Source organism: Paenibacillus sacheonensis, from assembly GCF_009909195.1.
Classification (GTDB): domain Bacteria; phylum Bacillota; class Bacilli; order Paenibacillales; family Paenibacillaceae; genus Paenibacillus_Z; species Paenibacillus_Z sacheonensis.
Genome location: NZ_JAAAMU010000001.1, coordinates 346029 through 403699, shown reverse-complemented (window position 1 = coordinate 403699; position 57671 = coordinate 346029). Strand labels below are relative to the sequence as shown.

Here is a 57671-nt window from a genome sequence, read left to right as displayed (position 1 = left end):
GACGTCAATTTCGAATAATCCAAGCTCTGAAACTGGTTGTTCATGAAATGCTGCAGCGTATAAATGGCATCGTTCGGATAAGCGCCGGCGACCACGTAGGTCTCCCGGAACACCTTGAAGGAGCCGACGATCGACATGACGGCGACGAAGAACGATACGGGTACGAGACCCGGCCACGTGATCGACCGGAACCGCCGCCACCGTCCCGCTCCGTCGATGGAAGCCGCCTCGTACTGCTCCGCCGGAACGCTCGCAAGCCCCGCCAGGAACAGGATCAGGTTGTAGCCGGCATTCTTCCATACGTATACGGCCAGCATGACCGCGAACGACCACCGGCTGTTCATCCAGTCGACCGGCACATAGCCCATTTTCGCCGCGAGTCCGTTGATGGCGCCGTTCCAATGGAACAGCGCCTGCCAGACGAGCGCGATGGAGGCGACCGGCACGACGAGCGGCAGCAGGAAGACCGTGCGGAACGTCCGCCGCAGCGGCATGGCCCCGATCAGCAGCAACGCCAGTCCAAGCGAGACCGCGAACAGCACGGGAACGCTAACGCCGGCGAACGCAACGGAATTGCCGAAGGCTTTGCGGAACGATGCGCTTTCCCAGAGCTGCCTGTAGTTGTCCCATCCGACGTAATGCCCCTCTATCGGCGTATCGACGAATGAATAATAGACGACCGCGCCGAACGGGACGACATAGAACAACAGAAACCCCGCGAGGCTCGGCCCCAGGAAAGCCAAGACGGCAGCGGCCTCCCGGCAGCATGAAGCGCGAAGCTTCGGCAAGCGAATTCCTCCTCTCCTCGTCCTGACAGCGGACGCCAATCAGCATAGCCCGCTTCTGTGACAACCGTGTGACAAGCCTCTGCGTGACAAATCGCCTCGCCTCCCGCTACAATATGGCTAATCAAAGGTTCGCGAAAAGCGCGGGCGCGGAAGGAAGATGTGCATGAACAAGACGGTGCTGATCGTCGAGGACGAAGCGAAATTGCGGGAGCTGATCGCGGATTATTTGGACGCCGAAGGGCTGGCTTGGCTGGAAGCGGCGAACGGAGACGAGGCGGTTGCCGTATTTCGCGAGGCGTCGCCGGATCTCGTCATTCTCGATATCCTGATGCCGGGGCTCGACGGCTACGACGTCTGCGAGGCGATCCGCAAACAGTCCGACGTGCCGGTGCTCTTCCTGACGGCCAAGAGCGAAGAGGAAGACGAGCTGCTCGGCTACGATCTCGGCGCCGACGATTACATGACCAAGCCCTTCAGCCCGAAGCTGCTCGCGGCGAAAGTAAAGGCGCTGCTGCGGCGATCCGAGACGGTAAGGTCCGAGCCGCCGGAGACGGAAGGCGCGTGCATCGTCGCGGGCTGCCTGCGCATCGACGTATCCGGCCGGGAGGTAGTGCTGGACGGAACGCCGCTGTCGATGTCGCCGAAGGAATTCGACCTGCTGCGCTACTTTGCCGATCACCGGAACATCGTCCTCAGCCGCGACCGGATCTTGGAGCATGTATGGGGCTATGATTACGAAGGCGATTCGCGAACGGTCGACACGCATGTCAAAAGGCTGCGGCAAAAGCTCGGCGCACGCGCGGATTGGATTTCGACGCTGCGGGGCAACGGCTATCGCTTCACGGTGACGCCATGATGGCCTTTCGCAATTCCATCGCCTTCCGACTGTTCGCGGTCACCTTCATCGTCATCATGCTCTTCGCGGGGCTGCTGCTCGCCCTGCTGGCCGGCGGGTTCCCGTCCTTCTACGAGCAGCGTCAGAAAAGCGACGTCGCGGCCGAATTCAAGCAGCTCGGCAAACGTTACGCCGCCCAGGAATCGTCCGGCGGCAAGCCGGGAATGCCGGCGTACGTCACGCAGTTCGACAGCGACTATTACGCCAAAACCGCGGTACTCACGGTCAGGGACGGCGTCGTGACGACCGTGCTGATGAGCGGGAGCTCGCCGAAGCAGTCGGTGTTTTTTCAGGGCGGGATCCACGGACTCGACGGTCCGGACGGTTCGGAGATGATTCTCGTGCCGAATCCGCCGCTTCCTTCGGAGCTGGCGGGGATCTCGGCGGCGGTGCAGGAATGGACCAAGAACGAGGACGAATCCGGCAAGGTGCTGCGCGGCGGACACACCGTCGTTTACCGGTCCGGAGCCGGCGGCGGAACGACGACGCCGAAGCAGCTGATCGCGGTGACGCCCGTATCGAGCGACGGCGCCCGCAGCGGAACCGTCCTCCTGTCGGTCTCGTCGCTCCAGCCCATCACGCATGCTGCAGCCGTCTTCAAGGGACTCTCCCTGTACGTCTTCGGCGCGGCTTTCATCTTCGTGCTGCTGCTGGCATTCGGCTACGCCACGATCATTACGAAGCCGCTCATTCGGCTGAACGCGCTCGCCGGCCGGCTGGCCCGGCTCGATTTCGATGTCCGTACCCGGTGGAGGCGCAAGGACGAAATCGGGGAACTGGCGCGGACCTTCGATTTTCTCGCCGATAATTTGTCCGGGACGCTGGAAGAGCTGCAGACGGCGAACGAGAAGCTGCGCCAGGATATCGAGCGGGAGAAGCGGCTGGAACGGATGAGGCGGAGCTTCATCGCCGGGGTGTCGCATGAGCTCAAGACGCCGCTCAGCCTGATCGGAGGTTATGCGGAGGGATTGAAAGATAACATCGGCAGCGGCGCCAAACGGGAACGTTATGCCCAGGTCATTCTCGAGGAGACGCGCCGAATGGCGGCCATCGTAGGCGACATGCTGGACCTGTCGCATTTGGAGTCGGGACAATATTCGCTGCGGCGGGAGGCTTTCTCCGTGGCGGAGCTGTTGAACGGAGCGGCGGACCGGGCCGCCGCGCTCGGCGAAGCCCGGTCCGTCCGCGTGTCGGTGGACCTCCCTCCCGGCGAAGAGGCACGGATGACGGCCGTCGCGGACCGATTCCGAATTGATCAAGTGCTGACCAACTTGGTTACGAATGCAGTACGCCATGCGCCTGACGGCGGAGCGGTAGAGCTCCGCGCGGCGGCCGTGGATGACGAATGGCAAATCGTCGTGTTCAACGAGGGAGAGCCGATTCCGGAGGAAGAACTGCCCCGCATCTGGGGGCAGTTTTACCGCATCGACCAGGCGCGCAGCCGCGAGAGCGGCGGAACGGGCATCGGCCTCGCGATCGTGCGGCAAATCCTTGAACTGCACGGCAGCCGCTGCGGCGTGCGCAATGAGAATTCGGGGGTCGCGTTCGCCTTTACGCTGCGCCGGGCAACATGATCCATCGGCCCGCCTTGGAAGCCCGCAGCCGTTCATACATACCTGCTGATCGCGCGCCGGGATTCGTTTCGTTACTTCGGCACGGGCGCGCGGAACAGTTTCGTGTTACGATGTGGAAGAATAAGGACGAGGGAGATGGGACAAATGAGTGTTGGTTTTCAAACCGTTCAGGATGCGCTCGAAAATTATAAGTCGGCCATTTACGAGCAGGATGCGGCGAGATTCTTAGCGACGTTCGCTGCGGATATCCATATTTACGATTGTTGGGAAAGCTGGGCATGCACGGGTATTTCCGCGTGGAAGGAAATCGTGGCCGCGTGGTTCGCCGGACTGCGCGAGGAAGGCGTTGTGCTCCGAACCGATTTTGCCGACCTCGTCGTGGAATCGAATGCGAATCTCGCTTTCGTTCGCTGCGCCATTACCTTCGCTGCCTATAATAAATCCGGAGAAAAGCTGCGTGAAATCACCAATCGATTCACGTTCGGACTCCGAAACGAACAAGAATCCTGGGTCATCGCGCATGCGCATTCCTCGCTGCCGATCAGCTTGGAAACCGGCAAGGGACTATTCGACGTCAGGTGAAGAGCCTGCCTTGATGGCTACCGTTATCCTGCTTATTCTCAAATGACGCTGGCCGTGGAAAAGGTCCTGCGCATCCTAGATGAGAAGCACATGACGGACCTATCCCTGAAGGAGTACGCCGATCTGGTTGGCGTACAGGGAGAACAATGCATAAAGGAACCGGACACTTCCGGGGCATGGTCCTAAAACGAACAAGAAACAGCCTGCTTCCGCGTCTAGGCGACGCTCGGCAGGCTGTTTCCTATTCGATGGCTATTCTCCTTCCCATTTTCCTTATCTGCGTGACTACGAACATAATCGGAATATATCCATAAATAAAATAAAGTCCGACGTCCGAATAAAACTCGGAAATCCATCGATATATGCTGCGGTCCTTCAAAAAATAATCCAAGATCAGGATTCCGACCAGAAAAGCAAGCAAGCTCGCACGCGGTTTGATCCGAAAAACGTTTTTCATTCCACGGCATGCGGCCCATAAGCTTAAAGATATGCCTGATAAATTTTTTAGCAGCCACAATGAAATCGCTAGATATTCTACTCGCTGGAACACGGGTCCCTCGATAATCTTGAGCATATTAAGCGTTGGCCAAGAGATTTGGCGCAGCTGCCCTTCACTGAAATACATAAACGTGATGATAATGATCATCAAATACAATAAGGTAACAAAAATCACCATCAAGTGAGCCCATTTTTGAGATTTTGCCGGTGATTTAATGAAAGGGTAAAAGAGTAAAAGGGCTTCAAATCCTAGGAATTGATAGATCATGCTTTTAGAAGAGAGCAATATGTCGGATGCTGAATGGTTAAAAAGAGGCATCAAGTTTTGCGGATGTAAATACGGCAAAACTGGCAAATTCTCTGGAATAATAAAAATAAGCGACATTAGGAATCCCAAAAAACTTAGTCCGGTAACGGACCGGAACCCGCCTGAGACGGTATAGTAGATAAGCAGCATCAAAATGGTGCTTATGGGTAAAATTTTCATCGATGGAAACATCCAGACTTGAATCACTTCAATATAGGCTTTGAATTCAATATAAGCGCCGAAAAAAAAATAAAGAACGATTGCGAAATTGATTATGCTCCCTGCGATTTTCCCGAAATAGGTATGGTTGATAGCAGTTATATCTAGACCTTCTGGATTAGAACGTAAAATTTTATAAATCATCCATACGATCAAATGAATGCTGATCCCTACGATAACAACAGAAATATAAGCATTATATCCGGCATGTTCGGCCAATTCACGTTGGAAATTCAGAACTCCGACCCCGACCATGCTGACATACATAAGAGGAACAATTAAGAAGGGAGATATTAAGTGTTTTTCGTCAACAGCATTATTCATTTACGAAACACCTCACTAAACTGTTCTTCCAAACATCGTTCAACCACTGCCAGTATTAGCGATTTTAACCTGAACGCTTACCGTTGTTTTTATTTCTTGATAAATTTTTTCAAAATCTTGGGCATTCCAATTCTTAGACCGACTTCTTATTAAGTCTCCCAAGCCGACTGGATCAACCTTATTTTCCTTCAATCGTGAAAGGAATTTTTCAATTTCTTTTTTCAAATACGAACCCATCGTTTTTTCAAGCCGCGTAAGCTGCTCTTCCGATCTCACATCCACCCAATCCGGGACATTCTGAAGTTCCGTCACCAATTTCAACCGAATTGAAATCGAAGGGATTAGATGAACGTTGTTCACCATATAGTTTGCCTTTGAATGCATGCTTCTCAATAAAATAAAATCTTCACCCTGATTGTTTGTATTGTTTGATGCTTTTCCTGCAAGTGGAACCGTGTAGCTTCCATTCTTCGAGTTCTGAATCAGCATTTTTAATAAGAAAGCGTCCTTCAAGCTAATTTCGGTTATCATTCGATCACTTCTGAATAAAGCCAGTCCATCGATTTTTACTTCTCCGTGACCGCCGCTTCCCGCAGCTCCTTCCCGCCCTATTTTAAAATACGGTAAAAACATGTCTCGTCCTTCACCGTAATAATTAAACAGGGATACATGAAGGTTCATCAGCGGTAAATTTCCGTTTCTCATGTTTTGTTCAATCATATCCGATAAAAAAAACGGTTCTTGGGTTTTTGTGGTGATTTCCAACAGTTCCGAAGCGTCCCGCTCCACGACTCCAAGCTGAAGCCGCGATGAAAATTTAGGATCGCGGAGTAAATGATGGATTACAGTCCCAATCCCTTTTTCTGCACTCGTTTTTCCGAATAACACCATCCTCATCTGTCCCCTTTCAAGGGGATCGTTTGTCTGCGTATTCAGTCGTGGCAGAGAAAGATAAGACTTGGATTCCGTATGTAAAACTTCCAGATCTGTTTTTCCCTGTTCTTTAAAGTGAGAAATTAGAACAGCGGTTTTTTTGCCTTTCGCAACGGTATCAAAGCTAATTGCATGGACAAGACAAATCTGATTCACGATTTTTTGATCGGTACAAGCCGATAAAACGGTACACAAAATGATAACCAGAAAAATTTTCCTCCTATTCATAATGGCCCTCTTTCCATCATTTATTCTTCATCAAGGTCATTTTTCTGTTTAACTGGTTTGTTAGGCAAATACTTAACTGAAGATTTTGGTCTTAAATGTTGAGGTCTTTTATTCAGAATTTGAAAGGATGAACGTATAAAACTGTCTTTAAGTTCCGCAATCCTTAAAGGAAAAATCGGAACAACGTAAGGAGAGCCTAATGATTTTAAACGAATAATATGGACGAACAGAAAACCCACCCCGATAAAGATGCCAATTCCCCCCCAAATCGCGGACAGAAAGATAATAGGAAAGCGTAAAAACCGTATCGCATTTGACATCTTATATATCGGTGTCGTAAATGAGGCTAAAGCCGATAGCGCGACAAGAATCAGTAAAATATTGCTTGTTAAAGCTGCTTGGACCGCAGCTTGACCGATAACGATTCCTCCGACAATACCTAAGGTTTGGCCGATTTTTGTTGGTAATCTGGCCCCTGCTTCCCGAAGGAATTCAATGGTTATTTCTAAGAAAAGCACTTCAAAGAAGGGCGGAAACGGAACGTTTTGTCTGGAAAACATAAGGGGGCCCAGCAAATCTTTTGGAATGACTTCATAATGGTATGTGGTTATCGCAACATACATTGACGTGGCAAACACCGAAAACATGACACCAAAGATTCGAATCAATCGAAAAAAAGAACCTAATATCCATGGCAAATAATAATCTTCCGGGGAAATAAAAAAATCAAACAATGTAGAGGGTCCCGTAACACAATAAGGTGATCCGTCGCTAAGGACCGCGACTTGCCCGATACTAATTGAATACACCACTCGTTCCCTGCGTTCCGAGGATACAAACAATGGAAATGGCGTCCAAGAATTGTCTGACATGATTTGGTCCAGTGTGGACGAATCAAACACGACATCGTAATCAATATCAGTAAGCCTTTGCTCAACAGTTTGAATCGTCTGTTCATTTGTCAGCCCATCGATATAAATGATTGCGACTTTCGTTTTTGAAGTTTTGCCAACGATAATTTCTTTTATGATCAAGTTGGGGAGATTGATTTGTTTTCTTAGCAAACCGATGTTTGTATCCAGGTCCTCTATGAAACCGACTTTAGGGCCGACGACGCTAAACTCGTTTTCCGTCTCATTAGTTTTTCGCATTCCATGATTGTCGGCTAAATTAACCAACGCACACTTTTGATCGTTTTCATGAAGTTGAACGATCGCATAACCTTTCAGCAGTTTGGATTGAATCGTCGTTAACTCGTCGGTAATCTCTATATCATTAATGGGAATCCAAGCCTTAATATCCTCGATGTCCTTGATTTCGGAATCCAATGCGCGATTTTGCAACACAAGAATCAAATGCTGCTGCATCCACTTCGCATCGATTAAGGTACTATAATAGAAAATACTCACTTCTTGTTTACCAAGTGAAATTACGGTAGTCTTAAAGTCACTCGATTGACCGGATAATTTTAATAATTGATCGAGGTTTTTAAATTCTTTTCTCATTGCGAATATCCTTTCTAGATAAAATTCCCAAATGTTCATTATGATGCCATGTTATTTTTCAGCAAGAAACTCTATATTATACATGGGCGGAAATACATTAAATTCCGAGACTCTATGATGGAGAAGCCTAGGATGCATGGACATCATGATCCTTATAAAACAGAATGATTGGACAAAGACTTCTATTAGATCGAGCTACCTTTTTTGAAGATGGAGGGATTGTTACATGGAGAAATACCAAATAGATAAATTATGGTATTTATCTAAAATCAGCATTTTCGAAGAAATGACCAGTGAAGAAATGAAGGAAATTGATTTACTAAATACCATTCGCCATTTCAATTGGGTCCCGAAGGACGTATTGGTTCAAAGTCCTGATACTGTTCTCGAAGGACTTTCTTTCGTCAAAGAAGGCAAGCTTAAGGTATACAAATTAAACGACAGTGGAAAGCAATTCACGCTAAGTATATTGACTCACGGAAACATGTTTGGGGAAATCAATTCCCTCTCCCTTGGTACTAAAGAGGTGTACGTTGAAGCCCTGGAACCAACACTGGTTTGCTCGATATCCGAAGCACAATTCGACCGGCTTATGATAAGTAGACCGAGTCTGGCGTTGAAGCTTCTAAAAGTGGTCAGCGAACGTTTGAAGGAAAGAGAAGAACAGTTAGAACAAATTGCATTTAACGGTCTTCGCGAACGGGTCATTCATATGTTGACGATGCTTAGCTCGAAATTTGGTACCATTGTGGATGGTTATGCTTTAATCGATCTCCCTCTTACGCATCAAGAGATTGCTAACATGCTCGGTGTAACTCGGGAAGCCGTCAGCGGGGTCATGAGCGGGCTCGTGAAGGACGGAGTCATCAAAACGTCTCGTAAGTCTATTCAGGTAAATGCCGCGATTCTAAATCGCCCGCAATGACGACGTCAATTTGATCGCAACGTTAATCCGTCTTGTATAGTGCCAAAAGGAGATTTTGCGGGACCGGTTTCAACATCAAATGGGACATATAAAAACGACCGGAGGCGCGCCTCCGGTCGTTTTTATATCTGATAGGCGATATGGAGCAGATTTTAACTGCAAGTGCTGTCCGGCCATCCCCGCTTCCGGATCGATTAAAAATTCACGAAGAAAAGGTTTTAAATAACGCTCTTAACTCTTGAAGGATAACATCCTGATATTCGTTGCTAACTTGATAGAGCTCGCCGATCTCCCGGTAGGTTTGATTCAATTTCTCCTTATAGTCGGCTTCCTGTTTATCTGGATTGTTTTTTTTAAACCGATCCATCACGGCCTGAATATAGGCTGGGCGCGCTCCCCATCTGCCTAGAACATCTCCGGACGCATTCAAGAAAACCGCGATCGGCTGATTTCGCCCGCCATCCGTGAGAAAGAGATCCATGGTTTCCAGATGCTCTTCCATAAGCAGCACTTCAGTCGAAATGCTGCTCTGCTCCATCACCCGAAACAGCAAGGGGACGTTCCAGATGACGTCCGGACACCAATCTGTGCATAGAATCAAACAGTGCAGGTCGGAGCGATTGTTTACGGCGGTAAAGAATATTTTCTGATCTTCTTGCGCCCATGTGAAATTCTCGTAAACGGCGAGGAACTGCTCTTTGGTATTCAGGATATTACTGGTTTCCATCGTCCGATTCTGCATACCGTCCATGAACTGTCGAGGTGAAATCCCTTGACCGATTTTGTGCTTTAAGTTCAATCGTGCTTCCATTTCTTCACGCACCCTCTTCATTATTTTCGGGATACTGCGGACTGCGGATCTCATAAAACTTAATTCTTCGAATAATTTCATTTCACTATGAATCATGCCATGGCCTTGCTTCAGCTATTCCCTGATAGCTTGATTATAATTCTAAAAAAAGCGGAGTTCTGTAATATAGATGACAGATACCGCTTCTGTTGGCATGGTAATCTTTAATCTATACTGCCAAGCAAACGCGAGAGGAGAATAGGGATGAAGAACAGGGTTTCTAAATGGGAAAGAAGCTTGAAAGATGAATTTGATGCACTCCAGGCTCGTAATATGTCGCCGGATGCCGCGGAGACTTTTGCCAGATTGATTCAGGAGCTTCGAGATCAGGGTGCAGGCAAAGGACTGAACATCGGAGACAAGGCTCCCGAATTTACTCTGGGATGCTACGGGCAAACTCGTTTCATTATATGAAGAACTAGCCAAGGGCCCTGTCATTATCGTGTTCTATCGGGGTGAATGGTGTCCGTACTGCAATTTGCAATTGAAGGCCTATGAGCGCATCATGAACGAGATAAAAACTGCCGGCGCTCAACTGATTGCCATTAGCCCGCAAACACCGGATCATTCGCTTTCCATGAAAGAAAAACATGAACTGAGCTTCTTCGTCCTTAGCGATACGAACAACAAAACCGCGGAAAACTACAATCTTAAATACAAGCTGCCTGACTTTCAGCAAACCCTTCAGAAAAGCTCTGGCATTGAGCTGCATCAATTTAACGGTGACCATACATTCGAGCTTCCTGTAACGGCCACATATATTATCGATAAGAAAGGAAACGTCATAGCCGGTGCTTCAGAAATAAACCATAGAACGCGGATGGAACCGGCCGAAGCCTTAGAAAAAGTCCGTTCGTTGCAATAATGGTATTGCAACGAACGCAAACTCGAAGGTGATGGAACGACGTGGACGGTAAGATGTCATTTACGAAGGAAATGAGCCGAATTGAAAAATAATTTCATTGAATACTGTCTAAACAAAAAAGGAGCGATAAAGGATTATCCCTCGGGACCCGATCCAATCGCGATAAAAATTGCAGGTAAAATATTCGCGCTTTTTTTTGAGAAAAAAGGATACTTGGTCCTAAAATGCGACCCGGTGATTGCGGAAAACTTAAGAGAGCAGCACGAGGACGTTCGCCCGGGGTATCATATGAATAAACAGCACTGGAATACGATTATTCTCGAGGGTTCTTTGCAAGAGTCGTTTATCTTTGACATGATCGACCACTCTTACGATTTGGTTGTCGAAAGCCTTCCTAAGCGCATCCGGGCGTCTATTTAATTTTACATCCTTTGGATACGCGATTCGTAAAGCTTAAGAGCAGCTTGGGAATGAGGTTATGAATACAACCATGATTTATATTCATATTGGACAAGAAGGTCGCGAGGCGTCCGTAAATAAAGCCGATAGCTAGCCCAGGCGCCGCTCTCCCCTCTTCTCTCCATTATTAAGCCAACCGAAATCCCGCATTCCTAATTGGAAGCGGGATTTATTTTTCGTTGAATCGTGACGAAGTACCGCAAATAGGGGTTTGAACCCCGCTAAGTAATAAGACAACGAGTAGCGGGACTGTGACGCAGATGGAGCTATCAAAAAAAATCCCTCGAGAGGGATTTTTCGCGTTCGGCGCGTTACCAGGCCGCGGCAAGCTTGACAGCCTGTTCCTTTGCTGCCCTGACGATCTCTTTCGAGCGCTCCGGTTGAAAATCATGACCTTCCACGTACAGCGCTTGTACGTCTTCAATCCCGACGATGCCGAGCACCTGACGAAGATAGGGATGGCTGTGATCCATAGCCGCTGCCGGCCCTGTAGAGTAAATTCCGCCGCTAGTCTGGATATGCAGCGCTTTTTTGTCGCGCAGCAGGCCGACCGGTCCGCGTTCCGTGTAATGGAACGTTTTCCCAACGATGACGAATGCGTCGATGAACGCCTTGAGCCGAGGGGGAATGCCCCAATTCCACATGGGAGAGACGAACACGTATTTATCGGCGCGCATCGCCATTTCGGTCATGTCGTTAAGGGCATTCACTTTCCGCTGTTCCGCGGGACTCAGCTCGGAGAATTCCAGATGCTCTTTTCTCAATTTCTCCCAGGCTCTCACGACATCGCCGTCGACCGTCTGGAACGCTTCTTGGTTGACATCGAATACACGTACGTAGTCGTCCGGATGAGCTTCCCGATAGGCTTTAAGAAACGCCCCGCCGACCTGCAGGCCGACCGAATGCTCCGGCGACTTTGGAGTAGCGGTAATGTACAATAATTGCTTCATGCTGCTGCTGCCTCCTAGGTTAAATCCTTTTAAGAAATATCATGTTATGTTTATCGCCACTCCACAATCTCATCGAGAGGTTGTCTTGTTTGTGGACGTTTGGGATCCTTTTGACGATAGCCGAAAGCGACCATACAGGCTACTCCGAAATCGTCGCCGTTAATGATACCCTCATTTTGTAAAATAGCGGTCAGCTGCTTTTTATCAAAACCTTCGATCGGACAGGAATCAATGCCGATTTGAGCCGCGGCTGTCATCATGTTTCCCAATGCGATATAGGTTTGTCTGATTGACCATTCAAAAATGAGACGGTCGTTGTCTTCGAGTTCTGTTTCGGCGAAGTACTTGTAGAAATCGTACCAATCTTGCACAACTTCTTCAGGCATATGATGAATGTCTTTCCACATTTTGTTCACGTGAGCCGAGTCAGGCCGTAAGTCTTCTTCTCTTCTGGCTAATATAACTACAAAATGGCTGGCAGTGGGCAGTTGTCCCGTGGCACCGCCGGATACAGGTGTTAATTTTTCGCGAAGGGCTGCATTTTGAATCACGACAAACTTCCACGGCTCAAAGCCAAATGAACTTGGAGACAATCTTCCAGTCTCCAAAATAAAGTGAAAATCTTCATCCGAAATCTTTCTATTGCTATCAAATGCCTTGCAAGCATGTCTGAATTGGTAAGCTTTTAAAATTTCTTGTTTTCGACTCTCTGTTCCTATCATGTGGAATCAACCTTCCTTTGGTGGATTGATGTCATTTAAACAGCTGCTAAAGTAGCAATTGGCAAGCATGTGATGCGACCACCAGCTGCCAGTTAAACCTCCCCTTGCAACAGTTGATAATTCTGCTCCCGAATGAATAATGTTAGATCGTTACAGTTTCTTAAGCTCTCGCAAAATTTCCTCTGGGCTTTGACGCTGCATGAAATTCGGATTGACATATGAGGAGCGAATAACGGCGCTCTCATCAATCATGAAAGTAGCCGGAACCGGCAAGACCCATTTCGAGGTATCGTTGTACTCCACAAGATCCACTCCGATGCCTTCCATGAGTTCCCTTACGCCCGGCGGAACATCGAAGAGCAGATTGTACTTGGCCGTTACCAAGCCGTTTGGATCGCTAAGGACTTGAAATTCCAATCCTTCCTTTTCCTGAAGGGATAACGAATGATCTGGTTTTTGAGGACTAATCGCGATCAGCTGCGCTCCTATCGCCTGGATTTCAGGCAATATCCGCTGGTAAGCCCTTAATTGCATATTGCAAAAAGGACACCATCCGCCGCGATAAAAGACCAGCACAACCGGCCCTTTCGCGAGCTCTTCATATAAAATTACATCCTTGCCTATTGCGTTTGTTAATTTAAAGTCCACCGCCTTCTCGCCTGCTTGCCTCCCGGAAGCGATTCCCGATTTCTGAAGTTCCTCGATCATTTGGCCGATCTTGACCTGCGCTTCAATCGGTGCATTGGCTTTAAACTGCTGTCTAGCCGCTTCCAGCTGTTCAGTTAAATTTTGGTTTCTCATCGTTCTAAAACCTCCTATATCTATTGGATAGCCTGATTATAGGTTCAAACAAAACGGAGTTCTGTAAAGTAGATTACAGTTCTTCATCGATCCTATTTTGACTCTGTTCTGTAAGACGATTGTGCCGAAGGAAGTGCTAAGCTACCGCCGGCCGTATCGCAGCCTTGACTGATGCCATTTTCATTTTCGCCTATCCGCTCCCAACGTCAGATATATATATCAAGAAACCAACTTTTCGCTCCCTTCGGCCAGGTGCCTGCCCGCAACAAGTCGAATTCCCAGCCGTGCCAAGGGCAGCGCAGCACCTCTCGGTCGCGGCGGATGCGACCGCATTGCCGAAGTCCGTTTGCCGCAGCAGCAGCTTAGCCCGATCAAGCCTGAGCCGCTTCAAATATTGAATCGGACTATAATCGGTATGCCGCTTGAACAAACTGGAGTAATAGGCGGGGGATAACGCGACTTCGCGCGCCACCGTGTCCCGATCCAATGCTTCGCTATAATGCGACTTCATATAAGCGGTCGCTCCTCGCACGGCGGATTCGCATGGCGAGGAGTGGCGAAATAATCGCTTTAATGGGATGGTTCGAAAGCAAAAGAGCAGCGCCCGGAATCCGGGCACTGCTCTTCTTCGTCTGTTCGCTTTGGTGTGTATAATTTATTGTACCGTTTTCTTCCAGTCCGCAGCGAACTTGTCCATGCCTTGATCCGTCAGAGGATGCTTGGAGATTTGCTCGATGACCGAGAACGGAATCGTCGCGATATGCGCGCCGGCCATCGCTACGCGCGTCACATGATCGGGGTGGCGGACCGAAGCGGCGATGATCTGAGCATCCAGGTTATGAACGCGGAACAATTCGGCGACCTTCGCGACCAGCTGCACGCCGTCTTCCGAGATATCGTCCAAGCGTCCGAGGAACGGCGATACGTAGGTTGCGCCGGCACGTGCGGCCAAGAGCGCTTGGTTTACGGTGAAGATCAGCGTTACGTTCGTTTTGACGCCCTTGTTCGCCAGGTAACGGCAGGCTTCCAGGCCCGCGAGCGTCATCGGCAGCTTGATGGTGATGTTCTTGTCGTAATCATTGATCTTGATGAGCTCGTTCGCTTGCGCGATCATCTCTTCGGCCGTGAGCGCGTCCGGCGTTACTTCGGCGGACACGGATTCGACTTCAGGCACTTCGCGCAGGATTTCCGCGATCCGGTCTTCGAATTTCACGCCTTCTTTGGCAACCAGCGACGGATTGGTCGTTACGCCGGATAATACGCCGACTTTGTACGCTTTGCGGATGTCGGCCAGGTTTGCGGTATCGATGAAAAATTTCATGATCATTACCTCCGAATAGTAGTTTGGTTTGAGCGAACGAATTTTATGTTAGTGCAGCAATTTTTTCGCCAAGCTGACGACATTGCTTACAGAGAAGCCGAAGTATTCCATGACCTCGCCGCCAGGTCCCGAAGCGCCGAACGTATCGATCGACAATACGCTGCCTTCCGGTCCCGTGAAGCGGTCCCAGCCCAGCGAGATGCCTGCTTCGATCGCAAGCCGCTTGGTAACGGCCGCCGGCAGTACCGACTGCTTGTAGCTTGCATCCTGACGGTCGAAGAGTTCCCGGCTCGGCATAGCCACGACGCGCACGGAGACATTGTCCCGCTCCAGCTCCGTCTTCGCGTCTACGGCAAGCGAAACCTCGGAGCCCGTCGCGATCAAGATCACGTCCGGCTTATCGTTCGTTTCCGTTAGCACGTAACCGCCCTTGGCGACCGCCCCAACGTTGGCCTTCGTCGCTTCGTATACCGGCAGATTCTGTCTGCTCAGCACCAAGGCTACGGGACCGTCGTTTTGCTGCAGGGCATAGGCCCAAGCGCTTGCCGTCTCGTTCGCATCCGTCGGACGGATGACCGTCAGGCCCGGAATCGTCCGCAAAGCCGCCAAATGCTCGACAGGCTCGTGCGTCGGTCCGTCTTCCCCTACGGCGATCGAATCATGCGTAAAGACATACGTCACGGGCAGCTTCTGCAGCGCGGCAAGACGAATCGACGGCCGCAAGTAATCGCTGAAGACGAAGAACGTGCTGACGAAAGGCTTCACGCCGCCATGCAGTGCCATGCCGTTACCGGCCGCGCCCATCGCATGCTCGCGAACGCCGAAGTAAATATTGCGTCCCGCGTAGGACTCTACGGCAAAGGTTGCTTCGCCGCCGATGTCCGTCATCGTCGAATGCGACAGATCCGCGCTGCCCCCGAAAATCTCGGGCACGAGCTTCACATAGTGATTGATCGCATTGCCGCTCGCGATCCGCGTCGATACCGTTTTGGAGGCATCGAAGGTCAGGATGTCAGAAGCATCGAGGGACACCTTACCGGCGATCGCTTGCGCCAATTCTTTGCCAAGTGCCGGATATTGTGCTTGATAGGCGTCATTCAGCTTGTTCCATGCCGCTTCCTTGTCCGCGCCCTTCTGCTTCAGTTCTTCAAAATGCTTTCTGACTTCGGCAGGGACGGTAAACTCTTCCTCGTAGTTCCAGCCGTAGACGGCCTTCGTTGCCTTCGCTTCTTCCTTGCCGATCGGCGCGCCGTGAGCCTTGTTCGTACCCGCTACCTTGCTGCCGAAGCCGATGATCGTACGTATCTCGATCAAGGTCGGCTGCGAATCATTCTGCTTCGCGGCTGCGATCGCCGCCGTGATCGCTTCAATGTCGTTGCCGTCCTCTACCCGCAGGTACTGCCAGTGAGCGGATTCGGCCCGCTTCTTGACGTCTTCGCCGAAGGACAGATTCAGATCGCCGTCAAGGGAGATATCGTTGGAATCGTACAGCACGACCAATTTACCAAGCTTCATATGGCCTGCCATCGACATCGCTTCGTACGAGATGCCTTCCATCAAGCAGCCGTCTCCGACGAGCGCATACGTGTAATGATCGACTACCGGATAGCCGTCCCGGTTGAATTTGGAAGCCAGATGCGCTTCCGCCATTGCCATGCCGACCGCCATCGCAACCCCTTGGCCGAGCGGGCCGGTCGTTGCGTCGACGCCGTCCGTGTGCCCGAATTCCGGGTGGCCCGGCGTAAGGCTGTTCAGCTTGCGGAAATGCTTCAGGTCGTCGATCGACACTTGATAGCCGGACAGGTGAAGCAGGCTGTACAGCAGCGCCGAACCATGACCGGCGGATAATACGAACCGGTCGCGGTTGAACCACTTGGCATGGCCCGGATTGTGGTTCAGTTCCCTCGCCCATAGGGCGTACGCCATTGGCGCGGCTCCCATCGGCAGCCCCGGATGACCGGAATTGGCGGCGTTGATGGCATCGATCGACAACGTGCGGATCGTATCGATGGCCAGTTGATCAATGGTTTGCGTGATAGGCATAAGTATTTCCTTCTTTCGTTTCGATTTGCATTTCATTTTGTGTTACTTTCTGCAATTGTTCTTCGCCGACGGAGGCAGCCGCAGAATCCGCGATGTTATGCTCCGACTCGGCATCGAACTGCCAACGGTACCCGTCCCTCGCCAGCAGCTCGTCGGATGCGGCAGGACCATAGGTACCGGCGGCGTAGGTTTGAAGCGGTACGAGATTCTCCGTAAAGGCATCCAGGATCGGCTGCACCCATTTCCAGGACAGCTCGACTTCATCCCAGTGCGCGAAGAAGGTCGGGTCGCCGTTCAACGCATCGCCGATCAAATTCTCGTAAGCCTCGGGAACTTCATGCGAATCCGAACGGAAGTCGATAAACATCGGCTTGAACTCGCCTCGGTGCTGAGGGTCCCTCGTGCTCAACTGCAGCGTAATGCTCTCGTTCGGGCTGATCTCGAAGACGAGCAGATTCGGAATTCGGCGCTCGTCGTTCTTCTGCGAGGACTGCTTCAGCGGTTCCTTGAACTCGATGACGATGCGCGTCGATTTCTCCTTCATCCGCTTGCCCGTACGAATATAGAACGGTACTCCCCGCCAAAAATAATCGTCGATTTGCAATTTGGCCGCGATGAAGGTGTCATTCGCGGAATCCGCCGCGATGCCCGGTTCGGACGTATAGCCGGCGACCGCTTTTCCTTGAATCTCCCCAGCCGCATACTGGCCGCGGACAACGTTGAAGGCCACGTCCTCCTTGAACAACGGCTCGAGCGCTTCCATGACCTTCTTCTTCTTCGTGCGAACCTCGTCTGACGTGCTGTTATGGTTGGGCAGATGAATCGCCAGCATCATGAGCAGCTGCAGCATATGGTTCTGGAACATGTCTCTGACGGCGCCGACATGATCGTAATAGCCCGCTCGCTCCTCGACGCCGACCGTTTCGTTCGCTGTGATTTGCACGTTGGCGATGTGACGATTGGTCCACAAGGCTTGAAGAACCGGATTGGACTGCTGCAATATCTCGAGCTTCTGCACCATCGGCTTGCCGAGATAGTGGTCGATGCGGAAGATTTCGTCTTCCGTGAAGGAACGGCTGAGATGCTTATTCAAGTTGCGGGCGGATTGCAGATCGTGTCCGAACGGCTTCTCGATCACGAGCCGCTTCCAGCCGGCAGCGGAGCTGAGTCCGCTCGCTTGGATGTTCGAAGCGATGGTCTCGAAGAACTCCGGTCCGACGGATAAATAGAACAAGCGGTTCGGATCGGCTCCGAGCGCCGCTTCCCGCTGCTCGACAAGCTGAAGCAGCTTATTGTAGTCTTCGATGCGGCCGATATCCAGCACGCTGTACCGGAATGCCTCCAAGAAGGCATTCAACGACGAGCCGTCCGCCGGCTGGCGCCTGGAGAACGTGCGGATCGAATGCTCCACGTTCGCCCGGAACTTCTCGTCGGTCAGTTCTCTTCTTCCAAGGCCGAATACCGAGAAAGCCTGCGGCAGTTTTCCGTCTACGAACAAATTATACATAGCGGGGTAGATTTTTCGTTTCGCCAAATCCCCCGTCGCTCCAAATAATACAAACGTTGTTGCGTCCATATCTATTCCTCCCAGCATGGCTTCTCTTTAAGACTGGTTTCTGTTCCCTGAATCCACTATAATACGAATAGCATCCATACATGTAATACATATATTTCACAGGAGCTATAGACCATGTCTATGACTAACAATTACGAGCTGTACAAGGTATTCTATTGGGCCGCGAAGACGGGCAGTCTAACGCAGGCTGCCAAGGCGCTGTATCTCACCCAGCCGAGCGTCAGCCACGCCATCAAGCAGCTGGAAGACAGCTTCGGCATCACGCTGTTTTACCGCAATTCCAAAGGCGTCTCGCTGACCCAGGAAGGCGTTATCCTCTATTCCTACATCGAGAAGTCCCACATTCTGATTTCGCTAGCGGAAGAGAAGATGGCGGCGCTCAAGAAGCTGGACAGCGGCGAGCTGCGAATCGGCGGAAGCGATTCGTTGTTCAAGCATTATCTGCTTCCTTATCTCGAGGACTACCATCAGAAATATCCCGGCATCAAGCTGCATCTCAACCACGGGACGACGCCGGAGACGATATCCTTCTTAAAAGAAGGCCGGATCGACGTCGGGGTCGTACGCATGCCGATCGTCGATGATCAGCTGCAGGTCATGCGGGGCATTCAGCTTCAGGATTGCTTCGTTGCGGGGAGCCGTTATGCCGAGCTTCAAGGCACCGTGCTCTCGATGGAGCTGCTGCTCGAATACCCGATTATCCTCTTCTCGCGCAACAGCCGGGTCCGCATGGCGATCACGGAGTTGTTCCAGAGCTACGGCTACGAGATCAAGCCCGAGATCGAGGTCGGAAGCGTCGATCTGCTGATCGAATTCGCGCGTAAAGGTCTCGGCATCTCCTACGTGACGCGGGAATTCGTCGCCAAGGAGCTGGAAGAAGGCTCGCTCTTCGAGATCCAGCTGGACGTCAAGCTGCCGCCCTCCCAGGTCGGATTCATGATCATGCGCAATATGCCGCTCTCCAACGCCGCCGGCAAGTTCATTGATCTTGTCAAATAGACATGGACCGCTTCGGGCGGCGGTGAGAAGATTGCGGCTGCGGTTAACCGTGCACGACTGGTTCGTTTCACACATAAAAAAACCGCCGGCGTCGGCGTATCTAATTTTAGGCCAACGTTCAACGGTCATACGGGCTGGCGCCTAACGGTTGCCAGCGTTGCTATTGCTCGAAAAATAAAGGTGTATCGACGCTAAAGATTATGGGCGGCGTTATTTCGCGTTTAGCAGCTGATTAGCACCAAAAAAACCTCAATAAGCTTCCTGGCAACCGATAGCGAGATCAAATGACCATTTTGTACCGATTAACGCTCCGTACAACCGTTAGCCGTCAGGCGAATAGATTTCTATCCGCAAGCATGACTATCGGCTGATCAGCAGCCCCATACTTGATTTACTCGACCTTACAAACACGCCGGCAGCGGTGTGTTTTTGTTTTGATATCGGCGCCCCGGCTCTCCCCGCCATCATTATTCGCCATCATTGTTCGGCATCGGTTCTGCAAGCCTCAGCGTCCGCTTGTCCCTCGACTGCATCGACGACGACTCGAAGCACTCCTTCATAAATCGCTCCTTCACGCCTCTGCGCCATTCAGCGTTTCAGCTAGAATCTTCGCCATTCAGTGCTCCTGCTCGCCTCTCGTCATTCAGCATTCCTGCTCGTACCTTCGCCATTCAGTGCTCCTTCTATTGCCGCAGGCAATTTTTGGCCGCTTGACCGCAACCTGATCCATGTTTCGGTCGTCTAACCATTGAACAAGTTCAGGCGCAAGCATCTGAATCCCACATGCAGCCGGATTATTATCCGGCTGTCAGACAGCGCTCCCGAGACGACTAGGAGGAATTATGAATCCGTTAACGTATTATCGCACGACATTGAAGCCTTTCCGCGTGTATGCCCTTCTGCTGACACTGCTCATCGCTGCCGTAACCTCCGGGCTGCAGCATGCCGATGCTGCCGCGAACAAACCCGTAAAAGAACGCGACATAGCCATTTATGTGGAAGGCGCCATGCTGGAGGCCGATGTCCCGCCGTTTATCGTGCCGAAGCTGAACGTAACCATGGTTCCGCTGCGAATCATAAGCGAGGGTCTCGGAGCCGCCGTCGATTGGATCTCCTCATCCCGCTCCGTGTCCATTCAGCGTACGGGCACGCTCATTACGCTGCGGAGCGGACAAGGCTACGCCACCGTGAACGGCAAGCAGGTCCGACTGGATAGTACCGTTCAATCGATTGCGGGCAGGACGATGGTTCCGCTGCGATTCGTCGGCGAAGCCCTCGGGTTGACCGTCAACTGGAATCAGGCCGACAGGTCTATCTCCCTCTTCGATCAGGATGAGACAGGCATCGGCGGCGGAACGAACGGAGGGAACGGCTCTAACGGAGGGAATGGTTCTAACGGTGGGAATAGTTCTAATGGAGGAACCGGCACGGATTCGCTCCGCGGCGCCTGGATCTCGACCGTCTACAACTTGGATTGGCCAAGCGCGCAATCGGCCGGCAACGAAGCGAAGCAGAAGGCCGAATTCACGCAGCTGCTCGACGAGCTGCAGCGCATGGGGCTGAACGCCGTATTCGTGCAAGTGCGTCCGGCAGGCGATGCGCTCTACGCGTCTGCGCTCGTGCCATGGTCCAAGTATTTGACGGGTACCCAAGGCAAGGCGCCAACTTATGATCCGCTGGCGTTCATGGTGGAAGAGACGCATAAGCGGGGCATGGAATTCCATGCCTGGTTCAATCCGTTCCGGGCGAGCGTCGATGCCAAGACGGATGCGCTCGCACCGAATCATGTCATTCTGCAGCATCCCGATTGGATCGTCAACTCGGGCGGAAAACCGTACTTGAATCCGGGCATGCCCGCTGCTCGCCAGCAGATCATCGACACGATCATGGAGGTCGTGAGCAGCTATGACGTTGACGGCGTGCATTTGGACGACTATTTCTACCCGTCCAGCGGCGAATTTCCGGATTCCGCGGCGTTTACGGCAAACAATCCGCTTAATCTGTCCTTGGCCGATTGGCGGCGGGCCAACGTCAATGCCTTCGTGAGCCAGCTTGGCGAATCGATTCATGCGCTGAAGCCAAGCCTTAAGTTCGGCATCAGTCCCTTCGGCGTGTGGCGCAATCAGACTATGGATCCGACCGGATCGCCGACGAAAGCGAGCGTAACGGATTACGACAATATGTATGCCGACGTTCGGACGTGGATCAAGCAGGAATGGATTGACTACGTCGCGTCGCAAATTTACTGGAGCTTCGCCAACTTGGCCGTTCCGTACGACAAGCTGGTGGATTGGTGGTCGAACGAGGTCAAAGGCACGGACGTCGATCTGTATATCGGACACTCGCCCTATAAGCTCGGCACGACGGAAGCCGGCTGGCAGGCTTCGAACGAAATCATCAATCAATTGAACTACGCGAAGACGCACGCCGAAGTCGACGGCGATATCTTCTTCAGCGCCAAGGATTTGCGTCGCAACCCGCTTGGCGTCATGGACGCGCTGCGCGATTATTATTCGGCAGGCGGCGGGTCGCTGCTTGCCAACGGTTCTGGAATTCCAAGTCCATCACTCGAATGAAGCAGCTGCGGCGGTCGAGGGAGCGCATTCGCTCTCTTGACCGCCGTTCTCTCTTCATACATGACCCATGGATTCTTTTCAAATATGGACACAAGTATCGACAGTCAGCCAAAGACGACTCACATCGCTTCGAACCTCAAATCCGCGATTTCGCCGCTTTCGACGAACCCGACGTTACGATAGGCCTTATTGGAAGCCGGATTTATCACGTCCGCATACAACATCGGTACCAAGCCCTCCGCCAAGATAAGCGAGCTTAACGCAGCTACGAGCGCGCTAGCATGCCCTTGCTTGCGGCAGGCAGGCGGCGTGTATACGGCATTGATCCTGGCATGCCGAGGAGAACGGTGCGCGATGTTCGCCATCGATACGGGCTGCCCGTCAACGAACCACAAATACAATCCCCCTGCATCGATCGCTCCCTCCGCCTCCGTAAGCTGGCTGGACGGCTCCGCCGTTACGCCATGAGCGTCCTCTAAGAAGCCAGCTAGAAATCCCGCTACCATCTCGACGTTACTTCTCGTTGCCGAATGCATCGTTCCGCTCACTCGCGTCGTCCGAAGTCTTCAGGCAGGTCGCTCTCTCCGCTTCGGCAATACGATGAAACAGATTGTACGCGACTTCATCGGCCCTAAACTTATCCTGATGCAGTGTTCGATCGGAACCATGAAACGTTAGGAACATCGTTCTTCCTCCTCGATCGGCGATAAGAACGCAAAAAAACCCCGTCCCCTTGGGACGGAGTTCAACTCCGCGTTACCACCCTGATTGGCGTACGCCCGCGCACACCCTCTCTGCCATCGTCCAACAACGACGCTTCCTTGTAAAGGAGGAATCATCCCGGGCCCGTCTACTCGAATTTCGGGGGCCAGCTCGGAGGCGATTTTCGGATTTCGAATGCCCGCTGCCTCGCACCTGCCGGCAGTTCTCTGGTCGGGCCGTTCGAACCTACTTGCCCTCTTCGTCGCATTTGTTTGCCATGTAATTAGGTACATTATATATAACCGGCGGAATATGCTGTCAACTGAATTCATTCCAGACAGCGAAAGGGGCAGTCCCTTAAGCCATAAGCTTAAAGAACTGCCCCTTTCGCTTTATTCCTTCTGCGGCGTCCAGCCGGCAGACGCAGCTTGTAGTAGCGTGCTAGGCGGCGAATCGATGATGGCCGATCGTTGCGACGGTATCCAAGCTGGACCAGAAAGCGCCTTTGGAGATGCCGGGATTATAGAAGTACAACGCATTCCCTATATTGTTCTTGCCGTTCAAGGCATCCTTGGCTGCACGCAGCGAGGTCGCATTCGGTTTGCTCTTGTCGAGCAGCCCGTTATGGGCTGGCGGGAACTGCCTGCCGGAATAGATGACGTCCCGAATCGTATCCGGAAACCGCGGATCCTTCACCCGGTTCAAGATGACGTTCGCCAGCGCAAGCTGTCCCGCATAAGGTTCATATCCGGACTCGACCATCGTAATCTTCGCGAGCAGCATCAAATCCGCATCCGTGAACGATTTGGCCGGTTGATCCAAGAAAGAAGGGACGATCACCCTGAGCTTCGTTCCGGGTTTGACCTCGGCCGTTCCCGCGAGCTCGTTCCGATTCAACAGCTCCTTCTTGCTGACGCTGTACGACTGCACGACGACATCCAAGCCGTTATCCGCCGCAACCGTCGCAGGTTGAACCGTCGTGAGCTTGATGACATCCGCATCCGCGCTCACTTTCAAATCAGCATGAAGGATCTCCGACACCAGTCGAAGCGGCAGATACAGCCTCTCGTCCTTTAAGAAAGGACGCGCGTCCATCCGATAACGGCCTTCGTTGAAATACACGACCGGCACGCCGTTCCCGATCACGATCTGATCGTTTAAAGCCGTATGTATGGTTAATTCCTCATTCATGTTGTTCCAGCTCGTCTTCGCGCCGAATAGTTGGGCTACCCGGGCAGCGGGAACATAAATCCTGCCGTTGACGTTAAAAACGCGGCTGTTCAATTTTACGGTCTTTCCGTTGACTTGGATCGTCGGATTCAGCACGCTGACGGCCTGGCCGGCGGATGCGACGGACATCGGTCCGAAGCAAAGCAGGAGCAATCCGATAACGATTACGATGATTGGCTTTCTAACTAGCTTGCTTTCTCTGTTCATGCGTACCTCCCAGCTGAGCAAGTGAGTTGGATGAAGCTCCCAACGTTCGTCTTCTGGGAAAAATTATAGCACAGCCTTTCTAGCCATTTGGATTAACATTTTCACAGAATTCAATAAAAATTGATGAAATCTTTAACAAAAGCTGTTAAAAGCTGGGTGATTGGAGCTGAAATTGGCAGCCGGCTAGGACCAAAGGCACCTCGCGCTGCCGGCTTCAATGCGGATTACAGCTCGATCATCGCCTTGATAACCTTCGTTTCCGGCTTCAGGTAGCTCTCGAACTGTCCGATCATCCCGGCAAACGGAACCCGGTGGGTAATGTACCGGCTCACGTCCGCCGCCCCTGCCGCCAATGCCGTCATTACCGTATCGAAATCTTCCCTGGTCGCGTTGCGGCTGGCCATCAGCGTCAGCTCCCGCTTATGGAACTCCGGATCATGGAAGGTAATGTCCGCTTTGACCAAGCCTACGAACACGAGCCGTCCGCCATGCGATGCATACTGGAATGCGCCGTTCATCGATTTGGCGTTTCCCGTAGCATCGAACACGATCGCAGGCAGCTCGCCGCCGTTGGCCGCCAATATCGCGTCCAGAGGCTCCTGCAGCGCATGAACGACCGCATCCGCCTTCGCCCATTGCCCGCAGAACGCCAGCCGTTCTTCGTTCACGTCCATGGCGATGACCTTCGCCCCGGCATGCTTGGCGATCGCCATGACTCCGAGGCCGATCGGCCCGCCGCCGATGACGAGCGCCGTCTCGCCCGCCGCCAGTCCGGAACGACGCACGGCATGCGCCCCGATCGCGAGCGGCTCCAGCACCGCGGTCTGATCCAGCGTAAGTCCTTTGGTCCCGATCAAGCGCTCGACCGGTACCGTAATTCGTTCCCGCATGCCGCCGTCGATATGAACGCCCAGCACCCGCATGTCGGTGCAGCAATTCGTCTTGCCGCCGCGGCAGGCGATGCAAGCCCCGCAGTGCATATAGGGGATAATGCTGACCTGGTCCCCGGCTTCGAAGCCCGCTTCATTCTCGTTGACCGCCTCGATGACGCCAGCGAGCTCGTGGCCCAGTATCCGGGGGTACGAGAAGAACGGCTGATTGCCCTTGTATGCATGCAGATCCGTGCCGCATATGCCGACGCGCTTAATCGTCACGATGGCATGTCCGGGAGCCAGCACCGGCTCAGGGAGATGATCGACCCACTCCAACCTGTCAGCCTCCGCGCAAACGATTCCTTTCATGATCACTTCTCTCCTATCTGCTCGTTATATTCGGAGCGGCCGCTGATCCACGTCTCGTTATGAACGGGCGCAAGGATGCCGAGCACATTCGCCAGCAGTTCTTCGTCGATCGGTTAGTCCGTCCATGCGGCATTGTTGCGAATGTTCGCCGGGTTAGCCGTGCTCACCAGCGTCGTCGGTATTCGTTCGTTGCGCGTCGAGAATTGAACGGCCAGCTTGGCGATATCCGCTCCTTGCGATTCGCAATACTCCGCCGCCTTCAGGCAGGCTGCCTTCAGCCCCGGACTTGCCGGGTGCCAGTCCGGCGCCCCGCGCGTGCCGAGCAAGCCCATGGAGAGCGGCGAGGCATTGACGAGACCGACGCCGCGCGCTTCCAGGAGAGGCAGCAGGCTTGCTAATGACGTATCGTTCAACGCGAAATGACAATACGAAATGATGGCATCCACCTCCGCCCTGGGAAGCAGGGTTTCGAACAGCTTCAGCGGCAAGCCGCATATGCCCGCGAACCGAATCTTGCCGGCCGCCTTCAGCTCCCGGAGCGCCGGAATGGCTTCTTCAAGAATGACGGATGCCGGAGCGAACTCGATATCGTGCAGGAAGAGGATGTCGACATGGTCCGTATGCAAACGCCGCAAGCTCTCCTCCAAGCTCGAGTGAATCCGTTTACGCGAAAAATCGAATTCGTTCATGCCGTACCGCCCCGCTTTGGTGGACAGCAGGAAGCGGTCTCTAGGGATTTCCCGAATAGCCTTGCCCAGCACCGTCTCTGCTTTGGTCAAGCCATAGTAGGGAGAAACGTCGATGTAATTGATCCCCGCGTCGATCGCTTCGTGCACCGTACGAATCGCTTGGGCTTCGTTCGTGTCCCGAAATACCGATCCGAGCGAAGATGCGCCGAAGCTGAGTACGGAAACGTCCAGTCCGGTATTGCCTAATTTACGGTATCGCATGCTGCAACATCTCCCCGTCCTTAAAAATCGCGATCTCGCGGAAGCAGCAGCTCCATTCCGCCCTCAAGCTTTTCTCCTGCAGCAATCGGCTGCGGCGCGATCGCCGCGTGACCGTTCCGTGCAAGGGAACCCAGCTAGCCAACGGCGCCAGCCTCCAGCTCCGACAGACTGGCCGCGACCTGCTTTGCAAGCCCGGTAACCGCGGACAAATCCTTGCCCCAGACATCCGTTAAAGCGAGCAGGGCTGCCGCAGTCTCTTCGACTGGCTGCTCCGCTGACCACGCCTGCGCGATGGCCGCAAGCGATGCCGCATCGTCCCGAACCTCGTAGGCGGCACCTGCCAATGTCCGCCCCATGAACGCGTCCCCTTCCCGTACGACCTTGCAATAACGCAGCAAGCCCGCGAACGCTTGGACGAGCCGGTACGGTACGTCATCCCCGCGGTCGACGTAAGCCGACATGGTCGGCAGCAGCCGCGCCTTGAACTTGCTCAAGCTGTTCATCGCGATGTCCGCCAGGCGATGGTCGATGAACGGATTCAGGAAGCGCTCGTACACCGATGCCGCGAACGCCGTCAATTCTTCTGCCGCCAAAGGAACGACAGGTACGATATCCTGCTCCACCGCGTCCCTGACGAAACGGCCGAAGCGCGGATTTTCCATCGTCTCCCGCACGATCCGGAAGCCGTGCAGCAAGGCGAGCGGCGCCATCAGCGTATGGGCGCCGTTCAATATGCGAACCTTCCGCAGCTGGTACGGCCCAAGGTCGTCGACCCACTGCACGTTCAAGCCCGCCCGCCGCAGCGGCAATTCCTCGTCAAGCTCCGGCTCGGCTTCGATCGCCCAGAAGTGATACGGCTCTGCGGTGTTCAACATCGCATCCCGATAACCCCAGCCGGCGAACCAGCTTTCCGCCTGATCCTCCGGGTAGCCCGTCACGATGCGGTCGACCAGCGAATTCAAGAATCGATTGCTCGTCAGCACCCAATGCTTGAACGCCTCGGGCAGCGACCATTGCTCGCAATATTGGAGTACGCATCGCTTCAGCTCGTCGCCGTTGCGCTCCAGCAGCTCGCATGGGAGGAAGATCAGCCCGCTCGCTTTCGCTCCGCCCAGAGCCGCATATCTGCGGTAGAGCAGCCAGGCGATTTTGCCCGGAAACGATTGAATCGGCTCGCCTTCGTTCAGCGGCTCGGGCTTGTAAACAAGCCCCGCCTCGGTCGTATTCGAGACGACGAACCGGAGCGACGGGCTCTCCGCCAGCGCGATGAGCCGCTGCCAGTCGCCGTAGGGGTCGAATACCGCGGAGAATACGGAGACGGTCTCCTTTCGCTCCACCTGCTCGCCGGACTCCAAGCCACGCGTCACCAACGTATACAGTCCGTCCTGCGCGGCTAGCTTCTCGATCTTCGCTTGGCCCTGCGGTCTTGGCTGCGTTAATGCGATGCTGCCGCCGAACAAGCCTTGCTCTCGGCAGCGATGAATCATCCAATCGAAGAAACCGCGGAGGAAGTTGCCTTCTCCGACTTGCAGCACGGTAACCGGGCTTTCCTGCGCGGCGTCAAGCGCCTGTCGCTGCGAATCGTTCAATAGACTGCGATCGAGCTGCCTCACCAGCCAACACTCCTTCAGTTCACATTATGTCTGCCACGTTATCTATCTCCTACTTTATCAGAGCATTCCATTCCTAAAAGACCAAAATATTGCGTTTTTATACTCTTTTTTGATATCTTGAGGGTAAGTTTACCTCGCAGAGGAGTCGCAGCCATGAAGCCGGTTCGAAAACAGTTTGACGCGCATCCCGATTTTCCTTTCGATCTGACGTACCGGGACACGAAGACGCCGCAGCTGGAGCTGCCCGATCATATGCACGAATGGTACGAGCTCGTCTACGTGCATCGCGGCAAGGGCGCTTTCTTTATCGACCGGACGATCGAGGATATGCGCGAAGGCGATCTCTTCATCATACCCGGCAGCACCATCCATCGGGCGTTCCCGGACAAAGACGATCCCGTTACCTCCACGGCCTTGTTCCTCGGCCCCCTGCTTGTCGAGCAGCGGTCGCTCGGCGAGTCCTTCTCGTACCTGCAATGCTTCGACCAAAGCCGCGTCAGCCGGAACTATAGGCTGGCCTGTTCGCCCGCTCTTCGTCAAGCCTTTGAAGCAGGGCTGCAGCGTATCGAAGCCGAATACAGCTCCCAGCCGCCTGGCTACCGTCATGCCATTCAATCGGAAACCCAGCTGCTGCTGCTGGCCGTCCATCGGGAGCGCGGCGGAGCGTCCAAGCATCGCGGCGCCTCCGCCTTCGCCGGTCCGCTGTGGATGAGGGATATGCTGCTGTACGTGGACCGGCATTTCACCGAAGAGATCGGCCTTGGCGCGTTGTGCCGGCAGGCCGCCGTAAGTCCGGCGCATTTCAGCCGCGTATTCAAGCAGCTGACGGGCATGAACGTCACCAAGTTCGTCGCGCTGAAACGAATCATACTCGCCAAGGAATTGCTGCTGGAGTCGACGGACAGCGTCTCGGCGATCGCCGCCCGCTGCGGCTTCGAGAGCATGCCTCATTTTCACCGCGTGTTCAAGCGCATCGTCGGCGTTACTCCCGCGGCTTATCGGCATCCTTCTCCCGCATCACGTTAAAAAAGGCATGCATCGCAAGCCCTAGGCTTACGATACATACCTTTACTGTCGTCGTTGCAGCCTTGCTTACGTCCGGCGCATATAAGCGCGTACCGTGATCGGCGCGAAGACCGCGACGATGGCGCAAGCGGCGATAAGCGAGATCGCGAAATTCCATCCGATGGTGCCGGCATTGGTCAAATCCCGAACGGCCGAGACCAGGTGCGACACCGGATTGACGTTGACGAACCACTGCAGCCAGTCCGGCATCGTATCCACCGGCACGAACGTGTTGGACAGGAACGTGAGCGGGAATAACACGAGCATCGATATGCCCTGTACGCTGGAAGCGGTCCGGGCGATGACGCCGAAGAAGGCGAAGATCCAGCTCATGGCCCAGGAGCAGAAGATTACGAGCAGCGCGGCGAGCGCGACATGCTCCAGTCCGCCCTCGGGCCGGAACCCCATAATGTACCCCATGGAGAAGGTAAGCACCGTCGCGATGGTATAACGGATCGTATCCGCCAGGAGAGCTCCCGCCAGCGGCGCGATCCGCGCGATCGGCAGCGACTTGAATCGGTCGAAGACCCCTTTGTCCATATCCTCGCGCAATTGAACGCCCGTGACGATCGAGGTCGTAATGACGGTCTGCACGAGAATGCCGGGAATGATGATCGGCAGGTAGCTTGCGACATCGCCGGAGATGGCGCCGCCGAAGATGTACGTAAACATCAAGGTAAAGATAATGGGCTGAAGCGTTACGTCGAACAGCTGCTCGGGCGTGCGCCGAATCTTCAGCAAGCCGCGATAGGCCATCGTCAAGGAATGGCGCACCGTCTGGCCGAAGCTCGTATGGTTCTTGAGCTTGCGCTCGATTCCCGGTTGAATGGTCGTGCTTCTCATGCTCTTGCCTCCTTCGTCGCGCTCGGCTCATCGGCGGCGCGTTCCTTGTCTTCCTCTACGCCATGGCCGGTAATGGTCAGAAATACTTCGTCGAGCGTCGGCTTCTGCACGCTCACCTCGGACAATTGGATGCCCTCCGCGCGAAGCGCGATAAGCAGGTCCGTCACGCGGTCGGCATTCGCCATCGGCGCCGTGATCTTGCCGGCTTCGGGCGATACCGCGGACGGAACCTCGAGCACCCGTTCCACGATTCGGCGAGCCGAGTCGATATCGCCGCGTTCCTGCACCCACAATTGAAGCGACGAAGTCCCGACCGATGTTTTCAGCTCATCCACGGTGCCTTCGGCAACGACATGGCCGCGATCGATAACCGCGATCCGGTCGGCCAGCTGGTCGGCCTCTTCAAGATACTGCGTGGTCAATAACACGGTGGAGCCCGTCTTCACCAAGCGGCGGATCGTATCCCACATTTGCGAACGCGTGCGCGGATCGAGCCCCGTCGTCGGTTCGTCCAGGAAGATGAGCGGCGGCTGCGCGATCAGGCTCGCCGCGAGATCCAGCCTGCGGCGCATGCCGCCGGAGAAGTTCTTAAGCGGGCGCTTGGCCGCTTCCGTCAAACCGAATTCCTCCAGCAGGTCCGCTGCTTTCTTCCGCGCTTCCGCACGGCCCAGACCCAGCAGACGGGAGAAAATAATCAAATTCTCCGTCGCGCTTAGCGACTCGTCGACCGATGCGTATTGGCCGGTCACGCCGATCAGCTGTCGGACGACGTGCGACTCCTTCGCCACGTCGTGGCCGAAGATGCGCGCCGAGCCCTCATCGGGCCGGAGCAAGGTCGCCAGCATGCGGATCGTCGTCGTCTTGCCCGCTCCGTTCGGTCCCAGTACGCCATAGATCGAACCCGTACGCACGTTCAAGTCCACGCCATCCACGGCGCGGTTGCTGCCGAAGGCTTTGACCAGGCCGCGCGCTTCGACCGCCCAGTCGCTGTTTCCCGGATCTATCGTCTTCTTATATCCTTGTTCCACTGCATTTCCCCCTCGTTCGCTATCAACTATTCGAATGGTATCGCAGCTCTATGAACGGAATATGAACAAGGAATATGAACAAGATTATGGACAGGCTCGGCAAAAAACCATCGTACTACACTAGCTGCGCACCTGACGTGAATAGCCGCTGTTCCCCATGTTATACTATATCCGACTCACGACTAATTTCGGTTCATTACGGGGAAGGAGACAAGTTCATGAATACGGAGCAGAAGGAACGGATTCGTACGGGGAAAGGCTTTATCGCGGCATTGGACCAAAGCGGCGGCAGCACGCCGAAAGCGCTGCTGCAATATGGCGTCAAGGAGTCGAGTTACGCCGGCGAGGATGAGATGTATGCCATGGTGCATGCGATGAGGACGCGGATCATCAAGAGTCCGGCGTTCGATTCGAAGCGCATTCTCGGAGCCATCTTGTTCGAGAACACGATGGATCGTACCATCGACGGGCAATTCACGGCCGACTATCTATGGCAGCGCAGAGGCGTCGTTCCATTCCTGAAGGTCGACCAAGGGCTGGCCGAGCTTGAAGACGGCGTTCAGCTCATGAAACCGATGCCCGGTCTGGACGACCTGTTGAAGCGGGCGGTCGAACGCGGTATCTTCGGGACGAAGATGCGCTCCGTCATCAAAGCGGCCAATCCGGACGGCATCCGCAAAGTCGTCGGGCAGCAGTTTGACTTCGGGCGCCGGATCGCGGCGGCAGGGCTGGTGCCGATCATCGAGCCCGAAGTCGATATTCATATCGCCGACAAGGAAGCGGCCGAAAGCCTGCTGAAATCGGCAATCGCCGAACAGTTGGCCCTGCTTGATCCCGATACGTCAATCATGCTCAAGCTCTCCATCCCCTCCGTTGACGATTTCTATGCCGATCTCATAAAGGATCCGCATGTCCTTCGCGTCGTGGCCCTGTCCGGTGGCTACTCGCAATCGGAAGCCAATGCGAAGCTGGCGCGCAATCACGGCTTGATCGCGAGCTTCTCGCGGGCTCTGGCGCAGGATCTTGCGGCGGACCAGACAGACGAGGAATTCGATGCCATGTTGGCGGCGTCGATCGAAGCTATATATGAAGCTTCTATTGTATAAAAAACCTGAAACGACTCCGATCAGCATCTGACCGGAGTCGTGTTTTATTTCAGCTGCCATCAATCATGCAGGTGCCTGCCCCAAAAAAACTTGGTCCGCCGCCTGCAGTTCCTTCATGGAACCTGCGGATGAGCGAACCAAGTCCTCGTTTCTTACCTCTTCTTATCGAAACCTTCTATTAGGATTCAACGGCCGTCGTACGGCTGCGATCCAGCGTAACCCCTGCTTCGCGGGTTTCCTCGGCTTGACCCGTGCGCTTAATGAAGAAAGACAACAGCAGCCCGACCACGCCGATTCCGATAATAACGAGATACGCGTCGTTGATGCCTTGAATCGTCGCTTCCATGACCATATGCTCCTTCGTATCGGCGGCACCGCCCGAGGCCATCATATCCGTCAGATGCGCCGTTGTTCTGCTCGTCATGACCGTAACCAGCAGCGAGGTGCCGATCGCGCCCGCCACTTGCTTAATGGTGTTGGAGATCGCCGTGCCATGCGCGTTCAGACGCGCCGGCAGCTGATTCAAGCCGGCCGTCGTGATCGGCATCAGGAACATGGCCATCCCGAAACGGCGTCCCGTGGACATCAGAACCAGATACGTGTAGCCGGTGGAATCCGTCAGATTCACGAAGCCGATCGTCGTGCCGATCGTAATGGCCATTCCGATGATAGACAACCATTTCGCGCCGAATCTATCGAACAACCTGCCCGTAATCGGCATCATGACGCCCATTAGCAGCGCGCCGGGAAGCATCAGCAAGCCGGACTCCAATGCCGTATATCCGCGTGCGGTTTGCAAGTACAGCGGAAGCAGCATCATATCCGCGTACATGACCATCGTGACCGCAACGTTGATCACGGTCGTCAAGGAGAACATCCCGTATTTGAATGCGCGAAGATCGACAGCGGACTTCTCGAGATCAACTGTCTCCACGTGAAGAGGATCAAGGATACAAGCCCGACGACAATCATGACGATGACTTCGGCGCTTGACCAGCCTTTGCTGCCCGCGCTGCTGAATCCGTACAGAATCGCGCCGAATCCAATCGTGGACAGCAAGACGCTTGGCAGATCGAACTTAGGGTATGAACGCTCCGCTACGTTCTTCAGATAGATAAAGGCGCAGGCAATCACGATAACGGCCAGCGGAATCATGGCGTAGAACATCGTCCGCCACGAGTAATGCTCCATCACGTAGCCGGCTATCGCAGGTCCGATCGCAGGCGCGAAGATAATGGCAAAGCCAACCATTCCCATTGCGGCTCCCCGCTTGTTCGGAGGGAACACGGTCAGAATAACGTTCATCAGCAATGGCATGATGATGCCCGCGCCTGCCGCTTGAATGAGGCGGCCGGTCAGCAGGACGTCGAAGTTAGGCGCAACCGCCGAAACAATGGTGCCCCCGAGGAAAATAACCATCGCCGTCTGGTACAGCTCCCTGGTCGTAAATCGCTGCATCAAGAAAGCGGTAATCGGAATCAGAACCCCGTTCACCAGCATGTAGCCGGTCGTCAGCCATTGCGCCGTGGAAGCTGCAATGTCGAAGTCAACCATCAGCTCTGGCGTCGCAACGCCCATGATGGTCTGATTCAGCACGGCAATGAATGCTCCGAGAATCATAACGAACAACAGCGGTCCTTTCTTTATGGAACTACTGTCAAAAGCCGTACTCATATGCTCCATCCCCTTCGAATTATCATTGTGCAACTAATTTACACAATGTCGTATAATAAACTCAATGTTTAGTATTATAAGGAGCCGGCACGTTTATCACAAGCTACAGCTTTCCGGAAAATGTATATTACTTTACATTTCAAGCGAATCTGTTGCGTAAGCGGAACATCATCTACGATTCGCCATAAAGCTGTCGCGTAAATTTGAATGGGGAAGGAAATGAAACTTATGTCCACGACATCGTCGCGCTTGGATCCGCGCGTGCTTCGCACGCGCCAATTGATTCGGGATGCGTTTATCGATTTGCTGCAAGAGGTGGAGCTGGAGAAAATAAGCGTGAATCGGATCGCGGAACGCGCCACCATCAACCGCGTCACCTTCTATCTTCATTACAAGGACATCCAGGACATGCTGGAGAAGATGGCCGATGACATGATTCAAGAGATCAAGGTAATACTAGGGGAGGTCTCTTCCCGGTCTGCCGCCATGGACAAAGACGGGACGGTCATGTCCAAGGTTTTGGAGCATATCGCGGCCAATTCCAAATTCTACAAGGTGCTCCTCGCTTCCAAACGGATTCCGGTCTTCACCGATCGCCTCACGCAGCTCATGCTGGAGGTCATCACCGCCAGAGCCAGGCATCCGGAGCTTGCACCGCCTGCTGCCGCCCTTGGCGTTCCCGTCGACATCGCAGTATGGTACGGCTCCTCCGCCTTCATCGGAACGATCGTATGGTGGCTGCGCAACGATATGCCTTATACGCCGCAGTATTTGGCCAAGCAGCTCGCCCTGCTGTTTCGCATGCATCAAAATACGACCGGTCCTTAGGACCGGTCGTCGTCTGTTTGATATGGCGCTTTGTAGAGGTCGTTGAAGCATGGCGAGGATCTCGCGAATCGTCAACCCATCTTGGTCGGTTAATTCCTGTTCGGGAGCAGAAAGAAGATCACGATTATCGTTCTTCGCGCGCGGTCCTTCTTCCATCGATTTCGTTTTCGTTCGCAATCCGCAGATGCAGGCGCGTATGAAGGTTGCACGATCCGCAGCTCGACCAGCCTCCGCGTTATTTTGAATACGCTTCCTCTTGGAATGCCAAACGGTTGGAAATCGTAATCCATTCCATCGACCTGATCGATTTGCATGCAAACGGATTCAATCCCGTAGACCACGGCTGCCGATCTGGCATCGTGGAGGCAGCGGCAAACCATTCATGGAGCGAAGCTTTCTCCCCCGGAACGCATCGCGGTCGGCGAGATGCCGTAATGACGCTTGAACAGCTTGCTGAACGTGTAGATGTCCGAGTATCCTATGGCGGCTGACACCTCGGTAACCGTCATCGTCGTTTCATTCAACAAATGAACGGCCCTCTCCATCCGCAGCTTGGTGATGGTTTCCTTCAGCGTCAAGCCCGTATGCGTCTTCATCAGCCTGCTGACGGAGCGCGGCGACGACCCTGCGCTCGCTGCCAATGCTTCGTAATCTGCCGATTCCGACAGCCGAAAGCGAATCGCCTCTTGTACCTTGACGACGATTTGCTTCTGATAATAGGCGTGGCCTGCGTCTGCTCCGCGATCCGTCTCGCGAACCCACTTGACCAGAATGAGCTTGATCAGCAAATCGATCTCGGCCGCATCGTCTGGCGAGCGCAGATGCGACAGTTCGATTAACCGGGACAATAACGATTCAATGCCGGCCGTATCGCGAATCGTCACCGGCGTTCTTGGCAGCGGCAGCGCTGCGGCCGGAACGTCCCCGCTTCCATAGGGGCTCCGATCGAAATGACAAAAGAACACGACCAGCGGGCGTTCCGGATTATGCGTGGCGGCGACCCGGTCTCCCGGTTGAAACACATAACAAAACCCCGGCCCGATGGCATGGTCGACGCCGTTCAGCAGCATGCGGCCTTGTCCCGATACCGCGTACCACATATCGTAATCCGCGAACGGATTCGGCTTCCAGGACCAGGTCGGTTCGCAGCGATACTTGCCGGAAGTCGTGCCTGTCGCAAAGCAGCAAGACCGAAACGATGCCGCTAGCTCTTGCAGGTCGGACATCTTGCATCTCTCCTTCATGCGGTTCGATTGTTGACGCTCTGGCCTATCCCCATTCAACATAAATGCAGGTAAGTACAAATAATTGCAGGTTGCGAACATCCCCGGCTCTGCCTCTCCTATGGTATCGTGTTCGTAAAGAAACGAAAACAATGGCGAGGAGCGATCAATAATGAGCAGCGTCCCCTTGAATCCGGAAGAAATCAATCAACGCCTGTACCGGTACGACCATGTGCATGTAAGTCTAAACGACAAACAAAGTATAACGGAAGAGCAGCTGATGCGCTACCGCTCGTCAGGCTTCCTGTCCGTCAACGGGTTGCTGGATGCCCCGGCGGTCGAGAGCGCCAAGCAAGCGCTGGCAGACCTTCTGTTCATCGACCGCAGAGACGCGAAGCTGCAGTTTACGAGGCCGGAGAAGGAGCTGAGTTCGCCCGAGGAGAAGGAGCTCGCGCTCCGCAAAATCTACGACTTCGTGGAAACGGAGGAGCGGCTGCGCGCTATCGCCTGCCATCCGGCGATTTTGGACGTCGTTCGGGGGATATTCGGAGAGGAACCGAAGCTGATCCAGGACATGGCGCTCCTGAAGCCTCCGCACGGCGGCGGCGAGAAGCCGTGGCATCAAGATATGGCCTACGGGACGTTAACCTATACGAAAGCGGCGATCGGCGTATGGATCGCGCTGGACGAAGCAACCGCCGGCAACGGGTGCATGCATGTCATTCCCGGCTCTCACCGGGAAGGCGCAACGCCGCATTACGCGGTGCGGGACTGGCAGCTGTGCGACGCCCAGGTTCCCGTCGAGCGGGATGTAATCGTGCCCCTTCAGCCGGGAGGCGTCTTATTCTTTCATGGGATGCTGTACCACGGCACGCCGAGCAACTTCTCCTCCGATCGCAGAAGAGCGCTTCAGTTTCACTATGCGCCCGTCTCGGCGGAACGGGTAAGCCCGCAGGAGTACAAACGAATGTTCACCAACGAGCTGTCCGGCGCGGAGTGTTGATCCTTCCTTTAGCCGCGATGCCGATTCTATTCAGCCGTGCAACTTCCTTCTTCTTCCTGCGTCTAGAATATTAGGACAATTATGGAAGGGGACCCACCATGCAACGTCGCAAATTCATGATCGCCGCACTGGCATCCGTCTTATTGAGCGGACTGCCGGCTGCGGCAGCCGCTCCGCAAGAAACCGATCGCCTGCTCGAACTATCGCCGCGGCCCATTACCGTGATCCTGCTGGATTATTCCGCCGCCCTGCGCGCACAACTGCTTAACGGCACCTTGATGGTACCTGGACGCGACCTGCTGAGAGCCATCGGATACAACGTTGAATGGGATGCAGCACGTCAGACGCTGACGGCCAGACATGCGAGCAAGCCAGCGCTCGTCTTCCAAGCCGGCAATGCTAACATCGCCATCGGGAGCAGCACGAAGAAGAGCCCGACTGCTCCGTTCGTGGCGGACGGGACGCTTCAGCTCCCCCTGCGCATCACGATCGAAGCCGCCGGTCTGAATGTGGCCTGGAGCGGCGCGAACCGCGAAGCGCTCGTCAACGATCCGCAGGCGCTGCCGAGAATCAGGCTTACGACGCGGGCGGACAACGGGAGCGTCGAACAGCCCTTGAACCTGACGAACTATTTCCGCGCGAACATGAACATCGATGTCGATGTGAACCTGCTTCCACCGGACTACTACTTGGAGAAGAATCGCGTCATGATCGCCGCGGGCGACATGGGCTCCATGATGCTGGTGGAGAATAGCAATTCTTATTCGGACGAGCTGTTCCAGAGCTTCTCCCTGGATCTGACGGACGAGCTGAAGGATTTTCCGCGTTTGAAGCAGCTGGTCGACGGCACGCCGGGAGCTCGCACGGTCGATGGCCGAATATACGGCATTCCGCGGCCTCGCGATCCCCATGATTCGCCTTTCCCGGCCATTCGGAAGGATTGGCTGGACGTCCTGGGCGCAGCTCAGCCGAAGACGATGGATGAGCTGTACGCCGTACTGAAGGCGATGACGCAGCTGGATCCCGATGGCAATGGCAAGCACGATACGTACGGCATGACCGGCTATGTGACGGCATCCGATCTCGGTTCGTTTGCCTGGGTGGAGCAGGCGTTTACGGGCAGCCCGGATCGTTTCGCCGTTCGGGATGGCCAGGTCGTCGATCTAGCGGTAGGCGCCGGGGAGACGGAGGCGTTGAAGTGGCTGAACGGCGCGTATAAGGAAGGGCTGATCGACAAGGAGTTCCCCGTGAAGAGCGAGGAACAAGCGATGGCGAGCATTCGCGACAATCGTGCCGGAGCAGCCGTCCTGAGCGTACGGGAAGCCGCATCCCTCGCCCAAGGCAAAGTGGCGTGGACGCCCCTGGAAGGTTTGCGGGCGGACTCGGTCCGTGCTCCGATCGCGCCTTGGAATACGAGCGAGCCGGATGCGTATATCGTCACTCGCATGTCCCGCGTCGCGCCGAAGACGATTTTGCGCTGGCTGGATCAAGGTCTGGCGATGACCGAGTCGAAGGCCTGGGACGACGTCGACGGGTTCGATCAAGCCGACCGCTCCGCGCTCCAAAGCATCTTCGGCGAGCCCGATCTGCTGGACGATGCCGCGCTCCGGACGGCGAACGAACCGACGCGCGCGGCCTACGAATCGGCCATTGCCGAATGGCGCAAAACCTCCTACGCGAACGAGGTCGTCCCCGCCTTCTCCCGGTTGTGGAGCGCGGGCAAATACGCGGAGTTGAACGCCGATCTGCTGCAAATGAAGCTCAAGGTCATCATGGGCGCGGCGTCCCTGGATGACTGGGAGCAGTATACGAAGACGCTTGCGGCATCCGCGCCTTACAAAGCGATGCTAACGGATCTGGAGAAGCTCAAAGGTTAACCGTTTTTTTCAAAAATTATTTCGAACAGATGTCGATTTCTCCACGACCCGTTCGTCGTTCATATAGAGGAGGAGCGGCTGGTCGCTAAAGTTGCCCGAACTGCCAATCCTAGCATGACAAGCCCAATCCAACCCCTCGAAAAGGAGAAATGACGATGCTCTATCTATGCTTGGGATATTTGGATCCGGCCAAAATGGATGCCCGCCCGAAGTCGGAGATCGAGGCGGTCATGAGCGAGTGCCCGCCGCATCTCGATGAACTTTATAAGAGCGGCCGGGTCCTCTACGATGCCGGACTATCGCCGGAGGGCAAAAGCCTTCGGCGCACGAATGGCAATGTTACGATCGTCGACGGTCCCTTTACCGAAACCAAAGAGCTCATCGGCAGCGCGATTTTGATCGAAGCAAGCGGCATGGAGGAAGCCATTCGGCTGGCCTCGCTGCATCCGGCCCTGCAGATCGCCGCCGGCGAACAATTCGGCTGGGGCATCGAGATCAGGCCCGTCCATTACTTCAAAGGCAGCGAAACCTGAGACTCGTCCGAGAGACGATGAAGTCCGGCTAACCATTCGTTACGGCAGAAAACCCCATCCAAGGATGGGGTTTTCTGCCGTGGTGGGGTTCTCTGCCGTTCCTCCAAGAGACATTTTCCCACGGATTCGTCCGGGAAAACCGTCCGGGATATAGCTGCGTCCGCTTTCCAAAATAACACTGCGTTTACCGTTCCATCGGCAGCTTGCGAAGGCGAACGACCTCCGACGACTCCTCTTCCATGCCGGAGAAGGTCAGTCCTTCTTCCGCGAGCGCCGCCCCGGAGAGCTCCATCTTCCTGCCGCTGTCCTCGAAATGCAGCTCATACAGCGAGCTCGCATCCAGCCCTGTCAGCCTCAGGACGCGCTCAGGCTCCCCGCCGGTCAGACGGAAGGCGAAGAGCAAAGCTTCCTCCGCGCCTTCCAGGACGTACAAGTAGCCGTTCCACGAATCGCCGCTTCCGGTCCGGATCGTTTGGCCGGTCAGCCTGTGCATGTCGGCGCCCGCGACGAAGCGGCGGACGGTTTCCCTGTAAAAGCCGATCAGCTCCATCAACCGCGCCTTGGCCCAGCCGGGGAGCTCCGGCAGCCGGTACGAGCAGCCGAATCCGTTCAGCATGTTCGCGCGGATGATGTAATCGAGCCGGTGGCGCGGCATGTCCGGTTTGATCGGATCCTTATCGAGATTGCTGTCGTAGTGCACGATCGTCTCCGACCACGAGAAATGGAAGCAGGCGGACGGATGCAGCATCATCGACGCTCCCCAGAACAGCTGCAGGTGATGGCGGGTGAAATCCGGATCGCTCAGGAATGCGCCGTGCGTGTGACGGGCGAGCCCGAGATCGATTCGGAGCCCGCCGGACGAGCAATTCTCCAGATACACTTCCGGATACTTCTCCCGTACGCGCGTCAGCAGCTCGTAATAGCCCCGGTAATGCTCGAACAGTCCATCGCCGTCGCCATGCCCGTGATCGGTCCGGTTGCAGCCCGCGCACGGATCGAGATTGAAGTCGAGCTTGATCCATTCCGCCTTGTATTCGGTGATCAACCGCTCCAGGACGCCGAAGGCCCAGTCCCGCGCTTCCGGGTTGCCGAGGCAGACATAGCCGAGATGCTCGCCGTCGCGCCGCGCCGGCAGCTCCGGCCGGTGCGCTCCGATCTCGGACTTGATGCCGAGCGCCTCGATCTCGCACCAGATGCCGAATTTCATTCCCTTGCCGCGGACGTATTCGGACAGCGCGGCGATGCCGGACGGGAAGCGGAGCGTATTGATCTTATGCCAATCCCCCCGCTTCAGGAACCAGTCCACGTTCTCGCTCCAGCCGAGGTGATCGTTGCAATTCGGGTCCGGTTCCCCGAACCAGCCGGCGTCCAGCGTGCAGATCTCCAGGCCGAGCTCGGCCGCTTCGTCCGCATTCGCCCGGAACACGTCTTCGTTAATGGCGGAATCCTCGTACGGCCACCAGTGATTCCAGGCTGCCGGCACCGTGCGGGAAATCTCGTTCCGCGGATACCAATAGCGCCTGCCCCATCCTCCGAAGGCAATCGAGACGGCATCCAAGCCTCCCTCCGGCAAATGAGCATACAGCACCGCAGGGCTTTCCATCGTTTCGCCGGGTCGCAGCGTCTTGGCGAATTCCCAGTCGCTGAGACCGCCGGTCAGCCTGTAGGCGCCTTCGTCCGCGGGCTCGAATCGGAAGATCCAATTGCCCGACCAAGCGACGGCGCCAGCGAGCGTGCCTCCCTCGGCATCCCGAAGCGTAAACCAGGGATGCATGCCGCGCGAGGACCTTCCGGCGATGGCCTCCAGCACCTTGGTGCCCGCGAGGGGAACGCTGCGCGGAGAGAATTCCAATCCGTTCGTCGGACATTCGAAGTAATCGAGCGTATAGCCTCCCTTGGCAAGCAGGCCGCGAACGGTGTCGATCCGCGTGAGGCGGATATCGCGTTCGGACCGGTTCGATACTTGGATCCGGCGCTGCACGACCGGCGAGTCCGGATAGGACACGGTCACGGACGCGACGACTACATCCCCCGACGCCGATTCATACGTCTCCGTCGTTTCGCGCGAGCCGTCCGGCAGCTCCTTCCCTGCCTCCAGCGTTTTGACGTACCCCTCGCTCTCCGTTCCGCGCCGCCCGTCGATATCGAGCAGAAATCCGCTTAACATGCTGCACTCCCCTTCCGTGTACAATCCCGTATTTCCTTGCCTTTTCCAAACCCTTTTCATCCCTATTCCTTCCCATTTCCACTCGTACCGACTTAACTCCATCCTATTTCCGCTCATATTCGATCCTATGTCATGCCCCGTAGTCATCTCGCTATTCCTTCACCGAGCCGAGCGTGATGCCCGTAATGAAATACCGCTGCAGGAAGGGATAGATAACCAAGATCGGTACCATGCTGACCAATATTTTGGCCGCGTTCATCGTTCGGTCGGACAGCTTCGAGAGCCGTTCGATTTCGTCCGGCGTCATGTTCGTCGTCGGCTGCGCCGCCTGCACGATGATTTGGTTCAAATAGGTTTGCAGCGGATAATGGTTCGGGTCGTTCATGTAGATCAATCCGTCGAAGAACGCGTTCCAATGGCCGACGACGCTGAACAGCGTAACCGTCGCGATGGACGGCAGCGACAGCGGGAAATAGATGGCCCACAGCTTATGCCACGGCCCCGAGCCGTCGATGACCGCCGCCTCGTCGAGCTCCTTCGGCAGGCTTTTGAAGAAATTCATCAGCACGATAATATTGAAGACCGCCACCGCCGTAGGCAGCACGAGCGACCACATCGTATCGAGCATGTGCAGCGATTTGATCGTCAGGTACGTCGGAATGAGGCCTCCGCTGAAAATCATCGTGAACACGAGCACCCACATATAGACGTCGCGCGACCGGAATTCCGACTTGGGCCGCGACAGCGCGTAGGCGGATACGATCGTGAGGACGAACTGGATCGCGCCGCCGAGCAGCACCCGCTCCACCGAAACGCCGAACGCATGGAAGAACGCGCTGTCCGCCATGACGGCCTTATACGAGACGAGCGTGAAATGGACCGGGTACACCGTGACCAGTCCGCCCGATGCGGCCGCCTTGTCGCTGAACGAGACAGCCAGTATATGCACGAGCGGAAACAGCGTGCTGAGGCCAAGCAGGCTAAGAATAATGATGACGACGATTCCGAATACGCGCTCGGAGGCGCTGAGCCGAATGCCCATAGCGGTTCACACCCTTTAGAAAATACGATAGTTGGCAAACTTCGAAGCAAGGAAATAGGAAATCGTGATGAGGATGAGGCTGACGACCGATTTCAGGAGGCCGACGGCCGTTGCCAGCTCGTACTGCAATTCCTTCAAGCCGGCCCGGTAGACATAGGTATCGATGATATCGCCGGTCTGGTAGACCATCGGATTGTACAGATTCAAGATCTGCTCGAAGCCGGCGTTCAGCACGTTCTGCATGTCGAGCGTCAGCAGCAGGATGATCGTGGTGGCGATGCCGGGCATCGTCACGTACAGCAGCTGCTTCAGCCGGCCCGCCCCGTCGATGCCTGCCGCCTCGTACAAGCTCGGATTAATGCCGGTGAGCGCCGCCAAGTAAATAATGGCCGAGAAGCCGAACTCCTGCCAGACATGCGTGCCGACGATGACGCCGGGGAACCAGCCGTTGCTGCCGAGGAAAAAGATCGGCGAGATGCCGAGCTTGCCCAGCGCTTCGTTCACGATGCCGTCCAGCGACAGCACGTTGATGACGATGCCCCCGAGCAGTACCCACGAGATGAAGTGCGGCAGGTACACGATCGTTTGAATGCTCTTCTTGAACACCGCGTTCTTCACTTCGTTCAATAGCAGCGCGAACGCCAGCGCGAGCAGCTGCGTCGCGAGGATTTTCATGACCGCAATGGACAAGGTGTTCATGAAGATCGTCTTAATGTCCGGAATTTCGAACATATATTTGAAGTTCTCCAGGCCGATGAACGTCGAGCCCCATATCCCCTTGCCCGGATTGAACTCCTGAAACGCCAGCATCAGGCCGAACAGCGGGTAGATGCTGAACGCGGCGACCAATGCCATCGTGGGCAGCAGCATGAGGTGATAATGGACGGATACTCTCTTTTTCATAGTCATACTCCCGATCTGATTGGGTTTCATTGCTTGGTTCGTTGACTGGATATCGCCCTCGCATGTAAAAAATCGAGCGCGGAGCACCATCGCGTCCGCGCTCTCGCCTTTTCGTCAGTCGACCGTTACTGCTTCAACGCCTCGTTTACTTCCTGCGTGATTTCGTCCCCGCCCTGCTTCTTCCACTGGGACACGAAGTCGTCGAAATAATCGACGGGCTTCTCGCCGGTAATGATCTTGATCATGGCGTCCTCTTCCAGCTTGTTCAGGTTGGTCATCTTGCGCTGCATCGTCTTTGTGGTACTGTAGAACTCGCTGTACACCGGTTCGATATCGTTCTCGATGATCGGGTTAACGCCTATGATCCGGGAGATCGGTTCGCCGTAATTGTCCGGATTCTTGCGCAGCCAATCGATGCCCTTCGCCCAGAAAGCGCCCATCGTCTTGTAATTGACCGCCGTCGCTTCCGGGACATCCGGCAGCGCTTCGCCTTTGGAGGCGGCAAGGATGCCGGTATGGTCAAGAATGACGGAATCGGCCCGCCACAGCGCCAGCGCAATCGGAAGCGTCTGCCAGTTCGGAAGCACCAGGCCGGCGTACGGATCGCCCCCGGCATCGGCCGGGTCGTCAAGCGTTACCTGATACTCGTAGTTGACGACCTTCACGAGCGCTTCGGGATGCTTGAAGCCCTTCTTCAGCACCGCGATCGTGCCGATCGGCGTCTCCTGCTTGGCGCGCGCCACGCCGTCCGCGTCCTTCAGCGCGTAGGCCTGCCAATCGGCCGTCGGATCGTTCTTGATCGCGTCGTTCAGCGGCGACCAGCCCGACCACCAGGGGCCGAAGAAAGCGCCTGCCTTGCCGGAAATGACCAGCTCGTTCGCCTGCTCGTTCTTCAGCACCGGGAAGTCCTTCGGCACGAGCCCTTCGGCGTACATCTCGCTCAGCTTCTTCAGCGCGTCCTTGGTCTGCGGCTGGATCGAACCGTATTGGACGGTGCCGTCCGGGCCTTTGATCCAGTTTTTCACGTACGATTTGTAGTAGTCGAACACCGGGTCGAAGCCGTACGTGCTCGCCCACTGGCCCGTGAACGTCTGAGCGCCCGGCATGCCGATCGTATCCTTCTTGCCGTCGCCGTCCGGATCCTTCTCGATAAACGCTTTCAGAATCGCGTTCAGTTCGTCGATCGTCTTCGGCGGCTGCAGGCTCAGCTTGTCGAGCCAGTCCTTCCGCAGCCAGACGAGCGGATCGGAATTATGCAGCGTGCCCATCGTCGGGATGCCGTAAAGTTTGCCGTCCACCGTCGCCAGATTCATCGCCTTGCCGCCGTCGGTCTGCAGCACGCCTTTCAGCGCCGGACTGGCGTAATCCCGATACACCTGCGTCAAGTCCTCCAGCATGTCCGCTTTGATCATTTGCTGGTACTGCGTGTAGCTGACGAGCATGACGTCCGTGATGTCGTTGCTTGCGATCATGAGATTCGTCTTGTCTCCAATCGCGCTGCCCTTGACGACGACCGGGAACTGCACGTCGATGTTCATCTTATCGGATAAAGCTTGCACGTAACGGTTCTTCAGTACCGTATCGCCCTCCGGCAAACCCAGATCCTTCGGCGTCGAATCGGGATCGGCCTTCAATACCGTCAACGTCGTTTTCTCCGGCAGCGGGCCGAACGGATCCTTCGACCCGGAGGCTGCGCCGTCGTTCGCCGCGTTCGCGTTCGCCGGCGTATCGCCGTTTGCCGTATCGGGATCGTTCCCGTTCGAGCCGCTGTTGCCGCAGGCGGTCAATGCGAGGGACATGGCGAGCGCGACGGAAAGCGAGGCTTTGCGTAACGTCTTCTCTTTCATGCTGTAACCAACCCTTTCGTTCTTTTCTACATGCTTTGTAAGCGGTTTATCTATTTCCATGATAGAGAATTTCCAACGAGCGCACTATGCACTTCTGCGACCAATAAGGGCGGATTTCGTTCTTTCGAGATGAATTAAATCATACGATTAGCGCGCATTTTTCACACTTTCGCCTAGCGTTGCAGGGGCTAACCCGCGTTCTGCAATCAAGTCCGGCCGGTTTTGCGGTACTCGTTGGGCAGCATGCCCGTAAAGTCGCGGAACACCCGGCTGAAATGACGGTAATCGCTGAAGCCGCACTGCTCGGCCACGCGCGCGATCGGGTCGTCGGTGCGGAGGATGAGCCGTTTGGCGCGCTCCAGCTTCCGCTTGCGGACATAATCGCCGTAGGACTGGCCCGTCACTTTCTTGAAGCATTTGCTGAAGTATCCGCGGCTCATATTGACGGCCCGCGCAATCTCGGATTCGCTCGGCTCCGGCCCGTCCTCGCGGTCGAGCAGCTCGATCGCGCGCATCATATTCTCCGCGATCTGACGGGAGCCGTTCGCGTCGACGGTCGTCCGGATCGCGCTTCGGAAGCCGCGGAGCCAGGCTTCCCAGTCGCGCCAGCGCAGCAGGCCGTTCGTTTGCTCCAGCAGCCCCTTCAGCGAACCGGTTGCGAGAAGCCGTTCCCACTCGAGAACGACGGGATACAACCGTTTCAGCAGCGCTGTTCCGTCGATGCCCGCCGCGGCTGTCTCCCGCAGCATCGTCTCGAACCGCTCCTCGCTGTACACCCATTCCGGTCCATCCCAATTCGCCCCGATGATGATGCTGCCGGCGCGGTCCGTCGCTGCCGCGGCGGCTTCCGCCACCTCCGTCCAAGCTGCTTCGGCATAAGCCTCGGCGGCATGGAACAGCACGTGCCTGCGATAATCGCGCAGCACCGCGGCCGTATTCCGGCTGTCCGCTGCCTCGAGCCCCCCGATGCGCACGCAGGTCCAGCCGCTCTTCGCCAGACGCGGCCGGATGACGTCCGCGAGCGCGCCGGCCTCGGAAACCGCGAGCCGAAGCAGCCAAGTCGCGCCGTCGATCTCGGTTAGCCTGCCGTCGTACTCTTCCTGATCCTCCGGCGGAATCAGCTCCTGCGGCGTCCCGTCCGGTCCGGGCGCGAACAGCAGCAGCCCTTCCTGCCGAGGCTTGCCGCGATTGGCCCGCTCTTTGGAACCGAGCTCTTCGCTCAGCTTTCGCGCGATGCGTTCCAGCGTCTCGTCCACGGCCTCGTCCTCGATCTCCGTCTTGACGATATAATCCAATACCCCGAGCCGCATCGCTTCCTGAATGTATTTGAAATTGTCATGGCAGGTCAGCACGACGGCCGGCAGCCCCGGCTCCATTTCCTTCACCCTACGAATGAGCTCGAGCCCGGACATGCCGTTCATCGCCAAATCCGTCACCAACAGGTCGAACGGTTCCTGCCCGATCCGCTCCAGCGCGCTTTCGCCGCTTGCGGCGTCGCCCGCCACGACGAAGCCGTGCTTCTGCCAGGGAAACGTCGTCATGATCCCCTGACGGACGAGCTTCTCGTCATCCACGATCAGCACTTTATACATGCGGCTCTGCCTCCTTTCGCCTCGTCGGTATCGTAAACCAGTAGACGGTGCCATCCTTCTCCGAGCTCTCCGCCTGCAGCCTGCAGCCTTCCCCGAAATGCACGTCCAACATGCGGTTCACGTAGTTAAGTCCGATGCCGAGCCCCTGCCCGACCTCCGTTCCGTTTCCTTCGAACAGACGCGCGAGCTTCTCTTCCGACATGCCTGTCCCATCGTCGCGGACCGATATCGTCACGAAGCCCGGCTGCGACCGGCGAACCGTGACCTCGATCGTTCCGCTGCCTTCCTTCAGGCCGTGGCAGATCGCGTTCTCGACAAGCGGCTGAAGAATGAAACGGGGAATCTCGACCTGAAGGACCGCATCATCGACGTCGAAGGCAGCCTTGAACTGATCGTCGTTGCGGACGAGCTGCAGCGCGACGTAATCCTTCAACGCGGTCAATTCCTGCTCGATCGTGACGATCGAGCCTTCCTTGCCCAGGTTATACCGGAGCAGGCGGGTCAGCTCGGCGACCAGCTTGACGATTTTGCGCTGCCCTTCCGTCCTGGCGATCCACTGCACCGTATTCAGCGAATTGTAGAGAAAGTGGGGATTGATCTGCGAGAGCAGCTTGTCGACCTCCAGCTGCCGCTTCTCGTTCTCCTGCTGCCGGACCTCCAGCAGCAGGGACTGAATCCTGTCCTTCATGGAATGAAACTGCTTCAGCACCTGATCGAACTCCGCCACGTTCGTCCGTTCCGTCACGGTATCGAATTGGTTGGAGGCCATATGGCCGATTTCTTTCTTGAACAGCCGGATCGGCACGTAGACCGAACGCCAGACCAAATAGCCGAGCAGCAGGCTGAGGAGCATAAGAACGGCGCCGATGAGCGCCATGCGCAGCGCCCAGGCGCGGATTTCGCTCGTAAACGCGCTTTTATTAAAGGCCGCGACCAGATGCCAGCCGTAACGGCTCGTCGTATCGAAGACGTACGCATCCGCGGCGCTGCGGATCGTATCCCCGGATTCCCCCGCATACAGCGCGCCGATCTGGAAGCTTCCCGGCAGCTGGCTGTAGACGATTCGATTTTGTTCATTGGCGATAACGTATTTGATGTCCATCCCGAGCTGCTTCGTCTTCATGATGTTCGCGAGCGCGGGCAGGCTGGATTCCAGGTATAAATACAAATTGGACCCGCCCATCGTATCGACGGGGCGCGTGAGCGACAATACGAGCCCGTTTTTCCCATCCGCCAAGGAGGGGTGAGGGCCGTAGAAGGTGAACAGCGTCTTGTCGGTCAGCACCGGAAGTCCCGTCATGACGGGGGGCCGATTCAGTTTTCCGTTCTCGAAGAGCGTCTTGCCGGTATCCGGATAGTAGTAGAAATGAAAGCCGGCGTTCGGATTCGTAAAATCGATCAGGTTGAGATAAGCGTTGATGTTATCGTAATGCGTCTTCTTGCTGGAATAACTGTCCGTGGACAAATAGTTCGTCAAATCGTTGGATACCGTGCCCCCGTAACTCAGCTGACTGGAGACGGAAAGCAGGTTGTCGACCGCAAGGTCGGTGTCGCGGGATACTTCGTCCATCGTGAGCTGGATGTTTCGCTCGATCTTGTTGTACAAGATCGACGAGATCGTATAGTAGGAGGCGGAACCGACGATCGCGAACGTCATGAAGGTGCTGAACAGGAACACGACCGTCACCCGGTTTTTCAAGGAATACAAGAAAGGCCGGCCCGTAAACGCATGCAGCCGATGCTTCATCCGATTTCATCCCCTTCTGCCTGGCGTCTGGCCGAGACGTCATTGGCTTCTTACTGTCCCGACAAACGGAAGCGAAGTTCGCGGTACGCGCGGCGCACTCGCAAACTTCGCATGAAGTCAAAGTATTTTGATCGTAAGCCGGAGCCGCTGACGCTAAGTTTGCTGCTCCGCAACCATGCGGTTGGTCAACCTGCCAAGCTTCTCGATCGGCTGCAGATACTGCTGTTTCTCCGGCGGGTAACCGATAATGACGCCCTCCGGCGTCCCGGTAAGGATGACGTCGCCGGGCACGAGCGTCATATGCCGCGAGATGTAGCTGACGATCTCGTCGACGGCGAAAATCATGTCCGACGTATGCGACGACTGGCGCGTCTCTCCGTTCACGGTGCTGCCGATTGCCAGGTCGTTCGGATTGCCGGCCTCGTCCGCCGTCACGAGATACGGTGCGCGGGTACGCAGGCGCCCAGCTTCAGATCGTCTTCGCTGCGGAAACAGGCGGAATCCGCTTCGTTCGCCAATCGCCGCAAGGCGGCCAGCGCCTCTGCCCCGCCTTCGATGGCTTCCTGGACGGAAACCGGAATGCCGTCTCCCGCCGACGACGCGGCGGCGACGTCCAGCACGCCTCTGTCCGTGACGACGCCTAGTTTGGATAATCCGTTATCGAAGAAGTGAACCAGTTTCATTCATGAGATGCCTCCTAAAATGCTTCTAGGTGCTTGGCTTGAACATGCTTCCCGGTCTGCTCATTTACGCTCTCGAGCTCATGGGATCGGTCTGATGCGACCGGAATTCCGGGCCGGTCACGTTGCCGTCGCCATCGATCCCCTCCACGGCACGATAGCCGTCGTACACGGTCGCCACGATATCGAACAGGGCGGTCTGTCCGGGCTCCAGCGTCTTGTGGGTGCCGCGCTCCACCCCGTCCGCGAGGCCCGCTGGGTAGCCCGTGCACGGTTCCAGCACGACGGTTTGGAGCTCGCGCCATCCGCCGTAGGACGCGAAGATCCAGCAGCTCGGCAGCGCCTCGCGGTCGTAGCTGAGGCCGAAGCCTATGCCGTCCTTCGTGTCCGTGAGCGCGCACCAGCCCGCTCTCATCTTCGTCGCGTATTGGAATTCGCTCACGCCCGAGCCGAACGGGAGCACCTGGCGCATATCGTGCAGGCTGCCGTCCGCTCCTTCGGCGTACGGCCATGCATAATCGTACGAAGTCCTGCCCGTCCTCGGGGAGCCGAAGCTCTCCATCCGGACTTCTTCCGCAGGCAGATCGATGCGGTAAGACTCGTTCGCCGACATCGCGGCATGCAACTTCCACAGGTAAGGCTGCGGCCTGCGGCCCTTATTCTCGATCGCATGCCGGAAACGCAGCTTGGCCTCGCCTGCCCGCAGCGTAATCGTCTTCACGATCCGCGTCGCGCTGATCGGCGTCTCTACCCACAGCCGCAGCACGGCCTCTTGCTCGTCGCTTCGCTCGATCGCGCAGTGCCAAGGCAAGGTCCAGATTTCGCCATGGTCGGGAAACGTCTCGCCGCCGATCGATTCCGTTTCGTCGTTCGGGTACAGCTCGTCCCAGCCGCCGAAGAAATGATCGTCGTACGACGCGTGAAGCTGCAGCTTCCTTGGCGTCATGCGCGGATGATGCCACAGCAGCTCCTTATCGCGCGGCTTATAGACGATTTGCCAGATCTTCGCCCCAAGCTCCGGCATAACGACGACCCGCAGCTTTTCATTCTCCATCACGACGGTGCGGATCTCGTTATACGTCCAATTCGTGTCGACCTTTACGCCCATATCAGACGCTCCCTCCGGCTTTAATCGTGCCGAATACCGGCATTATCCCTCTCCTCCAGGCACGAGCAGCACCTTCGACAGGCTGCCCGGGCTCGCGATCAGCCGCTTGTACCAGGCGGCGCCTTCCGACAGCGGCACTTCCACGACGCCGTCCGCAAGGCCGATGCGTCCTTCCTCGATCCAGCGCAGCGCCAGGCGGAAGTTCGAATCCGAGTATGCGAACGAGCCGGTCATCGCGATTTCGCTGCGGATGGAAGCGTTGACAGGCAGGGAGGACTGCTCCTCGTGCAGGCCCGTGAAGACGACGCGTCCGCCCGACGTGCAGGCCAGCACGCATTGACCGCGCGTCAAGCTCGCTCCCACCGCATCGATGGCGATATCCACGCCGGCGCCTGCCGTTAGCCGTTTCACTTCCCCCAGCGTATCCGTGCTTGCCGGATGGACCGTATGCGCGGCGCCCAGCTTGCGTGCGATCGCCAGCCGCTCCTCGTTCATGTCGACGGCGATGACGTCCCGCACGCCGTACTGCAGCACGGCTTGCAGCGCCAGCAGCCCGATCGGCCCCATGCCCAGGATGAGCACCCTATCCGAGGGCTTCGGGCTAGCGAGCTCGGCCGCTCGAATCGCGCAAGCCGCGGGCTCCGTCATCGCGGCTTGCTGCAGGGTGACCGAATCCGGCACGGGGAGCACGAAATCGGCCGGAATCGCCACGTACTGCGCGTTGCTGCCCGGCAGCGCCGCGGACAGCAGCTTGCGGCTTCCGCACAGCTGCTGACGGCCGCTCGCGCACTTCTCGCAGCGCCCGCAGGTGACGAGCGGGTTCGCCGTCACGCGCTGGCCGACGGTCCATTGTCCCGAAGCAGCCGCATCCGCCCCCATCGAGGCGATGGTGCCCGCGAATTCATGTCCGAAGATCATCGGCGGCTTTCGCAGCGCGTTGTGCCCCAGGAAGCCGCTTAATTCGGAGCCGCAAATGCCGGAATAGGCGACCGCGACCAATAATTCGTCCGCGCCGGGAGCCGGCGTCTCGACCTCCCGCATGTTCATCGTTTCGGGTCCTTCATAGACTAAAGCTTGCATGCCAGCAGGCCTCCTTATCGTTCATCGAATGCTCGAAGATAACGGCGCCGTACGACGCTAGAATGTAATCGACAGCCCGCCGTCGACAGGCACGATCGCTCCGCACATGTACGACGCGTCGTCCGAGGCGAGGAAGGCGATCACGCCCGCAGCTTCCTCCGGCTGGCCTTGGCGCCGCTGGGCGATCTTGCCCCGGGCGACGTAAATATCCTTGAACCAGTCGGTCTCATGCTCCATTACGCCGTCGACGAACGACATCGGCGTCTCGATGAAGCCGAGCGCGACGGCATTGACGCGGATGCCCGCATCGATCAGCTCGATCGCGGTATTCCGCGTCAGCTGGTCCATCGCGCCCTTGCCCGCGTTGTAGCTGGACGACTCCGGCAGCGCGCGGCTGCCGTTGATCGACGAAACGTTGACGATGGCCCCCCGCGCCCCGCAGGCTTGCATCAGCGCCGCTCCCGCCTGCGTGCAATAATAGGTTCCGTTCACGATAATGTCGAACACATGCCGCCATTCTTTCATCTTCGAACCCAGAAACGCCATCGGCTCGAACGTTGCCGCGTTGTTCACGAGAATGTCCAGCCTGCCGTGCAAGCGTTCGAGTTCCCCGAACATCGCCGCCACGGATGCCTCGTCCGATACGTCGCCGGCGATGAACGCCGCATCGAACCCGGCTTCCCGCAGCGCTGCGGCCGCCGCAGCGCCGACATCCGCGCGGCGTCCGGTCATGACCACCGATGCGCCTTCCGAAGCGAGACGCCGCGCCGTCGCATACCCGACGCCGGTCGCGCCTCCCGTAATGAAAGCGACCTTGCCCGCGAATCTGCCCGTATTTGCCATGATCGTTCAGCCTCCTAGTTAACGCGGAATTTGTTCACGACCGCTTCGTCGACCGTGATGCCAAGACCCGGACGATCCGGTACATGGACATAGCCGTCCTTGAAAACGATCGGCTCGGATACGAGGTCGCGCGCCAGCGGAGACGTGGATACCGTATGCTCGATCATAAAGCCGTTCGGGATCGCAGCCGCGAAATGCGTGCTGGCCGCCACGAGAATACCGGTTTTGAATGCATGCGGAACGACCTTCTTATGGCGCTCGTTCGCCATGTAGGCGATTCGCCTGCCTTCGGTCAATCCGCCGCAGCGGCCCAGATCCGGCTGGACGATGTCGTGCCCGCCGTCTTCGATCAGCCGCCGGAACGCCGTCACGCCGCTCTCCTGCTCGCCGCCGGCAATGCGCAGCGACGTCCGGGAGGACAGTTCCTTATACCCTGCGAGGTCTTCCGGATGAAGCGGCTCTTCGAGCCAATAAACGCCGTGCTTCTCGTAAATATCCGCCATGCGCAGCGCGCCCTTTAGGTCCCATGCGAGACCGCCGTCGATCATGACGTCGATGTCCCGGCCGACGGCTTCGCGGATCGCCCGGATCTGTTCCTCGTCGAAACGGACGTCCCGTCCGATCGGCCCCCAGCCGAACTTCATCGCTTTATAGCCTTGGGTAACGAACTGCTCCGCCAAACGAACCGCTTCCGCGATCGTGTCCGGCATAAGCGAGCTCGCGTACGCCTTCAGCGTCCTGCGGTACGTGCCGCCGAGCATTGCAGATACGGGCCGGCCGGCCTTCTTGCCCGCGATGTCCCAGAGCGCCATATCGATCCCGCTCATCGCGTGCATCGCCGGACCTCCGCGGCCGAAATAAATGGTGCCACGGTACATTTTGTCCCACAGCCGCTCGATATCGAGCGGATCCTCGCCGATCAGCAGCGAACGCAGGCCTGTCGCGATGGAGTGCGACGGAGGCGCGTCGATGGCGGCTTTCGCCACGAGCGGAACGGAATCGACTTCGCCGCAGCCCGTAATGCCCTCGTCCGTATGGACGCGGATCATGAGCGTATCCTGCGTTCCGTCGCATCGCTCCGCATCCAGATCCGGCAAACGCAGATAAATCGATTCGACTTCGGTGATTTTCATGGCCATATCCCCTCTTTTCGTAAAGTTCCGGTGACGGTGCATGACCTGCGGGGTCACTTATTCGCCGTTATGTAAAATGAATGCGCTTCAACACCATCATTGTAGTCGGTGATTTTGAATATTGTCAACAATATTTATTTGATTGTATACTAGGGTCAATAAGCAATTGTTTCTTCATCCGCGAGCGCTGCTTGAAGTATAATGGTGCGTACGAAGAAGCGACATTCATCCATTCCCACATAGAGGAGTTATGCTACGACATGTCCGAATTTATATTCAAGGAGCAAGCCAACACTTCGCTGCGCGAGAAGGTGACGAACGATCTGCGCGAAGCCATTCTGAACGGCGACCTGGCGCCCGGTGCGAGAATCAAGGAAATGGACATCGCGGAGCAAATGAAGGTCAGCCGCGGACCGATTCGCGAAGCGATCCGCCAGCTTGAGCGCGAGGGCCTGCTCGTGTCCTACCCTTACAAAGAAACGGTCGTCGCCGATCTCGGAGCAAGCGAGGTGCAGCACATTTTGAACCCGATCCGGTTCCATATCGAATGGTACGTGGTGAGGACGTATCTGAATCTTATGGACGATGATTTCTTCGCGAAGCTGCAAGCGATCGTGGACGATATGCACGCCTCCGTCGCCGGCGGCGAGAAGAACCGGCTCGTCGACCTGGATCTGCTGTTCCATCATTCGATTCTCGAACTGGCAACGGAACGAACCGTCATGCTGACCTGGCAAAGCATCGTGAACCAAATCCGGCTTCACTTTGCCAAGAATCTCCCTTTCTTCGATCACGACCATATGGCGTCCGATCATCAGGCCTTGCTCGACGCCTTCCGATCCAAGGAATTGGAACGCATTCAAGCCGCCATCGTCGCCCATCTGGGCAGCGACGAGAATCTGCTTTGCTTTAGCCGGTAGTTGAACGTATCGAGGACGCGAATGGAAGACGTAAGAAGATGTAGGATAACGAAAGAGGCAGTCACGGACGAAGTAACGTCCACGACTGCCTCTCTCTGTTTCTTACATCCATTTGGCATCCTGCCTATTCTGCGGAAGCCCCCGCTTGTCATCAATGAGGCACTGCTTTATTCGCGACCGCCGGTTTGACGTACGCTTGTTTGATCAAGACCAGTACGACCCATCCCAACAAGCCTCCCGATACGTTAAGAATCAGATCGTCCACGTCAAAGCTCCCGATCGCAAAAACGAGCTGCGCGCATTCCAACCCCAAGCTTACGGCCAGGGAAAGCGCTGCCGCCCAAAGAAACGAGAGTACGCCGCGATTCGATAACAAGCCGAAAAATACGCCGCAAGGCAGGAAGATGGCAATATTTCCGATCAAGTTGATTTGATCATGCGGATTCGAGAACCGATGCAGGTTTTGAGCGATGGATTTGAACGGCTCCAAATTGACCGATCGCGAATGACCGTGCAGATACTCGGGATTCACGATCGTGCTTTGAAGCTGATGCCACAGAAACGGAAGATCGGCTGAGCCGAACTTGAACAGGATGATTTTGATTAAGAGATACGCATATAACAAGAATAGTAACGTTCCGATAAACCCCTTCGCATTCTTCATCGTAGGTCTGCCCCCTGCTGTCAAAAATATCGAGTGGCCTTGTTCTCCCTCATGTTAGTGCGAAGTGTTTAATAAAAAAGCAGGGCAAATATAAAGTTTCCATAAAATAAAGCCCTATCACGCAGTCAAACCAAAAACGCCGCGACCGAAGTCGTGACGTTGTTAGCTCCCGCTTATTCCGGCATCGACGCGCTTAGCGGCTGCCCGATTACCCTATCCCTCCTGCTCGATCCTCAGCTATCGATCGCTTAGGACATGAATGCGTGACGATGTAATTAGTTAGTTAAAACAGCTCTCGTAATAGTCCGTCAGCGGGTTCATAAGCGCCATGAAACCCCGCTCGTAGCACTGCCTGTACCGGGCATGCCGGTCCGGATCGGGAACGTACCGTTTACCGTCCGGGCAGCATACCGCATTCGCCGCCTCCCGAAAAGACCCGTATACGCCGGCGCCGACGCCGGCGGAGAGCGCCGCGCCGAGCAGCGTCGCTTCGGCCGTGCCGGGCACGATGAGCTCGGCACCCGAGACGTCCGCTTTGATTTGAAGCCAAACCTCGTTCTTGGCGCCTCCGCCGACAACCTTCATCCGCTCGATCGGACTGCCGCCGATGCGCTCCGCGCTTCTGCGCATCAGCTCCACTTGATAGGCATTTCCTTCGAGTACGGCTTTGATCAGGTCTCCCTTGCCGTGCTTGGCGGTCAAGCCGATAAACGCGGCTTTCGCCGCTTGGTTCATCCTCGGCGATCCGCTCCCGGACAAATACGGGAAATACAGGATGCCCGTAGGATCGGGACCCGTGGACGAAAGCAGCTTCATGATCGCCGCATAAGAGAGCGTCCCGTCCCCGATCGTCTCCCGCAGCCATTCGACGGAACCGCCGGAAGCGGAATGTCCCCCCATCCAGAACATCCGATCCGGAAGCGCATGCCGGCCGAACGACATGCCGGACGCGAAATCGGCTTCGGACAGCGCGCGTTCGGCGAACGCGCCGACCAACGTCTCCGCGGTACCCATGGAATTGTAGACGTCATCCCCGCCCGCGGAGCAGGCAAGCGAAGCGGCCGCATGATCGTGTCCCGCCAAACAGACGAAGGGCTCTCCGCTCAGGCCCAATTCCGCCGCTAGAGCGGAATCGACCGTCCCGACGGCGCTGCCCGCCGCGACGACCTCGGGAAACAGCTCCGGCCGGAAGCCGAAATGACAGATGAACGGCGCATCCCATTCGCGGCGGTCGATCCGGTAAACGAACGTCCGGGCGGCCAGTGTCTCGTCCTCGGCCATCCGGCCCGTGAGGCGGTAGGCGATATACGCCGACGCGGAGAGCCAGACGCTCTCCCCTTCGAAGGCCTCGGGGAAACGTTCCTTTAACCAGAGCAGCTTCGCAAGGCCGAATTTAAACGATGCATGCAGGCCGGTACGGAAGAAATGCTCCTTGGCGTCGATTTCCCGTTTCACGAGCTCCGCCTGCGGGATCGAGCAGGTCTCGAACCAAGGCATGACCGGCGAACGCGCCTTCCCGTCCGAAGGGTCCACGAGGAGACCGCTCTCCGCCATGCTGGTAATGCCGACGGCGCGGACACAAGGGCGGTCCGCGGCCGCGGCGACGTCGCGAATGAGCGACGCCGCCGTTTCCCACATTCGTTCCGGATCGTATACGACCGTCCCCGCAGGTCCGGCAGTCTTAATATTCGGCCGTTCCGCCTGCGCGACGGCGATGCCGTCTTCGCGGAACAGGCCCGCTTTCATATTCGTCGATCCAATGTCGATGGCTAGCAGCATAACGCGCAACCTCCTGTAAGCTATACTGGCCGAATCCGGCTAACGCAGTATCGATGCGCTGTCCGTCTCGATATCCAGACGCATGTCGTTCGGTTTAGGCCGCAGGGATCCACGCGAATGCGCAAGCCACGCCGTCCATTGCTCCGGCGCCGCGGGAAAGACCAAGCCGCTCAGCCTGCGAAGCTGCAGGAGCGCCTGCCGGGCGAGCAGCACGCGCGCATCGGTCAAGTAACCGATCAATACCTCGTAGCCCTCCGCGCTTCCGCAGGCGGCCAGCGCCCGGCCGATCGCGAGCTCCAGCATCGCTCGGCGTTCAAGGAAATAATCCGGCTGGCAGCCCTGCGCCGACTGCTGGTCGCGCAAGAATGGCACGCGGCGCATCGCCTGCAGCGCCGGAATCGCGATCGGATCGCCGAGCCGTTCCGCTCCCTGGCAGACGGCATCGATATAATAGTAAAGTCCTTTAAGCGAGTCCCGGAAATCTTCCGCTTCCGGGTGCAGCAGCTCTGCTGCCCGGTTCCACACGACGGCGCTCCGCTTGTCCTTGGCCTGCGCCAGCGAATACATCAGATAAGCGGGATCGGGCATCGCCCCATGATCCGGCGGCAGCTGCACGTACATGATGTCCGCCGTCCGCGGCGGCAGCGCGCTCCCGGACAGATCCCGAAGGATCGTCTCGATCAGCACGGAAACGCCGGCATTCGAGCCGATCATCGCCAGCGCCTGCGCCAAATGAATCCGTCTCAGCCCTTCCGCGCTGCCGAGCGCGCGTTCCAGAAACGGCGCGATCCGCGGGCCGACGGAGCAAATCTCGACGAACGGAATCGGACCCGCGTGGATCTCGTTCATCCGCATGTTGGAATATTCATAGAGCGGCCGATCCGATTCGATGGAAGCGACCAGACGCTCCAAGTCCTCATCGCCGTAAGCGACCGGACGCAGCGTCCGATCGGACGTGCCTTCCGGCAGCAGTCCGTCATCGGTTAGACGGCGCTGCAGCCTCCGGATATCGACGGCCCTCAGGGCCACCCCCGCGCGCACCGCCTGCACCGCGGCAAGCGCCGCGGCGCCGCCAAGGTTCTCGAGGTCCGCCTGCATGCGGA

General features: G+C 56.1%; 50 protein-coding genes, 4 pseudogenes and 1 other annotated feature (2 of these 55 cut by a window edge). Of the genes and pseudogenes, 16 read left to right on the top strand and 38 right to left on the bottom strand.

The window, feature by feature from the left end; all coding sequences use genetic code 11:
* Nucleotides 1-788 carry the 5' portion of a carbohydrate ABC transporter permease gene (locus GT003_RS01580; protein ID WP_161693704.1) on the bottom strand. The gene continues 88 nt to the left of window position 1, outside the view, so only the first 788 of its 876 coding nucleotides appear in the window; it begins with the start codon at nt 786-788; its stop codon lies beyond the left edge, outside the window.
* A gap of 163 nt (nt 789-951) precedes the next feature.
* On the opposite strand from GT003_RS01580, the gene GT003_RS01575 reads away from it, so the two are divergent.
* The 3 genes from GT003_RS01575 to GT003_RS01565 all read left to right on the top strand — a co-directional run bounded on the left by GT003_RS01575 (nt 952) and on the right by GT003_RS01565 (nt 3839).
* Nucleotides 952-1644, top strand: coding sequence for a response regulator transcription factor (locus GT003_RS01575; protein ID WP_161693702.1), 693 nt, complete (start codon nt 952-954; stop codon nt 1642-1644).
* Nucleotides 1644-3257 carry a sensor histidine kinase gene (locus GT003_RS01570; protein WP_161693700.1) on the top strand — a complete coding sequence of 538 codons (1614 nt, stop codon included), beginning with the start codon at nt 1644-1646 and terminating at the stop codon, nt 3255-3257. Before GT003_RS01575 ends, GT003_RS01570 begins: the two co-directional genes overlap by 1 nt.
* Nucleotides 3258-3401: 144 nt before the next feature.
* On the top strand, nt 3402-3839 hold the full coding sequence (locus GT003_RS01565) for a YybH family protein (protein WP_161693698.1): 438 nt from the start codon (nt 3402-3404) through the stop codon (nt 3837-3839).
* A 241-nt stretch (nt 3840-4080) separates the two neighbouring features.
* On the opposite strand, the gene GT003_RS01560 is transcribed toward GT003_RS01565, so the two are convergent.
* The 3 genes from GT003_RS01560 to GT003_RS01550 are packed head-to-tail and all read right to left on the bottom strand — an operon-like array spanning nt 4081 to nt 7853.
* Nucleotides 4081-5187 (bottom strand): GerAB/ArcD/ProY family transporter, encoded by a 1107-nt coding sequence (locus tag GT003_RS01560; protein ID WP_161693696.1) that lies wholly within the window; start codon nt 5185-5187, stop codon nt 4081-4083.
* A 39-nt stretch (nt 5188-5226) separates the two neighbouring features.
* Nucleotides 5227-6348: a Ger(x)C family spore germination protein gene (locus GT003_RS01555; protein ID WP_161693694.1), complete on the bottom strand. Its 1122-nt coding sequence runs from the start codon at nt 6346-6348 to the stop codon at nt 5227-5229.
* 20 nt (nt 6349-6368) lie between these two features.
* Nucleotides 6369-7853 (bottom strand): spore germination protein, encoded by a 1485-nt coding sequence (locus GT003_RS01550; protein ID WP_161693692.1) that lies wholly within the window; start codon nt 7851-7853, stop codon nt 6369-6371.
* A gap of 226 nt (nt 7854-8079) precedes the next feature.
* Between GT003_RS01550 and GT003_RS01545 the strand changes: the two genes are divergently transcribed.
* Nucleotides 8080-8778 carry a Crp/Fnr family transcriptional regulator gene (locus GT003_RS01545; RefSeq protein WP_161693690.1) on the top strand — a complete coding sequence of 233 codons (699 nt, stop codon included), beginning with the start codon at nt 8080-8082 and terminating at the stop codon, nt 8776-8778.
* 202 nt (nt 8779-8980) lie between these two features.
* On the opposite strand, the gene GT003_RS01540 is transcribed toward GT003_RS01545, so the two are convergent.
* Nucleotides 8981-9589, bottom strand: a complete 609-nt coding sequence (locus tag GT003_RS01540) for a thioredoxin family protein (protein ID WP_161693688.1) — start codon at nt 9587-9589, stop codon at nt 8981-8983.
* Nucleotides 9590-9832: 243 nt separating this feature from the next.
* Here GT003_RS01540 and GT003_RS01535 point away from each other — a divergent pair, with 243 nt between their 5' ends.
* From GT003_RS01535 to GT003_RS01525, 3 genes are all read left to right on the top strand, one after another.
* Nucleotides 9833-10042 carry a hypothetical protein gene (locus GT003_RS01535; RefSeq protein WP_161693686.1) on the top strand — a complete coding sequence of 70 codons (210 nt, stop codon included), beginning with the start codon at nt 9833-9835 and terminating at the stop codon, nt 10040-10042.
* Between the two features lie 28 nt (nt 10043-10070).
* The gene (locus GT003_RS01530; protein WP_338045863.1) at nt 10071-10493 is read left to right on the top strand and encodes a peroxiredoxin-like family protein; all 423 of its coding nucleotides are present in this window, start codon (nt 10071-10073) and stop codon (nt 10491-10493) included.
* Nucleotides 10494-10574: 81 nt separating this feature from the next.
* A complete protein-coding gene (locus GT003_RS01525; RefSeq protein ID WP_161693684.1) occupies nt 10575-10913 on the top strand; it encodes an MmcQ/YjbR family DNA-binding protein in 339 nt (112 codons plus the stop codon).
* A gap of 350 nt (nt 10914-11263) precedes the next feature.
* On the opposite strand, the gene GT003_RS01520 is transcribed toward GT003_RS01525, so the two are convergent.
* The 8 genes and pseudogenes from GT003_RS01520 to zwf all read right to left on the bottom strand — a co-directional run bounded on the left by GT003_RS01520 (nt 11264) and on the right by zwf (nt 18365).
* Complete coding sequence (locus GT003_RS01520) at nt 11264-11902, bottom strand: FMN-dependent NADH-azoreductase (RefSeq protein WP_161693682.1); 639 nt, start codon at nt 11900-11902, stop codon at nt 11264-11266.
* Nucleotides 11903-11952: 50 nt separating this feature from the next.
* On the bottom strand, nt 11953-12624 hold the full coding sequence (locus GT003_RS01515) for an NAD(P)H-dependent oxidoreductase (protein ID WP_161693680.1): 672 nt from the start codon (nt 12622-12624) through the stop codon (nt 11953-11955).
* A 150-nt stretch (nt 12625-12774) separates the two neighbouring features.
* Nucleotides 12775-13425: a peroxiredoxin-like family protein gene (locus tag GT003_RS01510; protein WP_161693678.1), complete on the bottom strand. Its 651-nt coding sequence runs from the start codon at nt 13423-13425 to the stop codon at nt 12775-12777.
* 206 nt (nt 13426-13631) lie between these two features.
* Nucleotides 13632-13730 (bottom strand): hypothetical protein, encoded by a 99-nt coding sequence (locus GT003_RS32350; RefSeq protein ID WP_338045874.1) that lies wholly within the window; start codon nt 13728-13730, stop codon nt 13632-13634.
* 44 nt (nt 13731-13774) lie between these two features.
* Nucleotides 13775-13936, bottom strand: a pseudogene (locus GT003_RS32345) (helix-turn-helix domain-containing protein); the annotation flags it as partial.
* Between the two features lie 144 nt (nt 13937-14080).
* A complete protein-coding gene (gene fsa, locus GT003_RS01495; protein WP_161693676.1) occupies nt 14081-14746 on the bottom strand; it encodes a fructose-6-phosphate aldolase in 666 nt (221 codons plus the stop codon).
* Nucleotides 14747-14794: 48 nt separating this feature from the next.
* Nucleotides 14795-16783, bottom strand: a complete 1989-nt coding sequence (tkt, locus tag GT003_RS01490) for a transketolase (protein WP_161694273.1) — start codon at nt 16781-16783, stop codon at nt 14795-14797.
* The gene (zwf, locus tag GT003_RS01485) at nt 16767-18365 is read right to left on the bottom strand and encodes a glucose-6-phosphate dehydrogenase (RefSeq protein WP_161693674.1); all 1599 of its coding nucleotides are present in this window, start codon (nt 18363-18365) and stop codon (nt 16767-16769) included. The genes tkt and zwf overlap by 17 nt, the downstream gene beginning before the upstream one ends.
* Before the next feature lie 120 nt (nt 18366-18485).
* On the opposite strand from zwf, the gene GT003_RS01480 reads away from it, so the two are divergent.
* Together GT003_RS01480 and GT003_RS01475 are read left to right on the top strand one after the other, a co-directional pair.
* Nucleotides 18486-19364: a LysR family transcriptional regulator gene (locus tag GT003_RS01480; protein ID WP_161694271.1), complete on the top strand. Its 879-nt coding sequence runs from the start codon at nt 18486-18488 to the stop codon at nt 19362-19364.
* An 842-nt stretch (nt 19365-20206) separates the two neighbouring features.
* The gene (locus GT003_RS01475) at nt 20207-21940 is read left to right on the top strand and encodes a family 10 glycosylhydrolase (RefSeq protein ID WP_161693672.1); all 1734 of its coding nucleotides are present in this window, start codon (nt 20207-20209) and stop codon (nt 21938-21940) included.
* A gap of 119 nt (nt 21941-22059) precedes the next feature.
* Here the strand turns inward: GT003_RS01475 and GT003_RS01470 are convergent, their stop codons facing one another.
* The 6 genes and pseudogenes from GT003_RS01470 to GT003_RS01445 form a co-directional block, all read right to left on the bottom strand.
* Nucleotides 22060-22446 (bottom strand): GNAT family N-acetyltransferase, encoded by a 387-nt coding sequence (locus GT003_RS01470; protein ID WP_239565651.1) that lies wholly within the window; start codon nt 22444-22446, stop codon nt 22060-22062.
* Between the two features lie 7 nt (nt 22447-22453).
* Entirely contained in the window at nt 22454-22624 is a 171-nt protein-coding gene (locus GT003_RS01465; RefSeq protein ID WP_161693668.1) for a hypothetical protein, read from the bottom strand.
* A 47-nt stretch (nt 22625-22671) separates the two neighbouring features.
* Nucleotides 22672-22914, bottom strand: a binding site (T-box leader).
* Between the two features lie 169 nt (nt 22915-23083).
* The gene (locus tag GT003_RS01460; RefSeq protein ID WP_161693666.1) at nt 23084-24079 is read right to left on the bottom strand and encodes a cell wall hydrolase; all 996 of its coding nucleotides are present in this window, start codon (nt 24077-24079) and stop codon (nt 23084-23086) included.
* A 224-nt stretch (nt 24080-24303) separates the two neighbouring features.
* Nucleotides 24304-25320, bottom strand: a complete 1017-nt coding sequence (locus GT003_RS01455) for a zinc-binding alcohol dehydrogenase family protein (protein WP_161693663.1) — start codon at nt 25318-25320, stop codon at nt 24304-24306.
* Between the two features lie 2 nt (nt 25321-25322).
* Nucleotides 25323-26270: pseudogene (locus GT003_RS01450) on the bottom strand (aldo/keto reductase).
* Between the two features lie 134 nt (nt 26271-26404).
* A complete protein-coding gene (locus GT003_RS01445; RefSeq protein WP_161693661.1) occupies nt 26405-27883 on the bottom strand; it encodes a tagaturonate reductase in 1479 nt (492 codons plus the stop codon).
* 153 nt (nt 27884-28036) lie between these two features.
* Between GT003_RS01445 and GT003_RS01440 the strand changes: the two genes are divergently transcribed.
* Entirely contained in the window at nt 28037-28909 is an 873-nt protein-coding gene (locus GT003_RS01440; RefSeq protein ID WP_161693659.1) for an AraC family transcriptional regulator, read from the top strand.
* Nucleotides 28910-28975: 66 nt separating this feature from the next.
* Here GT003_RS01440 and GT003_RS01435 read toward each other — a convergent pair whose 3' ends face one another.
* Nucleotides 28976-29791 carry an ABC transporter permease gene (locus tag GT003_RS01435; RefSeq protein WP_161693657.1) on the bottom strand — a complete coding sequence of 272 codons (816 nt, stop codon included), beginning with the start codon at nt 29789-29791 and terminating at the stop codon, nt 28976-28978.
* Nucleotides 29788-30819, bottom strand: a complete 1032-nt coding sequence (locus GT003_RS01430) for an ATP-binding cassette domain-containing protein (protein ID WP_161693655.1) — start codon at nt 30817-30819, stop codon at nt 29788-29790. Before GT003_RS01430 ends, GT003_RS01435 begins: the two co-directional genes overlap by 4 nt.
* Nucleotides 30820-31037: 218 nt before the next feature.
* Here GT003_RS01430 and GT003_RS01425 point away from each other — a divergent pair, with 218 nt between their 5' ends.
* A complete protein-coding gene (locus GT003_RS01425; protein ID WP_161693654.1) occupies nt 31038-31925 on the top strand; it encodes a fructose bisphosphate aldolase in 888 nt (295 codons plus the stop codon).
* A gap of 178 nt (nt 31926-32103) precedes the next feature.
* On the opposite strand, the pseudogene GT003_RS01420 reads toward GT003_RS01425, so the two are convergent.
* A pseudogene (locus tag GT003_RS01420) lies at nt 32104-33608 on the bottom strand (DHA2 family efflux MFS transporter permease subunit).
* A gap of 219 nt (nt 33609-33827) precedes the next feature.
* On the opposite strand from GT003_RS01420, the gene GT003_RS01415 reads away from it, so the two are divergent.
* Nucleotides 33828-34427 carry a TetR/AcrR family transcriptional regulator gene (locus GT003_RS01415; protein WP_161693652.1) on the top strand — a complete coding sequence of 200 codons (600 nt, stop codon included), beginning with the start codon at nt 33828-33830 and terminating at the stop codon, nt 34425-34427.
* A 380-nt stretch (nt 34428-34807) separates the two neighbouring features.
* Here the strand turns inward: GT003_RS01415 and GT003_RS01410 are convergent, their stop codons facing one another.
* The gene (locus GT003_RS01410) at nt 34808-35653 is read right to left on the bottom strand and encodes an AraC family transcriptional regulator (protein ID WP_161693650.1); all 846 of its coding nucleotides are present in this window, start codon (nt 35651-35653) and stop codon (nt 34808-34810) included.
* A gap of 169 nt (nt 35654-35822) precedes the next feature.
* Between GT003_RS01410 and GT003_RS01405 the strand changes: the two genes are divergently transcribed.
* From GT003_RS01405 to GT003_RS01395, 3 genes are all read left to right on the top strand, one after another.
* On the top strand, nt 35823-36653 hold the full coding sequence (locus GT003_RS01405) for a phytanoyl-CoA dioxygenase family protein (protein WP_161693648.1): 831 nt from the start codon (nt 35823-35825) through the stop codon (nt 36651-36653).
* A gap of 98 nt (nt 36654-36751) precedes the next feature.
* Nucleotides 36752-38530, top strand: coding sequence for an extracellular solute-binding protein (locus GT003_RS01400; RefSeq protein WP_161693646.1), 1779 nt, complete (start codon nt 36752-36754; stop codon nt 38528-38530).
* Nucleotides 38531-38685: 155 nt separating this feature from the next.
* Nucleotides 38686-39063 (top strand): YciI family protein, encoded by a 378-nt coding sequence (locus tag GT003_RS01395; protein ID WP_161693643.1) that lies wholly within the window; start codon nt 38686-38688, stop codon nt 39061-39063.
* A gap of 184 nt (nt 39064-39247) precedes the next feature.
* Here GT003_RS01395 and GT003_RS01390 read toward each other — a convergent pair whose 3' ends face one another.
* From GT003_RS01390 to GT003_RS01340, 12 genes and pseudogenes are all read right to left on the bottom strand, one after another.
* Complete coding sequence (locus GT003_RS01390) at nt 39248-41230, bottom strand: alpha-galactosidase (protein ID WP_161693642.1); 1983 nt, start codon at nt 41228-41230, stop codon at nt 39248-39250.
* 151 nt (nt 41231-41381) lie between these two features.
* Nucleotides 41382-42272 carry a carbohydrate ABC transporter permease gene (locus tag GT003_RS01385; protein ID WP_161693640.1) on the bottom strand — a complete coding sequence of 297 codons (891 nt, stop codon included), beginning with the start codon at nt 42270-42272 and terminating at the stop codon, nt 41382-41384.
* 15 nt (nt 42273-42287) lie between these two features.
* Complete coding sequence (locus GT003_RS01380; RefSeq protein WP_161693638.1) at nt 42288-43175, bottom strand: ABC transporter permease; 888 nt, start codon at nt 43173-43175, stop codon at nt 42288-42290.
* 125 nt (nt 43176-43300) lie between these two features.
* A complete protein-coding gene (locus tag GT003_RS01375; protein WP_161693636.1) occupies nt 43301-45022 on the bottom strand; it encodes an extracellular solute-binding protein in 1722 nt (573 codons plus the stop codon).
* Between the two features lie 206 nt (nt 45023-45228).
* Nucleotides 45229-46614 (bottom strand): response regulator transcription factor, encoded by a 1386-nt coding sequence (locus tag GT003_RS01370; protein WP_161693634.1) that lies wholly within the window; start codon nt 46612-46614, stop codon nt 45229-45231.
* Complete coding sequence (locus tag GT003_RS01365) at nt 46607-48361, bottom strand: sensor histidine kinase (protein ID WP_161693632.1); 1755 nt, start codon at nt 48359-48361, stop codon at nt 46607-46609. The genes GT003_RS01370 and GT003_RS01365 overlap by 8 nt, the downstream gene beginning before the upstream one ends.
* 153 nt (nt 48362-48514) lie before the next feature.
* Nucleotides 48515-48805, bottom strand: a pseudogene (locus tag GT003_RS32955) (fumarylacetoacetate hydrolase family protein); the annotation flags it as partial.
* Nucleotides 48793-49044, bottom strand: coding sequence for a hypothetical protein (locus GT003_RS32950; protein WP_338045865.1), 252 nt, complete (start codon nt 49042-49044; stop codon nt 48793-48795). The pseudogene GT003_RS32955 and the gene GT003_RS32950, both read right to left, overlap by 13 nt.
* 64 nt (nt 49045-49108) lie before the next feature.
* Nucleotides 49109-50149, bottom strand: coding sequence for an aldose epimerase family protein (locus GT003_RS01355; protein ID WP_161693630.1), 1041 nt, complete (start codon nt 50147-50149; stop codon nt 49109-49111).
* A gap of 42 nt (nt 50150-50191) precedes the next feature.
* The gene (locus GT003_RS01350) at nt 50192-51229 is read right to left on the bottom strand and encodes a zinc-dependent alcohol dehydrogenase (protein ID WP_161693628.1); all 1038 of its coding nucleotides are present in this window, start codon (nt 51227-51229) and stop codon (nt 50192-50194) included.
* Between the two features lie 57 nt (nt 51230-51286).
* Complete coding sequence (locus GT003_RS01345) at nt 51287-52072, bottom strand: SDR family NAD(P)-dependent oxidoreductase (protein ID WP_161693626.1); 786 nt, start codon at nt 52070-52072, stop codon at nt 51287-51289.
* Between the two features lie 14 nt (nt 52073-52086).
* Nucleotides 52087-53205: a mandelate racemase/muconate lactonizing enzyme family protein gene (locus GT003_RS01340; RefSeq protein WP_161693624.1), complete on the bottom strand. Its 1119-nt coding sequence runs from the start codon at nt 53203-53205 to the stop codon at nt 52087-52089.
* A 260-nt stretch (nt 53206-53465) separates the two neighbouring features.
* On the opposite strand from GT003_RS01340, the gene GT003_RS01335 reads away from it, so the two are divergent.
* Nucleotides 53466-54125: a GntR family transcriptional regulator gene (locus GT003_RS01335; protein WP_161693622.1), complete on the top strand. Its 660-nt coding sequence runs from the start codon at nt 53466-53468 to the stop codon at nt 54123-54125.
* Nucleotides 54126-54276: 151 nt separating this feature from the next.
* Here the strand turns inward: GT003_RS01335 and GT003_RS01330 are convergent, their stop codons facing one another.
* The 3 genes from GT003_RS01330 to GT003_RS01320 form a co-directional block, all read right to left on the bottom strand.
* The gene (locus GT003_RS01330) at nt 54277-54789 is read right to left on the bottom strand and encodes a VanZ family protein (protein WP_161693620.1); all 513 of its coding nucleotides are present in this window, start codon (nt 54787-54789) and stop codon (nt 54277-54279) included.
* A 279-nt stretch (nt 54790-55068) separates the two neighbouring features.
* Nucleotides 55069-56568, bottom strand: a complete 1500-nt coding sequence (locus GT003_RS01325; protein WP_161693618.1) for an FGGY-family carbohydrate kinase — start codon at nt 56566-56568, stop codon at nt 55069-55071.
* 39 nt (nt 56569-56607) lie between these two features.
* Nucleotides 56608-57671, bottom strand: partial view of an FAD-dependent oxidoreductase gene (locus tag GT003_RS01320; RefSeq protein ID WP_161693616.1) — the 3' end only. 2290 nt of this gene lie beyond the right edge of the window; the window shows 1064 of its 3354 coding nt (coding positions 2291-3354); the start codon falls outside the window, past its right edge; its stop codon occupies nt 56608-56610.

Bases quoted from the DNA above. Each gene is read 5' to 3' on its own strand.
- GT003_RS01575 (WP_161693702.1), top strand. From the start codon at position 952: ATGAACAAGACGGTGCTGATCGTCGAGGACGAAGCGAAATTGCGGGAG.
- GT003_RS01570 (WP_161693700.1), top strand. From the start codon at position 1,644: ATGGCCTTTCGCAATTCCATCGCCTTCCGACTGTTCGCGGTCACCTTC.
- GT003_RS01565 (WP_161693698.1), top strand. From the start codon at position 3,402: ATGAGTGTTGGTTTTCAAACCGTTCAGGATGCGCTCGAAAATTATAAG.
- GT003_RS01560 (WP_161693696.1), bottom strand. From the start codon at position 5,187: ATGAATAATGCTGTTGACGAAAAACACTTAATATCTCCCTTCTTAATT.
- GT003_RS01555 (WP_161693694.1), bottom strand. From the start codon at position 6,348: ATGAATAGGAGGAAAATTTTTCTGGTTATCATTTTGTGTACCGTTTTA.
- GT003_RS01550 (WP_161693692.1), bottom strand. From the start codon at position 7,853: ATGAGAAAAGAATTTAAAAACCTCGATCAATTATTAAAATTATCCGGT.
- GT003_RS01545 (WP_161693690.1), top strand. From the start codon at position 8,080: ATGGAGAAATACCAAATAGATAAATTATGGTATTTATCTAAAATCAGC.
- GT003_RS01540 (WP_161693688.1), bottom strand. From the start codon at position 9,589: ATGGAAGCACGATTGAACTTAAAGCACAAAATCGGTCAAGGGATTTCA.
- GT003_RS01535 (WP_161693686.1), top strand. From the start codon at position 9,833: ATGAAGAACAGGGTTTCTAAATGGGAAAGAAGCTTGAAAGATGAATTT.
- GT003_RS01520 (WP_161693682.1), bottom strand. From the start codon at position 11,902: ATGAAGCAATTATTGTACATTACCGCTACTCCAAAGTCGCCGGAGCAT.
- GT003_RS01515 (WP_161693680.1), bottom strand. From the start codon at position 12,624: ATGATAGGAACAGAGAGTCGAAAACAAGAAATTTTAAAAGCTTACCAA.
- GT003_RS01510 (WP_161693678.1), bottom strand. From the start codon at position 13,425: ATGAGAAACCAAAATTTAACTGAACAGCTGGAAGCGGCTAGACAGCAG.
- fsa (WP_161693676.1), bottom strand. From the start codon at position 14,746: ATGAAATTTTTCATCGATACCGCAAACCTGGCCGACATCCGCAAAGCG.
- zwf (WP_161693674.1), bottom strand. From the start codon at position 18,365: ATGGACGCAACAACGTTTGTATTATTTGGAGCGACGGGGGATTTGGCG.
- GT003_RS01480 (WP_161694271.1), top strand. From the start codon at position 18,486: ATGACTAACAATTACGAGCTGTACAAGGTATTCTATTGGGCCGCGAAG.
- GT003_RS01475 (WP_161693672.1), top strand. From the start codon at position 20,207: ATGAATCCGTTAACGTATTATCGCACGACATTGAAGCCTTTCCGCGTG.
- GT003_RS01470 (WP_239565651.1), bottom strand. From the start codon at position 22,446: ATGGTAGCGGGATTTCTAGCTGGCTTCTTAGAGGACGCTCATGGCGTA.
- GT003_RS01465 (WP_161693668.1), bottom strand. From the start codon at position 22,624: ATGTTCCTAACGTTTCATGGTTCCGATCGAACACTGCATCAGGATAAG.
- GT003_RS01460 (WP_161693666.1), bottom strand. From the start codon at position 24,079: ATGAACAGAGAAAGCAAGCTAGTTAGAAAGCCAATCATCGTAATCGTT.
- GT003_RS01455 (WP_161693663.1), bottom strand. From the start codon at position 25,320: ATGAAAGGAATCGTTTGCGCGGAGGCTGACAGGTTGGAGTGGGTCGAT.
- GT003_RS01440 (WP_161693659.1), top strand. From the start codon at position 28,037: ATGAAGCCGGTTCGAAAACAGTTTGACGCGCATCCCGATTTTCCTTTC.
- GT003_RS01435 (WP_161693657.1), bottom strand. From the start codon at position 29,791: ATGAGAAGCACGACCATTCAACCGGGAATCGAGCGCAAGCTCAAGAAC.
- GT003_RS01425 (WP_161693654.1), top strand. From the start codon at position 31,038: ATGAATACGGAGCAGAAGGAACGGATTCGTACGGGGAAAGGCTTTATC.
- GT003_RS01415 (WP_161693652.1), top strand. From the start codon at position 33,828: ATGTCCACGACATCGTCGCGCTTGGATCCGCGCGTGCTTCGCACGCGC.
- GT003_RS01410 (WP_161693650.1), bottom strand. From the start codon at position 35,653: ATGTCCGACCTGCAAGAGCTAGCGGCATCGTTTCGGTCTTGCTGCTTT.
- GT003_RS01405 (WP_161693648.1), top strand. From the start codon at position 35,823: ATGAGCAGCGTCCCCTTGAATCCGGAAGAAATCAATCAACGCCTGTAC.
- GT003_RS01400 (WP_161693646.1), top strand. From the start codon at position 36,752: ATGCAACGTCGCAAATTCATGATCGCCGCACTGGCATCCGTCTTATTG.
- GT003_RS01395 (WP_161693643.1), top strand. From the start codon at position 38,686: ATGCTCTATCTATGCTTGGGATATTTGGATCCGGCCAAAATGGATGCC.
- GT003_RS01390 (WP_161693642.1), bottom strand. From the start codon at position 41,230: ATGTTAAGCGGATTTCTGCTCGATATCGACGGGCGGCGCGGAACGGAG.
- GT003_RS01385 (WP_161693640.1), bottom strand. From the start codon at position 42,272: ATGGGCATTCGGCTCAGCGCCTCCGAGCGCGTATTCGGAATCGTCGTC.
- GT003_RS01380 (WP_161693638.1), bottom strand. From the start codon at position 43,175: ATGAAAAAGAGAGTATCCGTCCATTATCACCTCATGCTGCTGCCCACG.
- GT003_RS01375 (WP_161693636.1), bottom strand. From the start codon at position 45,022: ATGAAAGAGAAGACGTTACGCAAAGCCTCGCTTTCCGTCGCGCTCGCC.
- GT003_RS01370 (WP_161693634.1), bottom strand. From the start codon at position 46,614: ATGTATAAAGTGCTGATCGTGGATGACGAGAAGCTCGTCCGTCAGGGG.
- GT003_RS01365 (WP_161693632.1), bottom strand. From the start codon at position 48,361: ATGAAGCATCGGCTGCATGCGTTTACGGGCCGGCCTTTCTTGTATTCC.
- GT003_RS32950 (WP_338045865.1), bottom strand. From the start codon at position 49,044: ATGAAACTGGTTCACTTCTTCGATAACGGATTATCCAAACTAGGCGTC.
- GT003_RS01355 (WP_161693630.1), bottom strand. From the start codon at position 50,149: ATGGGCGTAAAGGTCGACACGAATTGGACGTATAACGAGATCCGCACC.
- GT003_RS01350 (WP_161693628.1), bottom strand. From the start codon at position 51,229: ATGCAAGCTTTAGTCTATGAAGGACCCGAAACGATGAACATGCGGGAG.
- GT003_RS01345 (WP_161693626.1), bottom strand. From the start codon at position 52,072: ATGGCAAATACGGGCAGATTCGCGGGCAAGGTCGCTTTCATTACGGGA.
- GT003_RS01340 (WP_161693624.1), bottom strand. From the start codon at position 53,205: ATGAAAATCACCGAAGTCGAATCGATTTATCTGCGTTTGCCGGATCTG.
- GT003_RS01335 (WP_161693622.1), top strand. From the start codon at position 53,466: ATGTCCGAATTTATATTCAAGGAGCAAGCCAACACTTCGCTGCGCGAG.
- GT003_RS01330 (WP_161693620.1), bottom strand. From the start codon at position 54,789: ATGAAGAATGCGAAGGGGTTTATCGGAACGTTACTATTCTTGTTATAT.
- GT003_RS01325 (WP_161693618.1), bottom strand. From the start codon at position 56,568: ATGCTGCTAGCCATCGACATTGGATCGACGAATATGAAAGCGGGCCTG.